This window comes from Pelomonas sp. Root1217 (assembly GCF_001425705.1).
Lineage (GTDB): Bacteria > Pseudomonadota > Gammaproteobacteria > Burkholderiales > Burkholderiaceae_C > Pelomonas.
Genome location: NZ_LMDC01000027.1, coordinates 116433 through 172723, shown reverse-complemented (window position 1 = coordinate 172723; position 56291 = coordinate 116433). Strand labels below are relative to the sequence as shown.

General features: G+C 67.3%; 52 protein-coding genes, 2 tRNA genes and 1 pseudogene (1 of these 55 only partly in view). 36 read left to right on the top strand and 19 right to left on the bottom strand.

Annotated features, from left to right (window positions below; translation table 11 throughout):
* The first annotated feature begins 1078 nt into the window (after positions 1–1078).
* The 19 genes from ASC95_RS18540 (at position 1079) to ASC95_RS18450 (ending at position 20639) form a co-directional block, all read left to right on the top strand.
* Entirely contained in the window at positions 1079–1492 is a 414-nt protein-coding gene (locus tag ASC95_RS18540) for a hypothetical protein (protein ID WP_057299197.1), read from the top strand.
* 568 nt (positions 1493–2060) lie between these two features.
* Positions 2061–2654, top strand: coding sequence for a hypothetical protein (locus tag ASC95_RS31440; RefSeq protein ID WP_200960165.1), 594 nt, complete (start codon positions 2061–2063; stop codon positions 2652–2654).
* 357 nt (positions 2655–3011) lie between these two features.
* Positions 3012–3827 carry a thymidylate synthase gene (locus tag ASC95_RS18530; protein ID WP_082567911.1) on the top strand — a complete coding sequence of 272 codons (816 nt, stop codon included), beginning with the start codon at positions 3012–3014 and terminating at the stop codon, positions 3825–3827.
* Positions 3824–4321: a dihydrofolate reductase gene (locus ASC95_RS18525; protein WP_057299196.1), complete on the top strand. Its 498-nt coding sequence runs from the start codon at positions 3824–3826 to the stop codon at positions 4319–4321. The genes ASC95_RS18530 and ASC95_RS18525 overlap by 4 nt, the downstream gene beginning before the upstream one ends.
* Positions 4322–4325: 4 nt before the next feature.
* A complete protein-coding gene (locus tag ASC95_RS18520) occupies positions 4326–4904 on the top strand; it encodes a DUF4337 domain-containing protein (protein WP_057299195.1) in 579 nt (192 codons plus the stop codon).
* Positions 4905–4938: 34 nt separating this feature from the next.
* Positions 4939–5871, top strand: a complete 933-nt coding sequence (locus ASC95_RS18515; RefSeq protein WP_057299194.1) for a LysR family transcriptional regulator — start codon at positions 4939–4941, stop codon at positions 5869–5871.
* A 119-nt stretch (positions 5872–5990) separates the two neighbouring features.
* The gene (gene dctP, locus ASC95_RS18510) at positions 5991–7010 is read left to right on the top strand and encodes a TRAP transporter substrate-binding protein DctP (RefSeq protein WP_057299193.1); all 1020 of its coding nucleotides are present in this window, start codon (positions 5991–5993) and stop codon (positions 7008–7010) included.
* Between the two features lie 7 nt (positions 7011–7017).
* Positions 7018–7593: a TRAP transporter small permease gene (locus tag ASC95_RS18505; RefSeq protein ID WP_057299192.1), complete on the top strand. Its 576-nt coding sequence runs from the start codon at positions 7018–7020 to the stop codon at positions 7591–7593.
* On the top strand, positions 7590–8951 hold the full coding sequence (locus tag ASC95_RS18500; RefSeq protein ID WP_057299191.1) for a TRAP transporter large permease: 1362 nt from the start codon (positions 7590–7592) through the stop codon (positions 8949–8951). Before ASC95_RS18505 ends, ASC95_RS18500 begins: the two co-directional genes overlap by 4 nt.
* Positions 8952–8961: 10 nt before the next feature.
* Positions 8962–10626: a malonate decarboxylase subunit alpha gene (gene mdcA / locus ASC95_RS18495; RefSeq protein ID WP_057299190.1), complete on the top strand. Its 1665-nt coding sequence runs from the start codon at positions 8962–8964 to the stop codon at positions 10624–10626.
* 7 nt (positions 10627–10633) lie between these two features.
* A complete protein-coding gene (mdcC, locus tag ASC95_RS18490) occupies positions 10634–10951 on the top strand; it encodes a malonate decarboxylase acyl carrier protein (protein ID WP_057299189.1) in 318 nt (105 codons plus the stop codon).
* Complete coding sequence (locus ASC95_RS18485) at positions 10948–11808, top strand: biotin-independent malonate decarboxylase subunit beta (RefSeq protein WP_057299188.1); 861 nt, start codon at positions 10948–10950, stop codon at positions 11806–11808. Before mdcC ends, ASC95_RS18485 begins: the two co-directional genes overlap by 4 nt.
* On the top strand, positions 11808–12509 hold the full coding sequence (locus tag ASC95_RS18480) for a biotin-independent malonate decarboxylase subunit gamma (RefSeq protein ID WP_057299187.1): 702 nt from the start codon (positions 11808–11810) through the stop codon (positions 12507–12509). Before ASC95_RS18485 ends, ASC95_RS18480 begins: the two co-directional genes overlap by 1 nt.
* 3 nt (positions 12510–12512) lie before the next feature.
* Positions 12513–13151, top strand: coding sequence for a malonate decarboxylase holo-[acyl-carrier-protein] synthase (gene mdcG / locus ASC95_RS18475; RefSeq protein ID WP_057299186.1), 639 nt, complete (start codon positions 12513–12515; stop codon positions 13149–13151).
* A complete protein-coding gene (mdcB, locus tag ASC95_RS18470) occupies positions 13148–13978 on the top strand; it encodes a triphosphoribosyl-dephospho-CoA synthase MdcB (RefSeq protein ID WP_057299185.1) in 831 nt (276 codons plus the stop codon). The genes mdcG and mdcB overlap by 4 nt, the downstream gene beginning before the upstream one ends.
* The gene (locus tag ASC95_RS18465) at positions 13979–14884 is read left to right on the top strand and encodes an acyltransferase domain-containing protein (RefSeq protein WP_057299184.1); all 906 of its coding nucleotides are present in this window, start codon (positions 13979–13981) and stop codon (positions 14882–14884) included. It abuts the gene before it with no gap.
* A 145-nt stretch (positions 14885–15029) separates the two neighbouring features.
* The gene (locus tag ASC95_RS18460) at positions 15030–15776 is read left to right on the top strand and encodes a PEP-CTERM sorting domain-containing protein (RefSeq protein WP_162250804.1); all 747 of its coding nucleotides are present in this window, start codon (positions 15030–15032) and stop codon (positions 15774–15776) included.
* Between the two features lie 153 nt (positions 15777–15929).
* On the top strand, positions 15930–18779 hold the full coding sequence (galA, locus tag ASC95_RS18455; RefSeq protein ID WP_057299182.1) for a beta-galactosidase GalA: 2850 nt from the start codon (positions 15930–15932) through the stop codon (positions 18777–18779).
* 99 nt (positions 18780–18878) lie between these two features.
* The gene (locus ASC95_RS18450; protein WP_057299490.1) at positions 18879–20639 is read left to right on the top strand and encodes a glycoside hydrolase family 9 protein; all 1761 of its coding nucleotides are present in this window, start codon (positions 18879–18881) and stop codon (positions 20637–20639) included.
* Positions 20640–20702: 63 nt separating this feature from the next.
* Here ASC95_RS18450 and ASC95_RS18445 read toward each other — a convergent pair.
* The 6 genes from ASC95_RS18445 to ASC95_RS18420 form a co-directional block, all read right to left on the bottom strand.
* A tRNA-Val gene (locus ASC95_RS18445) sits at positions 20703–20777 on the bottom strand.
* Between the two features lie 81 nt (positions 20778–20858).
* Positions 20859–20933, bottom strand: a tRNA-Val gene (locus ASC95_RS18440).
* Between the two features lie 31 nt (positions 20934–20964).
* Positions 20965–21693 carry a DNA polymerase III subunit epsilon gene (gene dnaQ / locus ASC95_RS18435; protein ID WP_057299181.1) on the bottom strand — a complete coding sequence of 243 codons (729 nt, stop codon included), beginning with the start codon at positions 21691–21693 and terminating at the stop codon, positions 20965–20967.
* On the bottom strand, positions 21690–22499 hold the full coding sequence (gene lgt, locus ASC95_RS18430) for a prolipoprotein diacylglyceryl transferase (RefSeq protein ID WP_057299180.1): 810 nt from the start codon (positions 22497–22499) through the stop codon (positions 21690–21692). Before lgt ends, dnaQ begins: the two co-directional genes overlap by 4 nt.
* Before the next feature lie 55 nt (positions 22500–22554).
* Positions 22555–23526, bottom strand: coding sequence for a lipopolysaccharide assembly protein LapB (locus ASC95_RS18425; RefSeq protein WP_157256393.1), 972 nt, complete (start codon positions 23524–23526; stop codon positions 22555–22557).
* 75 nt (positions 23527–23601) lie between these two features.
* Positions 23602–24456 carry a LysR family transcriptional regulator gene (locus ASC95_RS18420; protein WP_082567961.1) on the bottom strand — a complete coding sequence of 285 codons (855 nt, stop codon included), beginning with the start codon at positions 24454–24456 and terminating at the stop codon, positions 23602–23604.
* A 91-nt stretch (positions 24457–24547) separates the two neighbouring features.
* Between ASC95_RS18420 and ilvD the strand changes: the two genes are divergently transcribed.
* Positions 24548–26227, top strand: a complete 1680-nt coding sequence (gene ilvD / locus ASC95_RS18415) for a dihydroxy-acid dehydratase (RefSeq protein ID WP_057299177.1) — start codon at positions 24548–24550, stop codon at positions 26225–26227.
* A 229-nt stretch (positions 26228–26456) separates the two neighbouring features.
* Here ilvD and ASC95_RS18410 read toward each other — a convergent pair whose 3' ends face one another.
* On the bottom strand, positions 26457–26717 hold the full coding sequence (locus ASC95_RS18410; protein WP_057299176.1) for a TIGR04438 family Trp-rich protein: 261 nt from the start codon (positions 26715–26717) through the stop codon (positions 26457–26459).
* Between the two features lie 59 nt (positions 26718–26776).
* Between ASC95_RS18410 and ASC95_RS18405 the strand changes: the two genes are divergently transcribed.
* Together ASC95_RS18405 and ASC95_RS31995 are read left to right on the top strand one after the other, a co-directional pair.
* Entirely contained in the window at positions 26777–27079 is a 303-nt protein-coding gene (locus ASC95_RS18405; protein WP_057299175.1) for a c-type cytochrome, read from the top strand.
* A gap of 143 nt (positions 27080–27222) precedes the next feature.
* Positions 27223–28599 (top strand): esterase-like activity of phytase family protein, encoded by a 1377-nt coding sequence (locus ASC95_RS31995; RefSeq protein WP_057299174.1) that lies wholly within the window; start codon positions 27223–27225, stop codon positions 28597–28599.
* Here the strand turns inward: ASC95_RS31995 and ASC95_RS18395 are convergent.
* From ASC95_RS18395 to ASC95_RS18385, 4 genes are all read right to left on the bottom strand, one after another.
* Positions 28568–29455 (bottom strand): PEP-CTERM sorting domain-containing protein, encoded by an 888-nt coding sequence (locus ASC95_RS18395; RefSeq protein ID WP_162250803.1) that lies wholly within the window; start codon positions 29453–29455, stop codon positions 28568–28570. The two genes, ASC95_RS31995 and ASC95_RS18395, sit on opposite strands and share 32 nt — an antisense overlap.
* A 303-nt stretch (positions 29456–29758) precedes the next feature.
* On the bottom strand, positions 29759–31720 hold the full coding sequence (gene acs / locus ASC95_RS18390; protein ID WP_057299172.1) for an acetate--CoA ligase: 1962 nt from the start codon (positions 31718–31720) through the stop codon (positions 29759–29761).
* A 94-nt stretch (positions 31721–31814) separates the two neighbouring features.
* The gene (locus ASC95_RS31215; protein WP_162250802.1) at positions 31815–31904 is read right to left on the bottom strand and encodes a PEP-CTERM sorting domain-containing protein; all 90 of its coding nucleotides are present in this window, start codon (positions 31902–31904) and stop codon (positions 31815–31817) included.
* Positions 31905–31969: 65 nt separating this feature from the next.
* A complete protein-coding gene (locus ASC95_RS18385; RefSeq protein WP_057299171.1) occupies positions 31970–32392 on the bottom strand; it encodes a hypothetical protein in 423 nt (140 codons plus the stop codon).
* 135 nt (positions 32393–32527) lie between these two features.
* Here ASC95_RS18385 and ASC95_RS18380 point away from each other — a divergent pair, with 135 nt between their 5' ends.
* Positions 32528–33115: a TIGR00645 family protein gene (locus ASC95_RS18380; RefSeq protein WP_057299169.1), complete on the top strand. Its 588-nt coding sequence runs from the start codon at positions 32528–32530 to the stop codon at positions 33113–33115.
* Positions 33116–33279: 164 nt separating this feature from the next.
* Here the strand turns inward: ASC95_RS18380 and fumC are convergent, their stop codons facing one another.
* The gene (fumC, locus tag ASC95_RS18375) at positions 33280–34671 is read right to left on the bottom strand and encodes a class II fumarate hydratase (RefSeq protein WP_057299489.1); all 1392 of its coding nucleotides are present in this window, start codon (positions 34669–34671) and stop codon (positions 33280–33282) included.
* A 110-nt stretch (positions 34672–34781) separates the two neighbouring features.
* Here fumC and ASC95_RS18370 point away from each other — a divergent pair, with 110 nt between their 5' ends.
* From ASC95_RS18370 to ASC95_RS18355, 4 genes are read left to right on the top strand one after another with little or no spacing between them, the layout of a single operon-like run.
* On the top strand, positions 34782–36320 hold the full coding sequence (locus ASC95_RS18370) for a fumarate hydratase (protein ID WP_057299168.1): 1539 nt from the start codon (positions 34782–34784) through the stop codon (positions 36318–36320).
* 49 nt (positions 36321–36369) lie between these two features.
* Complete coding sequence (locus ASC95_RS18365) at positions 36370–36828, top strand: GNAT family N-acetyltransferase (RefSeq protein WP_057299167.1); 459 nt, start codon at positions 36370–36372, stop codon at positions 36826–36828.
* An 18-nt stretch (positions 36829–36846) separates the two neighbouring features.
* A complete protein-coding gene (locus ASC95_RS18360) occupies positions 36847–37698 on the top strand; it encodes a PHB depolymerase family esterase (protein WP_057299166.1) in 852 nt (283 codons plus the stop codon).
* Positions 37699–37720: 22 nt separating this feature from the next.
* A complete protein-coding gene (locus tag ASC95_RS18355) occupies positions 37721–38734 on the top strand; it encodes an NAD(P)-dependent alcohol dehydrogenase (RefSeq protein WP_057299165.1) in 1014 nt (337 codons plus the stop codon).
* On the opposite strand, the gene ASC95_RS18350 is transcribed toward ASC95_RS18355, so the two are convergent.
* A complete protein-coding gene (locus tag ASC95_RS18350) occupies positions 38731–40041 on the bottom strand; it encodes a mechanosensitive ion channel family protein (RefSeq protein ID WP_057299164.1) in 1311 nt (436 codons plus the stop codon). The two genes, ASC95_RS18355 and ASC95_RS18350, sit on opposite strands and share 4 nt — an antisense overlap.
* Before the next feature lie 119 nt (positions 40042–40160).
* Positions 40161–41096: a histone deacetylase family protein gene (locus ASC95_RS18345; RefSeq protein ID WP_057299163.1), complete on the bottom strand. Its 936-nt coding sequence runs from the start codon at positions 41094–41096 to the stop codon at positions 40161–40163.
* Positions 41097–41119: 23 nt separating this feature from the next.
* On the opposite strand from ASC95_RS18345, the gene ASC95_RS18340 reads away from it, so the two are divergent.
* From ASC95_RS18340 to rsgA, 5 genes are all read left to right on the top strand, one after another.
* Entirely contained in the window at positions 41120–42058 is a 939-nt protein-coding gene (locus ASC95_RS18340; protein WP_057299162.1) for a MoxR family ATPase, read from the top strand.
* A 106-nt stretch (positions 42059–42164) separates the two neighbouring features.
* Complete coding sequence (locus tag ASC95_RS18335; RefSeq protein ID WP_057299161.1) at positions 42165–43847, top strand: ExeA family protein; 1683 nt, start codon at positions 42165–42167, stop codon at positions 43845–43847.
* Between the two features lie 26 nt (positions 43848–43873).
* Positions 43874–44602 carry a general secretion pathway protein GspB gene (locus ASC95_RS18330; RefSeq protein WP_057299160.1) on the top strand — a complete coding sequence of 243 codons (729 nt, stop codon included), beginning with the start codon at positions 43874–43876 and terminating at the stop codon, positions 44600–44602.
* Between the two features lie 148 nt (positions 44603–44750).
* Positions 44751–45815 carry a hypothetical protein gene (locus tag ASC95_RS18325; protein WP_057299159.1) on the top strand — a complete coding sequence of 355 codons (1065 nt, stop codon included), beginning with the start codon at positions 44751–44753 and terminating at the stop codon, positions 45813–45815.
* Positions 45816–46346: 531 nt separating this feature from the next.
* Entirely contained in the window at positions 46347–47417 is a 1071-nt protein-coding gene (gene rsgA / locus ASC95_RS18320; RefSeq protein WP_057299158.1) for a ribosome small subunit-dependent GTPase A, read from the top strand.
* A 260-nt stretch (positions 47418–47677) separates the two neighbouring features.
* Here the strand turns inward: rsgA and ASC95_RS18315 are convergent, their stop codons facing one another.
* The 3 genes and pseudogenes from ASC95_RS18315 to ASC95_RS18305 form a co-directional block, all read right to left on the bottom strand.
* Positions 47678–48253: a hypothetical protein gene (locus ASC95_RS18315; RefSeq protein ID WP_057299157.1), complete on the bottom strand. Its 576-nt coding sequence runs from the start codon at positions 48251–48253 to the stop codon at positions 47678–47680.
* A 341-nt stretch (positions 48254–48594) separates the two neighbouring features.
* Positions 48595–49044, bottom strand: a pseudogene (locus tag ASC95_RS18310) (DUF5990 family protein).
* Positions 49041–49577, bottom strand: a complete 537-nt coding sequence (locus ASC95_RS18305) for a CbrC family protein (protein WP_057299156.1) — start codon at positions 49575–49577, stop codon at positions 49041–49043. The pseudogene ASC95_RS18310 and the gene ASC95_RS18305 overlap by 4 nt, the downstream one beginning before the upstream one ends.
* 122 nt (positions 49578–49699) lie before the next feature.
* On the opposite strand from ASC95_RS18305, the gene ASC95_RS18300 reads away from it, so the two are divergent.
* Genes ASC95_RS18300 through mltB form a run of 4 tightly spaced genes read left to right on the top strand, consistent with a single transcriptional unit; the run spans position 49700 to position 54640 of the window.
* Positions 49700–50527 carry a hypothetical protein gene (locus ASC95_RS18300; RefSeq protein ID WP_057299155.1) on the top strand — a complete coding sequence of 276 codons (828 nt, stop codon included), beginning with the start codon at positions 49700–49702 and terminating at the stop codon, positions 50525–50527.
* Positions 50528–50577: 50 nt separating this feature from the next.
* Positions 50578–51561 (top strand): DUF58 domain-containing protein, encoded by a 984-nt coding sequence (locus ASC95_RS18295; RefSeq protein WP_057299154.1) that lies wholly within the window; start codon positions 50578–50580, stop codon positions 51559–51561.
* Positions 51558–53579, top strand: a complete 2022-nt coding sequence (locus ASC95_RS18290) for a DUF3488 and transglutaminase-like domain-containing protein (protein WP_057299153.1) — start codon at positions 51558–51560, stop codon at positions 53577–53579. The genes ASC95_RS18295 and ASC95_RS18290 overlap by 4 nt, the downstream gene beginning before the upstream one ends.
* Positions 53576–54640 (top strand): lytic murein transglycosylase B, encoded by a 1065-nt coding sequence (gene mltB / locus ASC95_RS18285; RefSeq protein WP_082567908.1) that lies wholly within the window; start codon positions 53576–53578, stop codon positions 54638–54640. Before ASC95_RS18290 ends, mltB begins: the two co-directional genes overlap by 4 nt.
* Here mltB and ASC95_RS18280 read toward each other — a convergent pair.
* Together ASC95_RS18280 and ASC95_RS18275 are read right to left on the bottom strand one after the other, a co-directional pair.
* On the bottom strand, positions 54634–55701 hold the full coding sequence (locus tag ASC95_RS18280) for a cyanophycinase (RefSeq protein WP_057299152.1): 1068 nt from the start codon (positions 55699–55701) through the stop codon (positions 54634–54636). The genes mltB and ASC95_RS18280 overlap by 7 nt on opposite strands.
* A 44-nt stretch (positions 55702–55745) precedes the next feature.
* Positions 55746–56291, bottom strand: partial view of a DNA internalization-related competence protein ComEC/Rec2 gene (locus ASC95_RS18275; protein ID WP_235537968.1) — the end only. 1860 nt of this gene lie beyond the right edge of the window; the window shows 546 of its 2406 coding nt (coding positions 1861–2406); the start codon falls outside the window, past its right edge; its stop codon occupies positions 55746–55748.

Genomic DNA, 56291 nt, shown 5'->3' with positions numbered 1-56291 from the left:
GCTCGGCGAGTTGCGGCCTAACCCATCTTTCAATCGGACGCGCTACGGCAGGCCACCTTCGCCCGGTCGGCGGTACGCGATACATTTTCGCCAACCGGGCCAAGGCGTCCTGCCTCCGCGCACCGGTTAACTCGAACGTTAGGCGTCATGTGAAGCGAGAGACTATTCGCCGCGGTCAAATGCTCGCGCTGATCTTTTTTGCGGTATTGATAGTGCCTCAGAGTGCGTCGCCAGAGACGATTCCTGCAGTGACGAATCGCCTAGCCGCCGGTGACCGAGTTGAGCGCGACTACGTTGGACCACTCGGGATTGAAGGCCGTTCCGCGGCTTTCGCGCTTGACACATTGCTGGCAGAGGGTTTCCGCTGCGGGATATTGCCAGCAGGTGAATATGCTCCAGGCGCAGATCCTATGTGGCATTGCCGCAAGCAGCCATCAGGCTTCGGGCCTCATTGTGACGACCTGTCAGTCCCAGCAAGATTTGCCCAGCCTCTCCCGTGGGCGACACGCGATGAGCTGTTGGTGCACCTAGATGACATTCGGGTGCGTTCTGTCAGGGTTTTCTGTAGCCCTTCCCGCAAGGTGCCCGCCGAATTCTTGGCCGCTCGCGGGGCAGCCGAGACAGAGTTGCAAGCCTACATTCGCTCATTGGAGCTTCCTGCTAATGGTCAGAGCGCATACAAGAAGCTGTTGCTCTCCGGCTTCTACTGTGGGTTTGCAAGTCCAAGGAGTGCAAAAGTACAGACGCCGGAGATGGTGTGCACCAAGACGCCGTCGCAGATCAAGTTTTGCGCCGAGGCCAAAGTGGTGCTGAGTGTTTCGTGGCCGGCGGACACAGCAAGCAATCATTCGTACGGAGCGCTGCAACTCTCAATCGTGCGAGAGGCGCGTTCAAGCTGTCAGATCCCTGCAGTCGGCGGTGTCGACGTAGGCGAGCCATCGTGAATGTCCCCGCATGCGGATCGCGCAACCTGTCGCCTAACCATTCATTGCAGCCGACCTGCGCCAGCTTCGCTGGCTGGTCGGCTGAATTCAGACGTTAGGCATTGCATGGGCGGACTACGAATAGGCAAAGTTCTATGAAGCGCTCGGCTTGGCTCGGGGTTGTAGTTGGCTGGCTGGTGCAACTTGGGCTCAAGACTTTTCTCCCCATAGTCGTGCTTGTTGCAATGCGACTTTTGTCGCTTTCTAGTGGCGACAAGGTTGAGTGGGTCGAGCATCCCGATAACACCAGTCACTGGGTTTGGTATGTCATTCAAGGGTCCGTATTTCTCGGTTCAATGGTTGCCGGCATGCTTGCCGGCTATCTGTCGCCGCGCCGTTCCATGGTCGTACCGATTCTTCTTGCAGTACTCAGCTTGCTCGCCACTGCATTCGAGCAGTTTCCTCGACCGTGGTCGCCGCTAGTGGCGGGCATTTGGGTCGGCGGCCCGTGCCTGGGGTTGCTTATCGGATATCTTGTTTCCCATGTGTACGGGCGCGAAGATGCCTAACCTTTCGCTGCAGCGGACGGCTTCGCCGCCCGCTGACCTTGGACGGTAGACCGCGCCAACTACACCGATTTCTCTCGTGCAACGCAAGAAATATCTCGCAAGGCCATCGGCAATAGTTGCCGCGTGCCTGTGTAGTGCCACGCTGCTCTGCGAGGTGCTGCGCGTCCAGGCGGGAGACGCTGCTGTTCGATCACATCAGGAGCGTTGGGATTGTTGGGCAAGGGAAAGCAGCAAGGTACCGACTTGCGTGGCACTGGCAAAAAATGGGCCGCTTGACGATGCCAACTATTGCGGTGAAGCCGTCGCGACCTGCAAGGCGGATGGATTTGATGAAAGGACAGCGCGCGCGGAAACGCGCATGTTCACCTTGGAGGGCCTCGCAAACATGCTCCGTTTGTCAGCGGTTGGTTCCATGCTTTGGCTTGGGCTAGCACCCTTTGTTCGACGCATCTTGCGTTCACCGAAGTACGAATGAGTATGAGCTTGGCCACCTTCAGTTTGCGGTCTAACCCTTTGCTGCAGCGGACGGCTTCGCTGCCCGCTGAGCGCTAACCTTAAGTCGCACCCCATGCGCGTCGCCTCCCGTCACATGCCTCGCTTCTCGCGTCAGCCGATGCCCTTCGCCGGCTGGCTGTTGATCGCGTGCATCTCGGCATCAGGCGTGTACTCCGCTATCGCTAAACCTGCGGCATTTGTCATCGCGGCGAGTACGCTGACCGTGCTCATCTTGCTTGCGCGACAGCAGAGTCAGCGCGAAGCAAGAAAACTGCTAACGCTCGCGTCGAAACGCGACGGCCAATCGATTTGCGAGTTCGCCGAGGACTTCGACACGCGTGCAGTAAACACGTGGATCATTCGCGCGGTGTACGAGCAGTTGCAAGGGCATCTCAAGCACATTCATCCGGCGTTTCCGGTGCGTGCGGACGACCGGCTGAAGGAAGACCTATTGCTCGATGACGACGACTTGGACATGGACCTCGCACAAGAAGTCGAAGCGCGTACCGGGATATCCATTGACGAGAGTGGCGGCAACCCGTACTTCGGCAAGGTCAAGACGGTCCGCGACCTCGTGTTCTTCTTTCAGAACCAACCGGGATCGAGCAGTCGACTTAACCATTTGCTGCAGCGGACGGCTTCTCCGCCCGCTGAGCGCCAACGTTGAGCGGCAGCTTTAGGGAAGCTTGGTAGGCCTGTGCCGACGTCCGCTTCGGGCACCTTGCTGACGTCGACGACGCTTGGGCCTGCGGCTGCACCGGGTCGCGAACTGCCGATCATTTGGACCCGCTGCGCGGGATCTGATCCCGCCACGTGTCGACTGACGGCCGCGCCACCACCCCCTAAGCGCAGCCCCCTATCGGGCACCCCGCGTCATGCCAGCCAAGCGCGGCTTACTCAGAGATTGACGGCGCCGAGCCGCGGTGAGCCAGCAATGTCCGAGCAGGCGTCGCGATCGCGCCGGTCATGCGGTGGATGCCGCGCGCCCCGCAACCCTGTTGGAGGCTGTCGGACAATGCGACGCATGACCACCCCGCTCCGCCCCCCACAGCAATACGAAGACTTCATGCGCCATGTGTTCGAACACGGCGTGCAGAAAAGCGACCGCACAGGCACAGGCACGCGCAGCGTGTTCGGCCACCAGATGCGCTTTGACCTGGCCCAGGGCTTCCCGCTGGTGACGACCAAGAAGGTGCACCTGAAGTCCATCGTGCTGGAGCTGTTGTGGTTCCTGCGCGGCGACAGCAACGCCCGCTGGCTGCAGGAGCGCGGCGTGACGATCTGGAACGAGTGGGCGCGTGAGGACGGCGACCTGGGGCCGGTCTACGGCGTGCAGTGGCGCTCCTGGCCGACGCCGGACGGCGGCCATATCGACCAGATCGCCGAGGTCGTGAAGCAGCTGAAAACCAACCCGGACTCGCGCCGCATCATCGTCAGCGCCTGGAACGTGGCCGAGCTGTCCAAGATGGCGTTGATGCCCTGCCATGCGTTCTTCCAGTTCTATGTGGCCGACGGCAAGCTCTCCTGCCAGCTCTACCAGCGCAGCGCCGACATCTTCTTGGGCGTGCCCTTCAACATCGCGAGCTACGCGCTGCTGACCATGATGCTGGCCCAGCAATGCGACCTTGCTCTGGGTGACTTCATCTGGACCGGCGGCGACTGTCACATCTACGACAACCACGTCGAGCAGGTGCAGACCCAGCTCGCCCGTGAACCACGGCCTTACCCGACGATGACGATCAAGCGCCGGCCCGCGTCGATCCTCGATTACGAGTTCGAGGACTTCGAGCTGATCGGCTATGACCCGCACCCGGCCATCAAGGCGCCCGTTGCGGTATGAGCCAGAAGATCACGCTCGTCGCAGCGGTGGCCCGCGACGGTGCCATCGGGCGCAACAACGCGCTGCTCTGGCACCTTCCTGAGGACATGGCGCACTTCAAGGCGCTGACCCTGGGCAAGCCGGTCATCATGGGGCGCAAGACCTGGGACTCCATTCCCGCGAAGTTCCGTCCGCTCCCGCGCCGCCGCAATCTCGTCATCAGCCGTTCGAACGTCGAACTGCCCGGCGCCGAGGTGTTCGCGAGCCTGGATGCCGCGCTGGCCGCCTGTCAGGACGCGCCCGAGGCCTGCGTCATCGGCGGCGGCGAGATCTACGCGCTGGCCTTGCCGCGGGCTGACAAGCTGGCGTTGACCGAGGTGGATGCCGTCTTCCCGGATGCGGACCGGTATTTCCCGGCCTGGCCGCGAGACCAATTCATCGAAGCCAACCGCGAGCGGCGCACGAGTGCTGCCGGCCTGGCCTTCGATTTCGTCGACTATCTACGCAAGGAATAAACACATGTCCGGACACGGCTTCCACGTCCACGGCCCGCACGAACACGAGTTGGAACACGCGGCCCAGCACGAACCCAAGGGCTTCGCGGGTCAGTTGGCGGTCATCACGGCCATCCTGGCCACGCTCGGCGCCGGTTTCTCCTACATGGGCGGGGCCACGCAGGCCAATGCCGGCATCCTGAAAAACGACGCGGCCATCAAGAAGACCGAGGCCGGCAACCAGTGGAACTACTACCAGTCCAAGAGCAGCAAGCAGAACCTCGCGGAGCTCGCGCTGGAGCTGAGCCCTAGCGAAGAAGCCAAGACCAAGTACCGCGACAAGGTTGCTCGCTACGAGAAGGAAAAGGCCGAGATCAAGGAGAAGGCCGAAGCGCTGGAAGCCGAGTCCAAGCACTTCGACGAGCAGAGCGAGGCGCAGCTGCACATGCATCACCGCTGGGCCCAGGCGACGACGGCGCTGCAGGTCTCCATCGCGCTGGCCGCCATCGCGCTGCTGACCAAGCGCCGCTGGATGGAATGGGCCACCATCGCCGCTGGCGGCATCGGCATCGTGCTGGGTGGGTTGGCCGCGGCGCACATCTGACACCTGACGCCGCCCGGGCCTAGGATGCCGGCCCATGCTCCACCGCATTGACGAAGAGATCACCTTTCGCAAGCTCGAGATCCTGCTGGCCTTCATGGAGAGCGGCAATCTCGCGCGGGCGGCCGAGCGGCTGGGCATTAGCGCGGTCAGCGTGCACCGAGCGCTGCATTCGCTGGAGACGGGCACGCGCTGCAGCCTGTTCCGGCTGGAAGGCCGCAACCTGCAGCCCAATGACGCGGCCCACGCGCTGGCCGACGTGGCCCGCGAGGTGTTGCAGGCCATGGCCCACGGCATCCGTGCCACGCGTGAGATCGCCGGCTACGCGGCCGACCGCATCCGCATCGGCTCGCTGTACTCGCTGACCAGCGGCACCGTGCCGGCCCTCATCATGGCGCTGCGCCTGCGCAAGCCCGACATCCAGACCGAACTGGTGCTGGGCTCCAACAGCGACCTGCTGCGCAAGCTGCGTGATGGCGCCGTGGACGCGACGGTGATGGGCTTCCCCGAGGGCGCGGCGGACGTCGAGTCGCAGCTGCTGTTCGAGGACGAGATCTTCTTCGCCGCGCCCGCCGACTCAGCCTACGCCCGCCAGCCCGAGGTGGACCTGGGTGCCTGCGCCGACGAGCGCTTCGTGTCGCTGAACGAGGGCTATGTGACGCACGACCGCTTCGTCGAAGCCTTCCAGGTTGCGGGCTTCGAGCCCAATGTCGTCATGACCACCAGTGACATCTTCTCGTTGATGAACCTGGTGGGCGGCGGCATCGGCTGCACGCTGCTGCCGGGGCGCGTGCGTGGCGTGCTTCCGCGCAGCGTCTGCCTCGTGCCACTGGCGGCGCGCTACCAGATGAAGCAGAAGATCAGCGTCGTCTTCCTGCGCACGCGGGAGCGTGACCCCAACCTGCTGTCGCTGCTGGCCGCCTGCCGCAGCCATTCGGCCGACCTCGAGACGCAGGCGCGCAAGGGTTAACCCACAACCATTGCGGCCAGCGTAATGGTCGCCTGCCGAGGTTGATTGATCGTCCAGGGGCCCGCTCCCACACTGCGGCCGCATACCGCCCTTGAAGGCGGAACACCCGGAGACAAGCCATGCACCTCACACGACGCCAATGGATCGCCGCCGCCGGCGCCACCGCCGCAGCCGCCGGCTTGCCCAGCGCCCACGCACAGGCCAGCGCGCTGAAGATCTCGCACCAGTTCCCCAGCGGCTCGCTGACCGAAGGCGATTTCCGCGACCGGCTGTGCCGCAAGTTCGCCGCCGAGGTGGAAAAACGCAGCAGCGGCGCACTGAAGGCCTCGGTCTATCCGGGCTCATCGCTGATGAAGACCAATGCGCAGTTCTCCGCGATGCGCAAGGGCGCGCTGGACATGAGCCTGGTGCCGCTGTCCTATGCCGGCGGCGAAGTCGCCGAGACCAACGCCGGCCTGATGCCCGCCCTGGTGCCCAGCTATGAACAAGGCGCGGCGTGGAAGACGGCCGAGGTGGGCAAGCTGCTGTCCAAGGTACTGGACGACAAGGGCGTGCTCGTCGTCAGCTGGGTCTGGCAGGCGGGTGGTGTGGCCAGCCGCGCGCGGCCACTAGTAACGCCCGATGACGCCAAGGGCCTGAAGGTGCGCGGCGGCAGCCGTGAGATGGACATGATGCTCAAGACCGCGGGCGCCTCGGTCATCACGCTGCCGTCCAACGAGATCTACGCCGCCATGCAGACCGGCGCGATGGATGCGGCCATGACCTCGTCCACCAGCTTCATCTCCTTCAAGCTTGAAGAGATCGCCAAGCACCTGACGTCGGGCCGCCAGCGCACCTACTGGTTCATGTTCGAGCCGCTGATGATCTCCAAGGAGGTCTTCAACAAACTGCCCAAGGCGCAGCAGGACATCGTCATGGCGGTGGGCGCCGAGATGGAAGTGTTTGCCCGCGAGGCCGCCAAGGCCGACGACCAGGCCGCCGCGGCGATCTACGCCAAGGCCGGTGCCAAGGTCTATGACATGGACGAGCCGACGCTGAAGAAGTGGCAGGCCATCGCACGCGACACCGCGTGGAAGGACTTCGGCGAAAAGAACGAATCGTGCGCCGCCATCCTCAAGGCCGCGCAGAAGCTGCTCTGAGGCCGACATGAGCCACGGTTTTGAAATGGGGCCGGCAGCGGTTGCCGGCATCGACCCAGACACGCCCGCCCTGCTGCGCCCCATCGCGCGTGGCCTGAACTTCATCAACCACGCCATGGTGGTGCTCGGCATGCTGGCCCTGCTGGTGGCCTCCTGCGTGCTGACCTACAGCGTCGTGTCGCGCTATGTGATGAAGGCGTCGACGGATTGGCAAGACGAGGCGGCGGTGTTCTGCCTCGTCGGCGCCACCTTCCTGTGCGGCGCCTTTGTGCAGGCCCTGCGCGGTCATGTGGGCATCGAGGCGATCGCCGGCCTGCTGCCCCGCGCGGTGAACCGCTTGCGCCTGATGCTGGTGGACCTGATGAGCACGGCCTTCTGCACCTTCTTCGCCTGGAAGTCATGGACGCTGTTCCACGAGGCCTGGGTCGACGGCCAGACGACCTCGTCCTCCTGGGCGCCGCCGCTGTCGATTCCCTACGGCCTGATGTCCCTGGGCATGACGCTGCTGAGCCTGCAGTTGCTGGTGCAGCTCACGGCGCGCGTGAACGGCCTCTTCAAACCCAATCAAGGAGCCGCAGCATGAGCATGCTCGTCCTCGGCTCGCTGTTCGGCGTCGTCACGCTGCTGTTCATGTTCTCGGGCGCGCCGATCGCGTTCGCGCTCGGCAGCGTGGCGGTGCTGTTCATGGCCATCTTCATGCCGGCCTCGGCGCTGGACACGGTCACGCAGAACGTCTACGAGGAGATGGCCAGCATCACGCTGCTGTCCATTCCCCTCTTCATCTTGAAAGGCGCGGCCATCGGCAAATCGCGTGCGGGCCAAGACCTGTACGCGGCAATGCACGTGTGGATGGGCCGCATCCCTGGCGGTCTGGGCATCGCCAATGTGTTCGCCTGCGCGCTGTTCGCGGCCATGGCCGGCTCCAGCCCGGCCACCTGCTCGGCCATCGGCAGCGCCGGCATCCCGGAGATGCGCAAGCGCGGCTACTCGCCCGGCTTTGCGGCCGGCATCATTGCCGCCGGCGGCACGCTGGGCATTCTGCTGCCGCCGTCCATCACGATGATCCTGTACGCGGTGGCGGCCGAACAGTCACTGGGCCGGCTGTTCCTGGCCGGCATCATGCCGGGCGTGCTGCTGGTGGCCCTGTTCGCCGGCTACGCGGCGCTGCGCTACCGCAAGGAATACGCGCTCGCCGAAGCCGAGTTCAAGCGCACGGGCGCCGCCTCGGCCTTGCTCGCGAACGAGACCTTCACGAACCGCCAGAAGTTCGAGATGCTGCCGCGCGTCGTGCCCTTCGTGCTGCTGCTGATCGGCGTCATGGTGGCGCTGTATGGCGGCTTCGCGACGCCGTCCGAAACGGCGGGCCTGGGCGCGCTGCTGGCGCTGGCGCTGATCGCCGTCATCTACGGCGTGTGGCGGCCCAAGGACGTCGCGCCCATCCTCACGTCGACGCTGAAGGAGTCGACCATGCTGATGCTCATCATCGGCATGTCGCTGCTGTTCTCGTATGTGATGAGCTATCTGCACATCAGCCAGTCGGCGGCGGAGTGGATCGTCGGCATGCAGCTGTCCAAGTGGGTGCTGCTGGCCGCGGTGCTGCTGATGGTCATCCTGCTGGGCTTCTTCCTGCCGCCGGTCAGCATCATCCTGATGACGGCACCCATCATCCTGCCGCCGCTGAAGGCCGCCGGCTTCGACCTGATCTGGTTCGGCATCCTGATGACCATCGTCATGGAGACCGGCCTCATCCATCCACCGGTGGGGCTGAACATCTTCGTCATCAAGAACATCGCGCCCGACATCGACTTGCGCGACATCATCTGGGGCGTGTTGCCCTTCGTCGTGCTGATGCTGCTGGCGGTGCTGCTGATCTGCATCTTCCCGGGCATCGCGACGGCCCTGCCCGACGCGGTCATGGGCGTCGCCGCCAAGGCGCATTGAGGAGCCGGCCATGAATGCTCCCGCCTGGAACCTGCGCGACCGCCAGCGCCGCGAGCGGCTCTCGCGGGCGGCCGAACTCACCGGCGTGCAGGGTCGGCGCGTGGCCACAGAAGCCATCGTGCCGCTGCTGGAGGCCGTGCTGCAGCCCGGCGATCGCGTCTGCCTGGAAGGCAATAACCAGAAGCAGGCCGACTTCCTCGCCCAGTCGCTCACGCAGGTGGACCCGCAGCGCGTGCGCGACCTGCACATGGTGCAGTCGGTGCTGGCCCTGCCTGAGCACCTGGACGTGTTCGAGAGCGGCATTGCCAAACGACTGGACTTCAGCTTTTCCGGCCCGCAAGGCGCCCGCCTGGCCAGGCTGGTGGCGGCCGGTGGCATAGAAATCGGCGCCATTCACACCTACCTGGAGCTGTTCGCCCGCTACTTCGTCGACCTGACGCCCAAGGTGGCCCTCGTGGCCGCGCATGCCGCGGACGCGCAAGGCAATCTCTACACCGGCCCCAACACCGAGGACACGCCCGCCATCGTCGAGGCCACGGCCTTCTCGGGTGGCATCGTCATCGCCCAGGTCAACGAGATCGTCGACGTTCTGCCGCGCATCGACATCCCCGCCGACTGGGTGGATTTCGTCGTGCCGGCGCCGCGCCCCAACCTCGTCGAGCCGCTGTTCACCCGCGACCCGGCGCAGATCAGTGAGATCCAGGTGCTGATGGCCATGATGGCCATCAAGGGCATCTATGCCGAGTACGGCGTGCAGCGCCTGAACCACGGCATCGGCTTCGACACGGCAGCCATCGAGCTGCTGCTGCCCACCTATGCCGAGTCGCTCGGCCTGAAGGGCAAGATCTGCAAGCACTGGGCGCTGAACCCGCACCCTGCCCTGATTCCCGCCATCGAAGCCGGCTGGGTCGAGTCCATCCACTCCTTCGGCTCGGAGCTGGGCATGGAGGACTACATCCGTGCCCGGTCGGACGTCTTCTTCACCGGCGCCGACGGCAGCCTGCGCAGCAACCGCGCTTTCTGCCAGGCCGCCGGCCACTATGCCTGCGACCTCTTCATCGGCTCCACGCTGCAGATCGACCTGCAGGGCAACAGCTCCACCGCGACGCTGGGCCGCATCACCGGTTTTGGCGGCGCGCCGAACATGGGCGCCGACGCGCGCGGCCGCCGCCACGCCAGCCCCGCCTGGCTCAAGGCTGGGCGCGAGGCACGCGACGGCCGGCCGGGCGCCGCCGGCACGCCGCGCGGGCAGAAGCTGGTGGTGCAGATGGTCGAGACCTTCCGCGAACACATGCAGCCCGCCTTTGTCGAAAAGCTGGACGCCTGGACGCTGCAGGAGCAGGCCGGCATGGCCCTGCCGCCCATCATGATCTACGGCGACGACGTGAGCCACATCCTGACCGAGGAAGGCATCGCCAACCTGCTGCTGTGCCGCAGCGACGACGAACGCGAGCAGGCCATCCGCGGCGTGGCCGGCTACACGGCCGTGGGCCTGGCGCGGGATGCGCGCATGGTCGAGAACCTGCGCGACCGTGGCGTCATCAAGCGGCCTGCCGATCTCGGCATCGACCCGCGCGACGCGACGCGCAACCTGCTGACCGCGCGCAGCATGCGCGACCTCGTGCGCGCCTCGGGCGGCCTCTACAGCCCGCCCAAGCGCTTTCGCAATTGGTGAGGACACGATGAACGCTCCTGGTCTCGAAACCCTGGACTACTCGTTCACCGGCACGCGCCCGGCCGGCAGCTTCACACCCGTGCTGGTCGGCGTCGTCGGTTCCGGCAACCTCGAAGTGCTGCTGGAACCCGCGGCCGGCAGCGACTGCCGCATCCACATCGAAACCTCGGCGCGCGGCTTCGGCGCCATCTGGTCGGCCGTCGTCAGCAACTTCCACCAGCGCCACCAACTGGCCGGCGTGCAGCTGTCCATCCATGACATGGGCGCCACGCCGGCCGTCGTCAGCTTGCGGCTGGACCAGGCTGCGCAGGAGCTGCAGCCATGATCTCTTTTGCAGAATGCTCGGCGCGCGAGCGTCTGGCGCAGGTTGTCGACACCGGCAGCTTCCACGAGTGGCTGCCGCCGACCATGCGGCTGACAAGCCCTCATCTCGCCCAGCTGGGTGTGCCCTGCGCCTTCGACGATGGTGTGGCCATCGGCCGCGCGACGCTGGCGGGGAGCGAGATCTTCGTCGCCGCCCAGGAGGGCGAATTCATGGGCGGCGGCGTCGGCGAAGTGCACGGCGCCAAGCTGGTCGGCATGTTCAAGCGCGCTCTGCGCGACAAGCCGCGGGCCGTGCTGCTGCTGGCCGAGTCTGGCGGCGTGCGCCTGCATGAAGCGAACGCCGGGCTGATCGCCGTGTCCGAGGTGATGCGGGCGCTGCTCGACGTGCGCGCCGCCGGCATCCCGGTCATCGTGCTGATCGGCGGGGCCAACGGCTGCTTCGGCGGCATGGGCATCGTTGCGCGCTGCGCTGACCACATCGTCATGAGCGATCTGGGCCGCCTGGCCATGTCCGGCCCCGAGGTCATCGAGGCCTCGCACGGCGTCGAGGAGTTCGACTCGCGCGACCGCGCGCTGGTCTGGCGCACCACCGGCGGCAAGCACCGCTGGCTGAGCGGCGACTGCGATGTGCTGGTCGAAGATGACGTGGCCGCCTTCCGGGAGGCGGCCATTGCGGCGCTGGATTCGACCCGGCCGGTCACGCTGGAATCACTGGAAGCGGAGCGCGCGTTGTTGGCTGCACGCCTCGATTTCGATGGCGCCGAGGCGATCGCGCTTTGGTCCGCGCTGGGTGTGGACAACGCCGCCCGTGTGCCCGATCTCGACGTGGCCGGCGTGCTGGCCCTGGGAGCGCACTGATGGACTGGCAGACCTTGGCAACACAGCTGTTCGGCGTCGATCACGGCATCACGCGCGACGGCGACTGCTTGCGCGGCGAGGTCGAGTTTGACGGCGAGCCACTGGCCGTCATTGGCACGACCAACCATGCGCCCATCGGCGTGCAGCTCGCGCTGGTGCAGGCCCGTGCCGTGCTCGACACCCTGACCCGGCATCCCGGCCGCGCCATCCTGCTGCTGATCGACACGCAAGGCCAGCAACTGCGCCGCCGCGACGAGCTGCTCGGCATCAACCGTGCCATGGCCCATCTGGGCATGTGCATCGACCTCGCACGCCGCCGCGGCCACCGCGTGCTCGGCCTCGTCTACGACCAGGCACTGTCCGGCGGCTTCATCACCTCCGGGCTGATTGCCGATGCCTGCGACGCCTTGCCCGAGGCCGAGATCCGCGTCATGCGCCTGCCGGCCATGGCCCGCGTCACCAAACTGCCCGAGGCGCTGCTGGCGGAGCTGTCCGAATCCAATCCGGTGTTCGCGCCGGGCGTGGGCAACTACGTGGCGATGGGCGGCGTGCGCCGGCTCTGGCAAGGCGACCTGACCCAGGCGCTGCGCGAGGCCCTGGCGGCTGCACCGACCGACGACCGCCGCGCCGAAGACGGCGCCGCGCGCGGCGGGCGGCAGATGGCCGCTATGGTCGTGCAGCGGGTACTCGACGCCGCCTGAGTCATGGCCGCGCTGCATCGCCACCAGATTGCCTGGCTGTCGGCCGCGGGTTGGCAGCAGCTGCTGGACCGCGACTGGGATGCCGAGGCGCGCGACTGCCTGGGCCACTGGGCCGAGCGCGGTCTGCCGCTGGTCGTCACTCGCCAACCGGACGAAAACCCCGCGGTCATCGCGATGGGCCTGTGTGCGCCACAACGCTGGCGCCAACGCCGCCTGGCGCTGCGCGTGCGGCGCAGCGAGGTGCTGTATTTCGACGAGTTTCCACGCCTGGAAAAGCTCATCCCACAGCTGCCCCAAAGCGCCCGCGTGCCGGCCCGCCAGTTGGCCACGGCCCTACAGGCCTGCGGCGCCACGGCCCGGGTCTATGGAAGTCATGGCTGGCAGCACCTCACAGCTTTGCAGCATGTTCGCGAAGACTCCGACATCGATCTCTGGGTGGGTGTGACCGGCATGGAGCAGGCCGACGCCGTAGCAGCCGCCTTGAATGCCTTCAGCGCCCCCACCCGCCGCCTCGACGGGGAGCTTGTCTTCGAAGGCGATGCCGCCATCGCCTGGCGCGAATGGCTGGCCTGGCGCAGCGGTCATGCTCAGGCGCTGCTCGTCAAGCGGCTGCGGGGCGCGGCGATGGAAGCGCTGGCATGAGGGCTCGTCTCGTCCCCATCGCGAGCGCGCCAAGCGCCCAGCAGATCGGCCGCGCCGCCACGCTGGCGCTGTATGACGAGCTCGCGCTGTCGCCCAAGCCCGGCCTGGTCACGCTGACCGACCGCGGCAGCCATGCCGACATGGACGCCCACAGCTTCATGCGCAGCCTGTTCGCGCTGCGCAGCTACTTCGTCCGCATCGCCGAACTGGGCGCCGCCGGGGCGCCCTTCGAGGCGCTGGAGCGCTGTGGCATCGCGGCCGAAGCACGCATGCTGGCCGCCACCGGCGGCATCAACACGCACCGCGGCGCGATCTTCATGCTGGGCTTGCTGTGCGCCGCAGCGGGTGCGCTGGGCCAGCACCCCACACCCGCCCTGATCAGGCAGACGCTGCTGGCGCGCTGGGGCGAGACGCTGGCCGCGCGCGCGCAGCGTCCTCCCACGCTGCCCGGCGGGCTGGCTGCGCGGCGCTTCCAGCTGCGCAGCGCTTCGACCGAAGCCGCACTGGGCTTTCCGACGCTGTTCGAAACGGCCGAGCCGGCCCTGCGTTCGGCGCGCGCGCGTGGGCTTTCGGCAACCAAAGCCCGGCTCGACACCTTGTTCGCCGTCATGGCCGTGCTCGACGACAGCAACCTCGCCCACCGCGGCGGCCTGGAAGGGTTGCGCTTTGCACAGGCCATCGCACGAGACTTCCTCGCCGCGGGTGGCGCTTCCCAGGGTCTCGAAGCGGCCCAAACGATCAGCGACGAGTTCGTGCGCCGACGCCTGTCCCCCGGTGGCGCGGCCGACACGCTCGCCGCCGCCTGCTGGCTGGAACGCCTGCGCTGAATGAGCCTGGCGCTGCTCTTCCCCGGGCAGGGCGCACAGCACCCGCAGATGCTGCCCTGGCTGGACGCGCAGCCCGCTGCCAGGCCGGCTCTGGATGCCCTGGCCCGGCACCTCGGGCCGGACTGGCGTGATCGCCTGGGCGACTCGGCCTGGCTGCATGGCAATCGGGTCGCCCAGCCGCTGCTGACGGGCGTCGCCATCGCCGCCTGGCAGGCGTTGGCGGCGCGCCTGCCTCAGCCCGCGGTGGTTGCCGGCTACAGCGTCGGCGAGCTGGCCGCATTCGCGGCGGCAGGTGCCTTTGACGCGGCCACCGCCCTCGACCTCGCGGCCGTTCGCGCTCAGGCCATGAGTGACAGCGTGATGGGCCAGGACACCGGATTGCTCGCCGTACAGGGCCCGAACGCCTTGCGTCTGGCGCAGGCCTCATTGGCCATCGCCATCCGCATCAACGCGGAGCGCGTCATCGTCGGCGGCGTTGCGGCCGAACTCGACGCCAACGCAGCCCGCTGGTCTGCCGCTGGCCTGCGCTGCACGCGCCTGCCCATTGGCATTGCCTCGCACACCCCGGCCATGACGGCTGCGGCGGCGGTATTCGCACGGCATCTGGCGGCGGTCAATCTCCAGGCACCACGCACCGCCGTGGTCTGCAACTTCAGCGGCGCCGCAAGCAGAGTTCCCGCCGTGCTGGCGGCCGCATTGGCCGGCCAGATTGCCAGCACCGTGCGATGGGACGACTGCATGGACAGCATTGCCGAACGCGGCGTTCGCTGCGTGCTGGAAATCGGCCCTGGTGCCGCATTGGCCTCCATGTGGCGCGAGCGGCACCCCGGCATCCCGGCGCGATCGATCGACGAGTTCCAGGGGCCGGACGGCGTGCTGGGCTGGCTGGGTCGGCAACTCAGCTGAGCCGTAGGTGTTTTCTCTGGTATGACCACATTGGGTATAGATGAGAAACTGGTAATACCGCATGAGCTCTGGCTCAGACATCACCAGGCAACTCAATTCCCACGGGCGTCTCGCCCGGTCCGCCAACAACACCCAGGAGACCATCGTGCATCGATTCAAGTACGTCATCAGCGCAGCACTGCTCGCTGTTTCACAATTGGCCGTCGCCAGTGAGGCTGAAGTCAAGATCTCCAACCTCACGCTGTCCACGTCCGGTGGCGAACTGTGGTACTGGGTGCCCAGCGACGTGACCTGGGTCTCCAAGACGTCCGGCACCTCCGGCGCGCTGCTGAGTCCCGCGCTTGATGACAGCGCTGTCGCATGGCACGGCAATACGCTGAGCACGTTGGTGATGGACCAGCAATCCTTCGCCCAGGCCGGCATCACTGCCACGACCCCCGGCGATCTGAACGGCGTGTCGGCAATCGCCTCGGTTCAAGCGACCGGCGGCCAATCCGGCTGGGCGTTCGCCAAGGTGTTCGACGGACAGCTCATGGTCAGCGGCCATACCACCTTCACGGTCAGCACCACGCTGAGCGGTATCCACGCCAGCGGCTCGACAGCTCAAGCCAATGCCTATATCGAGCTGTGCAGCACGGACTTCACCACCGACACCTGCGATTCAGCGAACTACGTCGAAGCCTTCGTCGATGCCAGCTCGCCGCTGTATGGAGGCCCCACCACCCTGACCGCCAGCTGGACCAACCCAGGCGACACCACGTGGATCAAGATGCACATTGGCTTGACCGCCTCGGCAGACTCCGTGACCGCCGTTCCGGAACCGGCGACCATGGCCCTCTGGCTGGCCGGCCTGGCAGGTGTCGGCGCACGGCTGCGCCGCCGCAAAGATTAGTTGGCTCGTCTCCGAGTCGGCCAGGCACACGTTGACCTGGTTTTGTCGCGCGATCTCCAACGAGGTCGCGCGACACATTTTTTTCTTTGACAAATCAAGCGCTTGGCTCGAACAGCAGCAGCAGCGCTTGCCTTGAATCAGCAGTTCCCATCAATGAAAAGCCAAGTCATGTCACGCGCGCCGCGCATTCTTCACTGGCTCAGCCTCTTGCTCTTCGCGGCGCTCGCGCTCGCTGCCGCCGCCGCGCAGGCCGCCGGCCGCGAACGCCTGTCACTCGACAGCGGCTGGCTTTTCCATCGTGGCGACGTGCCAATGCCCGTGGTCAAGGGCCACGGCATGAGTTATCACAACGGCAAGGCCAACGGCGCCTGGGGTGCAGCCGCAGCCGATTTCGACGACTCCGGCTGGCGGCGCCTGGACCTGCCGCATGACTGGGCCGTCGAGAACCCGTTCGACCGCAACGAGAACGCATCACAAGGCTATCGCCAGCGCGGCATCGGCTGGTACCGGCGCTATCTGCCGCTGCCCGAATCCGACCGCGGCCGCCACATCGAGCTGCAGTTCGACGCGGCCGCCACGCACAGCACCGTCTGGGTCAACGGCATCGTCGTCGACCGCAACTGGTCGGGCTACAACGGCCGCAGCATCGACATCACGCCCTATGTCCGCTACGGCGCCGACGCCAACACCATTGCCGTGCGCGTGGACGCCGACGCCCAGGAAGGCTGGTGGTACGAAGGCGCCGGCATCTACCGCCACACTTGGCTGGTCAAGCGCGATGCGCTGCACATCGCCACCGACGGCCTGCATGCCAACCCGGTCAAGCAGAACGGCCGCTGGAGCCTTCCGGTCGAAGTGACGTTGCAAAGCAGCGCCAAGGCCGAGCGCAGCGGCACCATCGACGTGGTCGTGATCGATCCATCGGGCCGTGAAGTGGCCAAGGGCAGCGCCCGAGCGCGGGTCGCCGCGCTCGAATCGGCCGTCGCCCACATCAAGCTTGACGTGCGTGAGCCCGAGCTGTGGTCGCTTGCGCAGCCCAATCTCTATCGTGTGCGCGCGACGCTGCACGATGGCGCAAAGGAACTCGATCGCACCGAAACGCAGACCGGCTTTCGAAGCATCCGCTTCGACGCGGACCGCGGCTTCTTCCTCAACGACCAATCGGTCAAGCTGCAGGGCGTCTGCGTCCACCAGGACCACGCCGGCGTCGGTGTCGCCGTGCCCGAGGCGATCTGGGAGTTCCGGCTGCGCCGCCTGAAAGAGATGGGCACCAACGCGATCCGCTTCTCGCACAACGCGCCGGCGGCCGAGGTGCTGGACCTTGCCGACCGCCTGGGCCTGCTCGTCATGGACGAGAACCGCCACTTCAACCCCTCGCCGGATTACGTGAAGCAGCTGACCTGGATGGTGCGGCGCGACCGCAACCACCCAAGCGTGATCCTGTGGTCCATCTTCAACGAGGAGCCGCTGCAGAGCACCGAGCCCGGCTACGAGATGGCCCGCCGCATGGTGGCCGAGATCAGGAAGCTCGACCCGACGCGGCCCGTCACCGGCGCCATGCACGGCGGCCTCTTCACCGAGCTGAACGCCGCGGATGCGCTCGACGTCGTCGGCGTGAACTACCAGATCGGCGCCTACGACGCGTATCACAAGAAGCACCCGAAGCGCCCGATGACGAGCACCGAGGACACCGCCGCCTACATGACGCGCGGCGAGTTCGCCAGCGACCGCGCCGGCCAGGTGTTCGGCAGCTACGACGACGAACCCTCGACCTGGGGCAACACGCACCGCCAGGCCTGGCGCGCCATCGGCGAACGCCCCTTCATCGCCGGCAGCTTCATCTGGACGGGCATCGACTACCGCGGCGAACCCACACCCTACGAGTGGCCCAGCGTCGGCTCCTTCTTCGGCGCGATGGACCTGGCCGGCTTCGCCAAGACGGCGTTCTGGATCCACCAGGCGCAGTGGGTGAAGGACCGCCCAGTCATCAAGCTGGTGCCGCACTGGAACTGGGCCGGCCGCGAAGGCCAGGCCATCCCCGTGATGGTCGCCAGCAACGCACCACGCGTGCGCCTGCTGCTCAACGGCACGGCCGTCGGCGAGCAGGATGTCGACCCCTATGAAATGGCGCACTTCAAGGTGGCCTATGCGCCGGGACGCATCGAGGCCGTGGCTCTGCAAGACGGCAAGGAGATCGCACGCGATGCGGTCGAGACCAGCGGAGCGCCCACCCGCCTCGTGCTGACTCCGGACCGCAAGGCGCTGATCGGCGACGGGCTGGATGCCATGCCAGTGACGGTCAGCGTCGTCGACGCCCAAGGGCGACCAGTGCCGACGGCGAACGCCCACGTGCGCTTCGAGATCGATGGCCAAGCCAGCATCATTGGCGTCGGCAACGGCGACCCGAACTCCCACGAGCCCGACAAGGCCAGCGAGCGCAGCTTGTTCAACGGCCTGGCGCAACTCATCGTGCAGGGCCGGCGCGACAGCCGCGGTGAGCTGAAGTTGCGTGCCTTCGCCGAGGGCCTGCAGGCCGCCGAAGTCGTGCTGGCACTGCAGCCCGCCGCAGCGCCGCCGAGCGTGCCGACAGCCGAGCCGACGACGCCGCTGCTGGGCTGGCGCGTCTCGCCGGCCTACGCCACCCGGCCCGACCCCAACGTCGTGCTGGCCGAGACCGACATGAACTCCTGGGGTTGGGACGAGCCGCCGATGCGCCATGACGCTGGGGCGAAATCCTTCCGTCTGTACCGCAGCAGCGTGTCGGTGCGTGCGGATCGCAACGACGGCCGCGCGCAACTGGGCTTCGGCAGCATTGCCGGCAAGGCCGAGGTCTGGGTGGACGGCGTCAAGCTGGGCGAGAAGAACACCGCCGAGCCCGCACAATTTGCCGTGACCCTGCCCCAGGGCGGGCCGCGCCGCCAGGTGACCGTGCTGGTCGAAGCAGCGCCGGGCCAGCCCTCGGGCCTGTGGGGTCGCGTGGTGCTCGAGCCAGGGGTACGCTGAACCGGCGCCGCCGCTCACCCGCCGGCATTTTTCCGATGGCCGTGTTCCGGGCGGGCGTGGCGTCGCCGACAACATCGAACGGGAATTCCTGCCTTGAACGTGAACTTTCGCGCGCCGCTGGCGCTCTGCCTGGCTTGCATCCTGAGTCTTGCCGCGTGTAGTACGCCGCCGCACGGCTCCATCGTGCAGCCACAACAGTCCGCTGAGATCGACACCCAGGCCATACAGCTGAACCAGGTGGGCTATCTGCCCGAGGGCGCGAAATGGGCGGTGCTGCGCGATGTGCCCGCCAGCAGCTTTGCGCTGGTCGACGCGGTGACTGGACAAGAAGTCTGGCGCGGCCCGTTGCGCAACGCGCAACGCTGGGAGCCGGCGCAGGAGGTGCTGCGCCTGGCCGACTTCTCTGCCTGGCGTCAGCCCGGCCGATACAGGGTGAAGGTTGCAGGGCTTGCGCCTTCTGCTCCATTCGTCATCGCGGCAGACGCCTATGTGGCGCTGAATGCCGCCGCGCTCAAGTTTTTCTACTACAACCGAGCCAGCATCGCGCTCGACCCTGTCCACGCAGGCGTCTGGGCGAGGCCTGCAGGGCATCCGGACGACCGCGTGCTTGTTCATGCGTCAGCCGCTGGCCCTGGCCGGGCCGAGGGCTCCGTCTTCTCAGCACCAAAGGGTTGGTATGACGCTGGCGACTACAACAAGTACATCGTCAACTCCGGCATCACCGTCTACACGCTGCTGGCGGCCTATGAGCATTTCCCGGCCTTCTTCGACGCGCAGCGCCTGAGCATCCCGGAGAGCGGCAACGGCCTGCCCGACGTCCTCGACGAAGCACTGTGGAACCTGGAGTGGATGCTGTCCATGCAGGACCCGGTTGATGGCGGCGTCTACCACAAGCTCACCGACAAAGGCTTCGACGGCATCGTGATGCCCCATGAGGCCCGGCATGATCGCTATGTCGTGATGAAGGCGACTGCGGCGACACTCGACTTCGCCGCCGTCATGGCGCAGGCCAGCCGCGTGTTCGCGGCGTTCGAGGCGCAGCGCCCAGGGTTGTCAGCGCGCATGATGGCCGCCTCCAAGCGCGCCTGGGGCTGGGCCAAAGCGCATCCCGACGTCATCTACCGCCAGCCGGCCGACATCCACACCGGCGGTTATGACGACAACCAACTGGCTGACGAACTTGCCTGGGCCGCCGCAGAGCTCTACATCAGCACACGCGAGGACGGCTACTGGCACGCGCTCAAGCAAGCCGTGCCGCGCATCGAGATTCCGGGCTGGAGCAGCGTCGGGGCGCTGGCATGGGTAAGCCTCGCCCAGCATCGCGACCGATTGACCCCGGTAGCGGACCGCAAGCTCATCGAGGGCCAGATCAGGTCCTTGGCCACCGGACTCGCCGAGCGTTGGGATCGATCGCCCTACCGCTTGGCCATGCAGAGCGAGGACTTCATCTGGGGCAGCAATGCCGTGGCCCTGAACCAGGCCTTGATGCTCATTCAGGGATACCGCCTCGACAGCGACCGCCGCATGCTCGACGCCGCACAGTCTGCGCTCGACTTTGTCCTCGGGCGGCACCCCAGCGGATATGCCATGGTGACGGGCTTCGGAACGCGCTCGCCGCTGCATCCGCACCACCGTCCGTCCGGCGCGATGCCGCGACAGCCGCCGGTACCCGGCATGATCGTCGGTGGCCCGAACCCCGGCCCGGGCGACGATTGCCCCGGCGCCTATCCTTCCAAGGTGCCAGCCAAGGCCTACCTCGACGCCTTGTGCAGCTACACCACCAACGAGATTGCGATCAACTGGAACGCACCGCTGGTCTATGTATCAGCGGCCGTCCAGACGCTGACTCCCAAGCCATGAATCACAAGCCGGGCATCGCACAAACGACAAACCCGGCTCAAGGCCGGGTCTGACGATTTTGATTGGTGGGCGGTGCAGGTTTCGAACCTGCGACCCCCACAGTGTGAATGTGGTGCTCTACCCCTGAGCTAACCGCCCAATCAAAAACAGTTTCGGCCTTATTCGGCCGACCCGCCGGACTGCTTTCGAGGGAATCACCGCCACCCTTCGAGAGGGTTTTGGTGGGCGGTGCAGGTTTCGAACCTGCGACCCCCACAGTGTGAATGTGGTGCTCTACCCCTGAGCTAACCGCCCTGAAAACAGTCCCGTTTCGGGAAGCCCGCGATTATGCCATGGGTTGCGCGGGTTCCAGCACTCGCCACTTGCAGGCGCCGCCCGCGGCCTTGTCGAGGTCGGCAAGCAATTTCTCATGCGCGGCGACCTCGGCTTCGCTGGCATGCAGCACCGGCAGCACGAAGCGGCTCAGGTCCACAGCCTCGATGGCGGCGTGGCTGTCGCCGCTGGCGTTGTCGCCATGCTCGTCCATCAACAGCGCGTCCTGGCCACGCGTCAGGCGGATGTAGACGTCGGCCAGCAGTTCGGCATCCAGCAGCGCGCCGTGCAGCACGCGCTTGGTGTTGTCGACTTCCAAGCGACGGCACAGCGCGTCCAGCGAGTTGGCCTTGCCGGGAAAAAGGTCGCGCGCCATCAGCAGCGTGTCGCGCACGCCGCCCACATGGTCGGTCAGCACGCCGCGCCGCAAGCGCTTGAGCTCGGCATTGATGAAGCCGATGTCAAAGGGCGCGTTGTGGATGACCAGTTCCGCACCGGCCAGGAAGTCCAGCAACTGGTCGACGATCTCGGCGAATTTGGGCTTGTCGGCAAGGAAGGCTTCGGTCAGCCCGTGCACCCGCAACGCGTCCTCGTGGCTGGCACGCTCGGGGTTGATGTAGAGGTGCAGGTGGTTGCCGGTGAGCTGGCGGTTGACCATCTCCACGCAGCCGACCTCGATGACGCGGTCGCCCTTGTCGGCGTCCAGGCCGGTGGTTTCCGTGTCGAAGAAGATCTGTCTCATGCGGGCCTCTGGTTGCGCTTGGTGGTCCAGGCAAAGATGGCAACGCCGGCGAGGATCATCGGCAGGCAGAGCCATTGGCCCTGGCTCAGGTTCAGCGCCCGCAGGCCGAGGAAATCGTCGGGCTCGCGGAAATACTCGGCGACGAAGCGCAGCACGCCATACCCGACCATGAAGACACCTGAGATCTGGCCCGTCGCCCGCGGCTTGCGGGCATAGAGCCAGAGGAGGATGAAGAGCAGCAAGCCCTCGCCGGACGCTTGGTAGAGCTGTGAGGGATGGCGGGCAATGCCGCCGTCATTGGCCTGGGGAAAGATCATGGCCCAGGGCAGGTCGGCCGGCGCCGGCCGACCCCACAGCTCGCCATTGACGAAGTTGCCCAGGCGCACGGCCATGATGCCGGTCGGCACGCAGGGCGCGATCAGGTCTGACACCTCGAAGAAGCTGCGGCCGCGACGGCGCCCGAACAGGTACAGGCCCAGCAGCACGCCGAGCAGGCCGCCGTGGAAAGACATGCCGCCATCCCAGACCCGGATGATCTCGGTCAGGTGATGGACGTAGTAACCGGGCTTGTAAAAGAAGCAGTACCCCAGCCGCCCGCCCAGCACGACGCCCAGCACGCCGTAGAACAGCACGTCGTCCACGTCCCGCTTGGTCCAGCCCACGGCTGCGTGCTGGGGCATGCGCGAGCGCAGCGTGGCCAGCCACAGGAAGAGGCCGAAGGCGATCAGGTAGGTGATGCCATACCAATGGATGCCGCCGGAACCGATGTGGACGGCGATGGGGTCGAACTGAGGATGAACCAGCATGGCCCGATGGGAAGAAGAGCGGCCGGCATCATAGCCAGCGCACCGCCCTGCCCTGTCAAGCCAGGCCGGCCAGCAGTTTCTTCGCCTCGTCGACGTTGCGCGGATTGGCGCGCTTGTTCTGCACGAAGCGCTCTAGCGCCTGCTTGGCGCCAGCCTTGTCGCCCTTGGCGATCAGCGCCTGGCCCAGGCGATGGTCGATGGGCATGCGCTCGGCGCCTTCCAGGGCGCGGGCACGCTCGAAGGCCTTGATGGCGTCATCGGGCTGGCCCTGCTCCGTCAGCACCCGGCCCAGGCCGTACGGGCCGGCGGCATGTGCGGGGTAATCACGTTGCAGCGCCTCGAAGATGCCACGCGCCTTGGGCAGGTTCTTCTGCTCCATGAACTCGAAGCCCAGCCGCGTCCACTGACTGCGCAGCTCGCGGGCCACCGTGCGGTCGTCGCCCGGCCTGGCGCTGGCCAGCTCGCGCTCTGCGCCGGCCCAGTCCTTGTCGTTCATCGCCAGCATGGCGCGCAACACCTTGGCCTGCTCAGGCTGGCGTGGCTGCGCTTCGGCGGCCAGCTCCTTGGCCTTGGGCACGCTGCCGCCAGCAAAGCCCGGCGCCATCAGATAAAACTGGGTCAGGCCGCTGCGCGCCTCGAAGAGCGTCGGGTCCAGCTCAACGGCCTTGGCGAACTGCTCCTTGGTCTTGCTGGCGAGCCCGGGCATCTTGAAGACGCTGGCCGTCATCGCCTGCTGGCCGTAGACGCGGCCCAGGGCATAGCTGCAGATGGCCTGCGGGCGCTTGTCAGAACAGTTTTGCAAGGCAGGGATGGCTGCCTCCAGCCGGGCACCGTCGTTGTCGTCGACGGCGGCCATCGCGAGAGCGACAGCGGCCTGGTCGTCATCGCCCTTGGCCTTGGCGGCACGCACGAGGTCGGCCGTCTTGCCGGTGTCCAGCCAGGCTTGCCATTGCGGGTCCTTGAGCAGGTCGGCCCGGGCAGCGCCGGCCAGCAAAGCCAGGGCGAGAGGGAGCAGGCGAAGGGTCATGCAGGGGTCTCCAAAGTGTGAATTCGTCAACGTTGCAGCAGCATCCCCGGCGACACGGGTTTTCCCCGCGTGACTTCAGGCATGGGCGCGCAGGTGATCGACAAAGCGCGCAACGACGGGGGGCGCATCGTCGCGCCAGATCAGGCTGGTCTCCACCTGCGGCGCATCGGGCAGCGCACGATAGGTCACGCCTGCCCGCTGCAGGCCCTGCAGGCTGGCCGGCACCCAGGCCACGCCGATGGCGGCGGACACGAGATTGACGATAGTCTGCATCTGGATGGCCTCCTGGGCCACGCCAGCCGCGCCGTGATGGGTCAGGATGGCGTCATAGAGCGACGGCGCCACTTCGCGCGGGAAGATCACCAGCGGCGCCGAGCGGCATTGCACGTCGGTCGGCGTCTCGTCGCTACTGGGCAGGGCCAGCACCAGCGGTTCGACGCCGATGGACAGGCGCTGGAAGCTCGCTGGCGCGGCGCCGGGCGTGTGAATGACGAAGCCGGCGTCGATGCTGCCGGCTTCGAACTCGCGCAGCTGGACGTCCAGCGTCGCCTCGCGCAGCGCCAGGGCCACCTGCGGGCAGGCTTCGCGAAACGACCTCAGCCACTGCGGCAGGCCGCCGAAGCCCACCGTCGACACAAAGGCCAGCCGCAACCGCCCGGCCAGCCCGTCGGCCACCGCCCTCACCTCGGCCGGCAGCGCGGCGGCCTCCAGCAGCAGCTTCTGCGCCGAAGCCTGCAGCGCCGCACCCGCTGGCGTCAGGCGCACGCTGCGGCTGCTGCGCTCGAAAAGCTGCACGCCGAGCTGGGCCTCCAGTTTGCGCACGGCCTGGGTCAGCGGCGGCTGGCTCATGTGCAGGCGCTCGGCGGCGCGGCCGAAATGCAGCAGCTCGGCCACGGCGAGGAATTGCTGGAGGGGGCGCAGCTCGATCATCGATTCACCATGCATATCAATGCAGATTGAACAATATATTTGAAAAGCAAACACAGGCGCGCCAAACTGCCGGCTTCTCCAGGAGACCGCCATGAGCTTCAACCGCCGCAGCAAGAACATCACCGAGGGCGTCGCCCGCGCGCCCAACCGTTCCATGTACTACGGCATGGGCTATCAGGAGAGCGATTTCGGCAAGCCCATGATCGGCATCGCCAACGGCCACTCCACGATCACGCCCTGCAACTCCGGCCTGCAAAAGCTTGCCGACGCCGCCGTCATCGGCCTGAAGGCCGCCGGCGCCAACGCCCAGTTGTTCGGCACGCCGACCATCTCCGACGGCATGGCCATGGGCACCGAGGGCATGAAGTACTCGCTGGTGTCGCGCGAGGTCATCTCCGACTGCGTCGAAACCTGCGTGGGCGGCCAGTGGCTGGACGGCGTCATGGTCATCGGCGGCTGCGACAAGAACATGCCCGGCGGCATGATGGGCATGCTGCGCGCCAATGTGCCGGCCATCTACATCTACGGCGGCACCATCAAGCCCGGCCACTACAAGGGCCAGGACCTCAATATCGTTTCGGTGTTCGAAGCGGTCGGCCAGTTCAGCGCCGGCAAGATGAGCGAGGAAGACTTCTGCCAGATCGAGAAGCGCGCCATCCCCGGCAGCGGCTCCTGCGGCGGCATGTACACGGCCAACACCATGAGCTCGGCCTTCGAGGCCCTGGGCATGAGCCTGCCCTACTCGTCGAGCATGTCCAACGTCGAGGATGAAGTCGTCGAGAACGTCAAGCTGGCCGCCAACTGCCTCGTCGAGGCCGTCAAGGCCGACCTGAAGCCGCGCGACATCGTCACCAAGAAGTCAATAGAGAACGCCGTTGCCGTCATCATGGCCACGGGCGGCTCGACGAACGCGGTGCTGCACTTCCTGGCCATTGCGCACGCGGCCGAGGTGGACTGGACCATCGACGACTTCGAACGCATGCGCAAGAAGATCCCGGTGCTGTGCAACTTGAAGCCCAGCGGCAAATACCTGGCCGTGGACCTGCACAAGGCCGGCGGCGTGCCCGCCGTCATGAAGGAACTGCTGACCGCCGGCCTGCTGCATGGCGACTGCATCACCATCACCGGCAAGACCGTGGCCGAGAACCTGGCCGACGTGCCGGCCCTGAGCGCCGACCAGGACGTCATCCAGCCGGTCGCCAAGCCCATCTATGCCGAGGGCCACCTGGCCATCCTGAAAGGCAACCTGAGCCCGGAAGGCTGCGTCGCCAAGATCACCGGCCTGAAGAACCCCGTCATCACCGGGCCGGCGCGCGTCTTCGACGACGAGCAGTCGGCGCTGGCGGCCATCATGGCCGAGAAGATCAAGGCAGGCGACGTCATGGTGCTGCGCTACCTCGGCCCCAAGGGCGGCCCCGGCATGCCGGAGATGCTGGCCCCCACCGGCGCGCTGATCGGCCAGGGCCTGGGCGAGAGCGTCGGCCTCATCACCGACGGCCGCTTCTCGGGCGGCACCTGGGGCATGGTGGTGGGCCATGTGGCGCCGGAGGCCTATGAAGGCGGCGTCATCGCGCTGGTGCAGGAGGGCGACTCCATCACCATCGACGCCCATCAGCTGCTGCTGAATCTGAACGTTGCAGACGACGAACTGGCCAGGCGCCGCGCGGCCTGGGTGCAGCCGAAGCCGCGTTACACGCGGGGGGTGCTGGCCAAGTTTGCCAAGAATGCTTCCAGCGCGAGTTCGGGCGCGGTTTTGGATAAGTTTGAGTGAGGGGTTCCGGGCCGAGCGCCGGGCCGCTCCCTAGCCGGCCCGTCAGGGCGATGTGCTTGCCGGTCAATCCGGCAAGCATCGCCGTCCCCCGGGGGGGGCTGAGGCCGGACACGGCAAGTCCTGTGGACTTGTCGTGCCTGCCGAAGAGCAGCCGCTCCGTCGGCTGCGCGGTCTGCAAGACCGACCAGGCTCGCCCGCGTTCAGCGGAACGAGGCTGGGCGAGGGGCACTCAGCGCTTCTTCTTCCCCCCAGGCTTGCCCTGCCCCAGCCCCTCCATGAGCTGCTCGCGCCGGGCGGCCTTCTTGGCGTCCAGCGCGTTCATGGCCTTCTTCTGCGTCAGTCCGCTGGAGTCCGCCCAAGTCCACCAGACCGCGGCCAGCACAAAGGGCGACAGTACGATGATCCAGGCCCAGAAGTCATCCTTGTGGAACTGCACCCAGCCGCCCAGCCGCAGCACGATCAAGAGCACGCCGATCAACACGAAACCCATGCGGGCTCTCCTTCAGGTATCTTTGCAACCACTGTAGTCCAACGTCCCGAAAGGTTCGCATGAAGAAAGCCCTGATCCTCAGCTTTGCCCTCGTCGTCGCCCCCGCGGCCTTCGCCAACCAGGAGCTGGCGCAGAAAAAGAACTGCATGGCCTGCCACGCGCTGGACAAAAAGCTCGTCGGCCCCGCCTACAAGGACGTGGCGGCCAAGTACGCCAAGGACAAGGACGCTTACAAGAAGCTCGCCGAGAAAATCCAGAAGGGCGGCTCTGGCGTGTGGGGCCCCGTGCCCATGCCAGCCAACACCCAGGTCAGCCCGGCCGAGGCCGAGACGCTGGCCAAGTGGGTGCTGACGGTCAAGTAAGGCCGCCATCCTTTTCAAAACAGGCCCTGCGGGGCCTGTTCTGCTTTCCGGGGACGGTGCTGCGACGCGTCACCGGCGCGTCACGGCGGCTGCCAAGAATCCGCGCCGCGCAGGCTGTTCTGCGCGCAGCCACGGCATTGCCCATGAACTCCACTCGTCCACTGAAGCCCGCCGCAGTCGCGACGGCCGTCCTTGCCCTGCTCGCTGCCAGCACAGCCGAAGCCGCCTCGGCCGCGCTGGAAGGCTGGGCCTTGATGCCGGCCAACACCTTCGCCGAAGGCCCGACCACCGGCCAGTTCGCCAGCGGCGCCGGCGGCAACCCCCTGCCCCTGCTGGACAAGCAATCCGTGCAGGGCTTCTCCGCCGTGCTGGCCGGCCCGACGGCGGGCACCTACCTCTTCATGCCCGACAACGGCTTCGGCACCAAGGAAAACTCGGCCGACGCGCTGCTGCGCATGTACGCCGTCACGCCCAACTTCAAGACGGCCACCGGCGGCACGGGCACGGTCTCGGCCGCCAACTTCAACAGCGGCGCCAGCATGGGCGGCTTCACGTCTGGCAGCTACGTCACGCTTTCCGATCCAAACCAGTTGCTGTCGCTGAAGATCCAGGCCGACTACACGCGCTACTACAACACCGCCGGCAACCCGCTGGTCGCCTCCAGCATCCGCAGCGGCCGCCAGCTGACCGGCGCCGACCTCGACATCGAGTCGGTGCGCAAGGACAAGAACGGCAACCTGTGGTTTGGCGACGAGTTCGGCCCCTACCTGGTCAAGACCAATGCCAAGGGCGAGGTGCTGCGCCGCGAGATCGGCATGCTCGGCGTGGCCTCGCCGCAGAACGAGGCCGTCATCAACGGCACGCTCAGCGCCACCCTGGGCCGCTCCAACGGCTTCGAAGGCATGGCCATCAACCCGAATGGCGACCGCCTCTACACGCTGCTGGAAGGCACGGTCACCGGCGACCCGGCCAAGACGCTGCGCATCAACGCCTTCGACGTCAACACCGAGGCTTATACCGGCCAGCAATGGAACTACAGGCTCGACGGCGCCGGCACCAATATCGGCGACATGACCGCCATCAACGACCACGAGTTCCTCATCATAGAGCGCAATGGCGCCACCGCCACCAGCGGCACGCCGTTCAAGAAGATCTTCACGGTTGACCTGAACCAGGTCGACGGCAGCGGCAACCTCGTCAAGAAGGAGATGGTCAATCTGATGGACATCGCCGATCCGAACGACCTGAACGGCGACGGCAGCATCGCCTTCACCTTCCCGTTCACGACCATCGAGAGCGTGCTCATCCTGGACGCTCACACTCTGCTGGTCGCCAATGACAACAACTACCCCGGCACAGGCGGCCGCAACCTGGGGTCGGACAACACCGAGTTCCTGAAGATTCACCTCGATCAGGCGCTCAATGTGTCGGCCGTGCCGGAGCCGGGCAGCTATGCGTTGCTGTTGGGCGGGCTGGCGCTGATCGGCTTCAAGGGACGCAATCGTCGGCAACGCGCCTGACGCCAGAGCCATGGCGGCGGCGGGCCAGCGCCGCCAGGCCCAGGCCGGCGAGCAGCAGCAAGGCGCTGGCCGGTTCCGGCACAGGCTGGGTGTAGTCGTGGCCGCTGAGCGACTGCAACTCGACGAGGGCGTCGTCGGGGCTGGCGTAGAAATGCGCGGTGTGGAAGTAGTCCGACACCAGGAACTTCACCGGATTGGCGCTGCTCAGGCCAAAGATGCTGAGGCCAGCCGAGGCCGTCAGCGAATATGAGATCGAATAGGTGGCTCCCACCGCGGCCATGAAGCTGCCATGCGGGCTGGCCGTGACGGCGCCATTGCCGGGGTCGTTGTAGCTCAAAGACAGCTTGCCGGACTGCGCGCCGTTGTTGAGCACTTGGGCCACCGCCAGGTTCGCAAAGACGCGCCCATTGCCCTGGACGCCCAGGTCGAAGGTCAACGGCGTGAGCGTGCCGTTCGGCAATACGCTCGACTTGACGGTGAGGTAGTCCTGCCCATTCAGCTTGGCCTCCACATAGATGCCAAGCGCCGGGTCGAAGCGCGGCGGTATACCGTCGAGCTCGGCATCCACATAAGCCGACAGCACGCCCTCGCTGCCATCCATCTTCGCGTTGGCCATGCGCCCGTAGACGATCTGGGGCGGGCTCTGGGTGTTGTTGAAGGTCTGCTGGAAGAACAGCGACTGCGCGGGGTCCGACTCATCGTGGAAGGCGAAGACCTTGTCCGGCAACAGGCCGAGCGTCTGGAAGCTGCTGCCACTGTTGATGTGCAACCGGCCGCTGACCGCCGCGTGGCTGGGGGCAAGCGCACTCGCAGTCAGCAGCGCGACAACAAGGGAGATCCGAACAGAGGTCGACATGGCACGGCTCCAGTACTGGGCGAAGCCATGAAAACGAAAAGGGATGGACAGGGCCATCCCTTGTTTGGCAATGGAAACGGCCCGGATGCGCCGATATCGGGATTCGTCCCGCGCCTTGCGGAGGCCGCCCCCCCGGCTCGCGGGAGGTGGCTTGAGCTGGCTGAGTCAGTAAGCCTGACCGAGCTGCTCCAGGATGGCCGGGTTCTGGTGACCGCTCACGGGCAAGCCACATGAGCAATCCCCAAACCCAGCCCATCGGCCGCGCCGACCGCGCTTCGCGCGGCCTAGAGCAACCGGTCCAGTCTAGTAAGCCTGACCCAGCTGCTCCAAGATCGCCGGGTTCTCCAAGGTGGAGGTGTCCTGCGTGACCGACTCCCCCTTGGCCACCGACCGCAACAACCGGCGCATGATCTTGCCCGAGCGCGTCTTGGGCAGGTTGTCGCCGAAGCGGATGTCCTTGGGCTTGGCAATGGGGCCGATTTCCTTGGCGACGTGGTCGCGCAGCTGCTTGGCGATGGCCTTGGCCTCGTCGCCGCTCGGGCGCGGGCGCTTCAGCACGACGAAGGCGCAGATGGCCTCGCCGGTGGTGTCGTCGGGGCGGCCCACAACCGCCGCCTCGGCCACCAGCTCGGTGCAGCTGACCAGGGCCGACTCGATCTCCATCGTGCCCATGCGGTGGCCCGACACGTTCAGCACGTCGTCGATGCGGCCGGTGATGGTGAAGTAGCCCGTCTCGGCGTCGCGGATGGCGCCGTCGCCGGCCAGGTAGTAGCCCTTGAGCTCCGGCGGGTAGTAGCTCTTCTTGAAGCGCTCGGGGTCGCCGTAGATCGTGCGGATCATGCTCGGCCAAGGCTTCTTGACGACGAGGATGCCGCCCTGACCGTTGGGCACGTCGTTGCCGGTCTCGTCAACGATGGCCGCCGTGATGCCCGGGAAGGGCAGCGTGCAGGATCCCGGCACCAGTGTCGTCACGCCCGGCAGCGGCGTGATCATGTGGCCGCCGGTCTCGGTCTGCCAGAAGGTGTCGACGATGGGGCAACGCTTGCCGCCGACATGCTCGTAATACCACTCCCAGGCAGCCGGGTTGATGGGCTCGCCCACCGAGCCCAGCAGGCGCAGGCTGCTCAGGTCGGAGCGTGCGGGGTGGACGGCAGGGTTGCTCTCGGCAGCCTTGATCAGCGAGCGGATGGCCGTCGGCGCCGTGTAGAAGATCGTGACTTTGTGCTTCTGGATCATCTGCCAGAAGCGGCCGGCGTCCGGGTAGGTCGGCACGCCTTCGAAGACGATCTCGGTGCCGCCCAGGGCCAGCGGGCCGTAGGTGATGTAGGTGTGGCCGGTGACCCAGCCGATGTCGGCCGTGCACCAGAAGATGTCATCGTCCTTGAGGTCGAAGGTCCACTTGGTGGTCAGCGCGGCATGCAGCAGATAGCCGCCGGTGCTGTGCTGCACGCCCTTGGGCTTGCCGGTGGAGCCCGAGGTGTAGAGCAGGAAGAGCGGATGCTCGGCCTCGACCCACTCTGGCGCGCAGCTCGTGGATTCAGCGCCCATCAGGTCGTGCAGCCACACATCGCGGCCATCGACCCAGGCGATCTTGCCGCCGGTGCGCTTGTAGACGATGACGTCCTTCAACGTCGGGCACGAGCCGCCGTCCAGGGCCTCGTCAACGATGGCCTTGAGCGGCAGCGCCTTGCCGCCGCGGGCCTGCTCGTCGGCGCAGATGATGGCCACGGCGCCGGCGTCCTGCACGCGGTCGCGCAGGGACTGGGCCGAGAAGCCGCCGAACACGACCGAGTGCGTGGCGCCGATGCGCGCGCAGGCCTGCATGGCCACCACGCCCTCGACGGACATCGGCATGTAGATGACGACGCGGTCGCCCTTCTGGATGCCGCGGCCCTTGAGCGCATTGGCGAGCTGGCTGACCTTGGCCAGCAGCTCGGCGTAGGTGACGCTGGTGACCGTGCCGTCGTCCGCCTCGAAGATCAGCGCCGTCTTGCCGCCCTTGCCCGCCTCGACGTGGCGGTCCAGGCAGTTGTAGGAGACGTTGAGCTTGCCGTCCTCGAACCACTTGAAGAACGGCGCGTCGCTGTCGTTCAGGGTCTTGGTGAACGGCGTCTGCCAGCTCAGCAGCTCCCGGGCCTGGCGGGCCCAGAAGCCGGCGTAGTCGGCCTCCGCTTCGGCCACCAGCGCGGCATAGCCGGCTTCGCCCTTCACATGGGCATTGGCGACCCATTCCGGGCTGGGGGCGTAGGTGTTCAGCGTGGTCATCGGTGTGTCTCCTCGTTCTGGCTGCCTGGCGCGCACTGTGCGAGGAGTCACTGACGAAGCCCTTACTCTCGGCTCTACGCCCCGCGGCGCAAGCTTAGCGCGGCTCGGCGCGCGGCCGGCGCTTCAGCCAAGTCAGCAGGCCCAGGCCGGCCAGCAGCAGGCCCGCGTTCGCCGGTTCGGGCACCGGCGCATTGATGAATTGCAGGTTGTCGATGATCAGCGCGCGATCTTCGGTGTTGGTATGAATCCTCAGTTCGTCAAAGACGATGCCGCGAAAGCCGTAGACGAGGCCGCGGTGGCGGATTCAATCAAGCCGCCATGGAGGTAGGCATCAAACGTCGAGACGCCGCCGTTGGCCGTCACCATCGCGAAGGCCGTGGCCGAAACGGGGTTGACGAAATGGATCGCGAAGTCGGCCCGGTAACCCACATGCGACCGAAAGTTGCCCACGCGGTTGCCACTGATGTGGGCAAACGTGGGGTCCATGTCGGCATTGGCGAAAGCGGAATCGAACTTCAAGCCCTGATCCAGAAACTGATCGGACACGGCCTCGTTGGGCGGCAGCACGGCGGATTCGAAGTCCACGGTGCGGTCCGGCGCGGCGCGGCTGGGCGCGACAAACTCGTCGCCCGGCGCCCTCGCGTTGGCAGTCCAGGCTCGCCAGGCCTTCAAGGCCAGCCCGACGTTGCGGCCTACTCCAAGCTGCCCCTGGTGAAGCTGGAAAAGGCACTGGCCCGACACTGATCGGGGGCCGCCACAGGGGCTTCCCTAGAATCCGCCCGCTGTATCTTGCCCCTGAAGGATTCGATGACTACGCCGCTGCGCCCCCTGCCCCGCCTGATTTTCGCCAGCCGCTGGCTGCAGCTGCCGCTTTATCTGGGCCTGATCCTGGCGCAGGCGGTCTACGTCTTCCAGTTCTGGACCGAACTGGTGCACCTCATCGAGGCGGCGTTCGGCGACCAGCACGCGCTTGAGATCCTGGTCAAGAGCATTGGCTACAAGGGCGAAGCGATTCCAGGCAAGCTCAACGAAACGATCCTGATGCTGGTCGTGCTCGGGCTGATCGACGTGGTGATGATCTCCAACCTGCTGATCATGGTCATCGTCGGCGGCTACGAGACCTTCGTGTCGCGCATGGACCTCGACGGCCACCCCGACCAGCCCGAGTGGCTGAGCCACGTGAACGCCTCGGTGCTGAAGGTCAAGCTGGCCACGGCCATCATCGGCATCAGCTCCATCCATCTGCTGAAAACCTTCATCAACGCCGACAACTACGCCGAGAAGACGCTGATGTACCAGACCATCATCCACGTCGCCTTCCTGCTGTCGGCCATGGCCATCGCTTTCACGGACCGCCTGCTGCCTGCGCCGGCGCACCACGGCGACAGGCACTGATCGATCGCGGCGGCTAGAAATTCGGGCCGAGCGCCGGGCCGCTCCCAAGCCGGCCCGTCTGGCGATGTGCTCGCGGCTTGATGCTGCGAGCATCGCCGTCCCCTCGGGGACCGGCTGGGTCCGCCCGCGTTCAGCGAGGCGGGACCGGACGAGGGGCAGCGTTGCTAGCGCCCCACCATCTGGCCGGGGACTACCCACGCGTCGAACTGCTCGGCCGTCACGTGGCCCAGCGCCAGCGCCGCCTCGCGCAGGCTGGTCCCTTCCTTGTGCGCCTTCTTGGCGATCTGCGCGGCCTTGTCGTAGCCGATGTGGGTGTTCAGCGCCGTCACCAGCATCAATGAGCGCGACACCAGCTCGCCGATGCGCGCCTCATTGGGCTCGATGCCGACAGCGCAGTGCCTGTTGAAACTGGCCATGCCATCGGCCAGCAACCGCACGCTCTGCAGGAAGTTGTGGATGACCATGGGCCGGAACACGTTCAGCTCGAAGTTGCCCGATGCGCCGCCAATGTTGATGGCCACGTCGTTGCCCATGACCTGGGCGGCCAGCATGGTCACCGCCTCGCTCTGCGTCGGGTTGACTTTGCCGGGCATGATGGACGAGCCCGGCTCGTTCTCCGGGATGCTGATCTCGCCGATGCCGCTGCGCGGGCCGCTGGCCAGCCAGCGCACGTCGTTGGCGATCTTGGTCAGGCTGGCAGCGAGGGTCTTCAGTGCGCCGTGGGCGTGGACGAGGGCGTCGCAGGAGGCCATGGCCTCGAACTTGTTCGGCGCCGTGACGAAGTCATGGCCCGTCAGTCGCGCCAGCTCCGCGGCGACCTGCTCGGCATAGCCCTTGGGCGCGTTCAGCCCGGTGCCTACCGCCGTGCCGCCCAGAGCCAGTTCGTAGAGATGCGGCAGAGCCGCCAGCACATGCCGCTCACCGTGGTTCAGCTGCGCCACCCAGCCCGAGATCTCCTGCCCCAGCGTCAGCGGCGTCGCGTCCTGCAGATGGGTGCGGCCGATCTTGACGATGTCGTCGAAGGCTTCGGCCTTCTGCTGCAGCGTCGTGCGCAGTGCGCGCAACGGCGGCAGCAGGCGCTCCTGCAAGGCCTGCACGGCGGCGACATGCATGGCGGTCGGGAAGACGTCGTTGCTGCTCTGGCTGCGGTTCACGTCGTCATTGGGATGCACCAGTCGCCCCTCGCCCCGCTCGCCGCCCAGCAGCTCGCTGGCGCGGTTGGCCAGCACCTCGTTGACGTTCATGTTGGTCTGCGTGCCCGAGCCGGTCTGCCAGACGACCAGGGGAAACTCGTCGGCATGCAGGCCGCCGATGACCTCGTCCGCCGCGGCGACGATGGCCTCGGTCTTGGCCTGGTCCTGCAGCCCCAGCCCACGGTTCACGACGGCCGACGCACGCTTGACCTTGGCCAGCGCACGGATCAGCTCGGGCGCCTGGCGCTCGCCGGAGATGTCGAAGTTCTGCAGCGAGCGCTGCGTCTGAGCGCCCCACAGCCTGTCGGCCGGCACCTCGATAGGGCCGAAGGTGTCGTGCTCGATGCGGGTACTGCTGCTCATGACGGTTCTCACGAAGGCGGGGTTGGCATTCAGCATAGCCAGGATGAGAACCCTTCTCATCTTTGCGGCCACCGATAATTCCGGCTGCCCCCAGCTTGTCTGCCCTCCAAATGACCACGATCCGCCAGCAAGACCTCATCGACAGCGTTGCTGCCGCCCTGCAGTACATCAGCTACTACCACCCGGCCGACTACATCGCCCACCTCGCGCGCGCCTACGAGAGCGAGGCCTCGCCCGCAGCCAAGGACGCGATCGCCCAGATCCTCACCAACAGCCGCATGTGCGCGGAGGGCCGCCGCCCGATCTGCCAGGACACCGGCATCGTCAACGTCTTCCTGAAGATCGGCATGGACGTGCGCTGGGAGGGTTTTGCCGGAAGCATCGAGGACGCCGTCAACGAAGGCGTGCGCCAGGGTTATCTCAATCCCGACAACAAGCTGCGCGCCAGCGTGTTGGACGACCCCATCTTTGCGCGCAAGAACACCAAGGACAACACGCCCGCCGTCGTGCAGATGGAGGTGGTGCCCGGCAACACAGTGGACGTCATCGTCGCGGCCAAGGGCGGCGGCTCGGAGAACAAGAGCAAGGTCTACATGCTCAACCCCAGCGACGACATCGTCGAGTGGGTGCTGAAGACCGTGCCCACCATGGGTGCCGGCTGGTGCCCGCCGGGCATGCTGGGCATCGGCGTCGGCGGCACGGCCGAGAAGGCCGCCTTGCTGGCCAAGCAGGCGCTGATGGAAGACATCGACATGTACGAGCTGCTGCAGCGCGGCCCGCAAAACAAGCTCGAAGAGATGCGTATCGAGCTGTATGAGAAGGTCAACGCCCTGGGCATCGGCGCGCAGGGCCTGGGTGGCTTGACGACGGTGCTGGACGTGAAGATCAAGACCTTCCCGACGCATGCCGCCAGCAAGCCCATCGCCATGATCCCGAACTGCGCGGCCACCCGCCACGCCCACTTCGTGCTGGACGGCAGCGGCCCGAGCTACCTGGAGCCGCCGAGCCTGGACCTGTGGCCCGACGTGCAATGGGCGCCCGACTACAACAAGAGCCGGCGCGTCGACCTGAACACGCTGACGCCGGCCGAAGTCGCCACCTGGAAGGCCGGCGAAACACTGCTGCTGAACGGCAAGATGCTGACCGGCCGCGACGCCGCCCACAAGCGCATCCAGGACATGCTGGCAAAGGGCGAAAAGCTGCCCGTGGACTTCACCAACCGCGCCATCTACTACGTCGGCCCGGTGGACCCGGTACGCGACGAGGTCGTCGGCCCGGCAGGCCCCACCACGGCCACGCGCATGGACAAGTTCACCGACATGATGCTGGCCAAGACCGGCCTGATCGCCATGGTCGGCAAGGCCGAACGCGGCCCGGCCGCCATCGAGGCCATCAAGCAGCACAAGAGCGCCTACTTGATGGCGGTGGGCGGTTCGGCCTACCTGGTCAGCAAGGCGATCAAGGGCGCCAAGGTCGTCGGCTTCGAGGACCTGGGCATGGAAGCCATCTACGAGTTCGACGTGGTGGACATGCCCGTGACCGTGGCCGTGGATGCCACCGGCACCAGCGCCCACATCACCGGCCCGGCGGAATGGCAGAAGAAGATCGCGGCCGGCAAGGCGGTGAAGATCCCGGTCGCAGCTGGCTGACGCCCCGGCGGCGCCCTCACAATTGGCGGGTCTCCTTCGACCCGCCGACATGATCCAAGTCCGCCCCCTCCAGCTTTCCGACCGCGCCGACTGGCAACCCCTCTGGGACGGCTACAACGCCTTCTACGGCCGTGCCGGCGAGACCGCACTGCCCGCGGAGGTCACCGAGACCACCTGGGCACGCTTCTTCGACGCCACTGAACCGGTCCACGCCCTGGTGGCCGAGGATGAACAGGGCCGCCTGCTCGGCCTCGTGCACTACCTCTACCACCGCAGCACCACGCGCATCGAGCTGACCTGCTATCTGCAGGATCTCTTCACGACCCCAGAGGCGCGTGGCCGCGGCGTGGGCCGCGCCCTGATCGAGGCCGTGGACACCGCGGCCCGCCAGGCCGGCGTGAAGCGCGTCTACTGGCAAACACACACCACCAACGCCACGGGCCGCGCGCTGTACGACAAGGTCGCGCACCACATGGGCTTCATCGTCTACGCCCAGGACGTCGCCTGACCCCCGGGAGGACTGCACGTGCGCCTGTTCCCTTTCGCCGCCATCCTGCTCCTGCTCGGCGCGCTGTCGCCGCCCGTACGGGCCCAGGCCGCCGCCTGCTCATTGAACCCGGTCGCCGGCGAGATGCGCGAACTGACGTCGGGCGGCCGCACGCGCAGCTACCGGCTCTTCGTGCCGCCGAATGTCGCGAGCGGAACGCGGCTGCCCCTGGTGTTCGACCTGCACGGCACCGGCGGCAAGGCTGCCGGCCGCGCCAGGGAAAGCGGCTTCGAAGTGCTGGCGGCGCGCGAGGGCTTTGCCGTGGCCACGCTGCAGGCCGAGGACTCGCGCTGGAATGTGCCCGTCTTCACGCCGCGTGTCGACGATGTGCAGTACGTGTCCGACGTCATCGACGACATCGCCGCCCGCACCTGCATCGACCCGACCCGCGTCTACTCGACCGGCTTTTCCGGCGGCGGGCGCATGTCGTCGCTGCTGGGCTGCCGCCTGAACCACCGCATCGCGGCGATCGCGCCGGTCGGCGGGCTGCGCTGGTTCGGCCCCTGTGCGGGCCGCGCCGTGCCGGTGCTGACGATGCATGGCCTGGCCGATTTCACGAACTCCTACGAAGGCCACGGTGACCGCGGCGCCGAATGGGTCGAGAGCGTGCCGGAAGCCCTGGCCGGCTGGGCCTCGCACAACCGTTGCCAGCCCAAGCTGCTGCAGGACAAGCAGCCCGGGCCGCTGCAGACCATCCGCTACACGGGCTGCACCGGCGACGCTGAGGTTCGGCTGCTGCGCGTCGATGGCATGGGACACATCTGGCCCCGCACCGAGGTCGATGCGACCCAGACGATCTGGCAGTTCTTCAAGGCCCACCCGCTCCAGTAGGCCCACACAACAGGAGACCCGCATGTCCAACATCCGCGCCTACGCCGCCCTCTCGCCTGGCGGCGCCCTGCAGCCCTTCGACTACGACCCTGGCCCGCTGGGTGACGAGGAGGTCGAGATCACGGTCGAACACTGCGGCATCTGCCACTCCGACCTGGCCATGATCGACAGCGAGTGGTTCCCGGCCGCCTACCCCGTCGTGCCAGGCCACGAGGTCGTCGGCCGCGTCACGGCCCTGGGTGCGCATGCCAAGGGCCGGCAGATCGGCCAGCGCGTCGGCGTGGGCTGGCATGCCAGCAGCTGCACGCACTGCAACTTCTGCCTGGGCGGCGAGCAGCATCTGTGCGGCAAGCGCCAGCCGACGCTGATCGGCCGCCATGGCGGCTTCGCCGACCGGCTGCGTGCCCACTGGAGCTGGGCGGTGCCGCTGCCCGATGCCCTCGACCCCGCTGCCGCCGGCCCGCTGATGTGCGGCGGCGGCACGGTCTTCCTGCCCTTCGTGCTGCACGCCATCAAGCCGACCGACCGCGTCGGTGTCGTCGGCATCGGCGGCCTCGGCCATCTGGCCGTCAAGTTCGCGCGGGCCTGGGGCTGCGAGGTAACGGCGTTCACGTCATCGCCCTCCAAGCGCGACGAGGCGCTGGCGCTGGGTGCCCACAAGACGCTGTCCAGCGTCGACAAGGCCGAGCTGAAAGCCGCCGCCAGCAGCCTGGACTTCCTGCTCATCACTGTGGGCGCCGCCTTGAACTGGGACGCGCTGCTGGCCACGCTGGCGCCCAAGGGCCGCATGCACCTGGTCGGCGTCGTGACCGACGCGTTGAGCCTGAAGAGCGGCGGCCTGCTGAGCTGGCAGAAGAGCCTCTCGGCCTCGCCAACGCCGCCGCCGTCGGTGCTCAAGACCATGCTGGATTTCTCGGCACGACACCAGATCCTGCCGCAGGTGGAGCGCTTCCTGATGAGCCGAGTCAACGATGCGTTGGATCACCTGCGCAGTGGCAAGGCGCGCTACCGCGTGGTGCTGGACGCCGATTTCTAGTCGCCAGTCGGCGCAGGTGCCGCCGGCGACTCGGCCCTGATCGGCGACTTTGGCTGGCGCTGCACCTGCTGCGGATAGGGAATGTCCACGCCCAGGCGCTGCAGCGTGTGCAGCACGGCGAGGTTGACGTCCGAGCGCACGCCGCCGCTGCCGTTCTCGGGGTCCATGATCCAGAAGAACACGCTCAGCTCCAGGCCGCTGTCGGCAAAGCGGCTCAGCTGCACCGACGGCCCCGGGTCGCTCAACACGCGCGGGACTTCGGTGACGGCTTTGGTGATGGCCTGCATGACGTTGTCGACGTCGCAGTCGTAGTCCACCTGCACCACCGTCGACAGCAGCACCCGCGGGTCGGCCAGCGACGAGTTCTCGACGCGCTGAGTGATCAGGATCTCGTTGGGCACGATGGCTTCCTTGCCGCCGAGCGACCGGATCACCGTGTAACGTGTCTTGATGTCGGTCACGCGGCCCTCGAAGCCGTCGACCTTGACCATGTCGCCGATGCGCAAGCTCCGCTCGGCCAGGATGACGAAGCCGCTCACATAGTTGGCCGCAAGCTTCTGCAGGCCAAAGCCCAGCCCCACGCCGAGCGCGCCGCCCAGCATGCCCAGGGCCGTCAGGTCGATGCCCGCAGCAGACAGCGCGAACAGCAGGCCGATGAAGAGCAGCAGCGAGCGGATCGCGTTGGACGCGATCTTGCGCATGGACAGGTCCAATGACTCGCGGCGCAGCAGCTGGGCCTCGATGGCCGACGAGATCCATAGCGCAACGACCAGCACCAGCGTCGCCGTCAACCCGCCCTCGATGAGGTTGCGCAGCGTCAGCTTGACGGTGCCGAACTTCCAGCCGATGTCGTCCAGTTCGTCCATCAGCACGGGCCACAGGCCGGTGATCCACAGCACCGCGCCGATCCACACCAGCCAGGAACCCAGCTTCTCCAGCGCCTTGAAGGCGGTCGAAGCGGGCCAGGCGGCGCGCAGCACGCGGGCGATGAGGCGGATGGCGGCCAGCGACACCAGCACCGGCAGCGCCAGCTTGAAGAGGGCCGGCGTCAGTCCATAAAGCGGCAGCAGACGGCGCGCGCCAAAGGCCAGGGCCAGGGCAAACAGCGGGAAAAGCGTGCCGTCGATGACGCGGTCGCCGAACAGCACGCTGTTCTCGCGCCGGGTCACGGCGCGCGACAGCGCCCAGCTCAGCAACCCTGCCAGGGCCAGGCAGCCCAGCAGCAGGCCCCATTCGGCAAGCGCGTCGGCGCTGAAGACACGGGTCAGCAGGGCCTGGAGTTCGGCCAGGCTCAAAGGTTGGTGCATGGAGTTTCTAGTCAGTTGGGGACAGAGCTACTCGCTTCGCTCGGGCGGTCTGTCCCGCAAGGTTTACTCAGTTGGGGACAGAGCGGCTCGCTTCGCTCGCTCGGTCTGTCCCGCAAGGTTCACAGATCAGCCAATACGCGCAAATGGACGCCCACGCTGCGCGCCAGGGCGTGCAGGTTATAGCCACCCTCCAGCACCGACACGATACGGCCTTGCGCATGACGCTCGGCCACGGCCTTGATCTTCTGCGTGATCCATTCGTAGTCGGCTTCGACCAGGCCCAGCTGGCCGAGATCGTCGTCGCGGTGGGCGTCGAAGCCGGCCGAGATGAAGATCATCTGCGGCTTGAAGCGCTCCAGGGCCGGCATCCACATGGCCTCGATGATCTCGCGCGTCTCGCCGCCTCTCGTATAGGCCGGCAGCGGCACATTGACCATGTTGGTGCCCTTCGGCACGGCACCGCTGTAGGGGTAGAGCGGATGCTGGAACAGGCTGACCATCAGCACGCGGTCGTCGCCGGCAATGATGTCCTCGGTGCCGTTGCCATGGTGGACGTCGAAGTCGACGATGGCCACGCGCTTTAGGCCGCGCCGGTCCAGCGCATGCCGGGCGGCGATGGCCACGTTGTTGAAGAAGCAAAAACCCATGCTCTGGTCACGCGTGGCATGGTGGCCGGGCGGGCGAACCGAGCAGAAGGCGTTGTCGGCCCGGCCGTCAATGACCACGTCGGTCGCCTGGACCGCAGCGCCCGCCGCGTACAGCGCGGCGGTCCAGGTATGGGCGTTGGCCGAGGTGTCAGGGTCGACGGCGCAACGTTCGCCCGTCTCGGCGCAGTCGCGCAGCAGGGCGCCGATCTCGGCGACATAGCCGTGGGTGTGAGCCAGCTCCACGTCCTTGAGGTCCACCGGCCTGGCGTCGAAGTACTCGAGCGCCTGGCCCAGGCCCGAGGCGATCAGCCAGTCGTCGATGGCGGCCAGCCGCTCCGGGCATTCGGGATGGCCTTCGCCCATGTCGTGGCGGCGGCATTCGGGAGGGTTGAAGTAGGCGGTGGGCATGTCTCTTGATATGGTCCAGCCTCATGACGCAAGCTCCATCACGAACGCTGGCAGCGCAACTGCTGGCACTGCAAAACCAGATTAGCACGGTCATCAAGGGCAAGCCGGCACAGATCGCCGATTCCCTGGCCTGCCTGATCGCCGGCGGCCACCTGCTGATCGAGGACCTGCCCGGCGTCGGCAAGACCACGCTGGCCCATGCGCTGGCCATTTCCCTGGGGCTGAAGTTCTCGCGCCTGCAGTTCACGGCCGACCTGCTGCCCAGCGACCTGCTGGGTGTCAGCGTCTACGAGCGCGAGAAGAACGGCTTCGCCTTCCACCCCGGCCCGGTGTTCGCCCAGGTGCTGCTGGCCGACGAGATCAACCGCGCCGGCCCCAAGACCCAGAGCGCGTTGCTGGAGGCCATGGAGGAGCACCAGGTCAGCATCGAGGGCATCAGCCACCCGCTGCCCGAGCCCTTTTTCGTCATCGCCACGCAAAACCCGAGTGAGCAGCTCGGCACCTTTCCGCTGCCGGAGTCGCAGCTGGACCGTTTTTTGATGTGCATCTCCCTGGGCTACCCGGACGCCGCCGCCGAGCGTGAACTGCTGACCGGGCAAGACAGCCGCGAGCAGCTGCGGTCGCTGGGCGCCCTCATGACGCCGGCCGAACTGCTGGAGGCACAGGCCGCCGTCAAGGCTATCCACGCCGCGCCGCCGCTGCTGGACTATCTGCAGGCATTGATTGCGGCCACCCGCTCGGGCCAGTGGTTCGTCGAGGGCCTGTCGCCGCGCGCCGGCCTGGCTGTGCTGCGAGCGTCCCGCGCCCGGGCCCTGCTGCAGGGGCGCGACTATGTGTCGCCCGACGACGTGCAGGCCATCCTGCCCCAGACCATCGCCCACCGCTTGAAGCCCCGTGCTGGCGCGGGCCGCGGCGCTCGCGAGCAGGTGCGGGCGATGATCGAAGCCATCGCCCTCCCCTAGCTTGGCGCTGATAGCCGGCCTGGCGCCCCTGCGCAGCTGGCCCGTCGCGGTTGAGCAGACGGGTTCGGACCGGGGCAGGTCGGCGGTATGGTTATTCTGCCGCCCCATGTACGCGCCCTTCTTCGGCTTGAAACAAGCGCCGTTCTCGATCGCGCCGGACCCGCATTACCTGTTCATGAGCGAGCGCCACCGCGAGGCGCTGGCCCATCTGCTGTACGGGCTGGACGGGGGCGGCGGCTTCGTGCTGCTCACCGGCGAGATCGGCGCCGGCAAGACCACCGTCTGCCGCTGCTTCCTGGAGCAGATCCCGGCGACCTGCAACGTCGCCTATATCTTCAATCCCAAGCTCACCGTCACAGAGCTGCTGCAGGCGATCTGCGACGAATTCCATGTCTCGGTGCCGGCGGACGCGCGGACGGTGAAGGACTACGTCGATCCGCTGAACGCCTTCCTGCTGGCGCAGCACGCGGCCGGGCGCAACAACGTGCTGATCATCGATGAGGCGCAGAACCTCTCGGCCGACGTGCTGGAGCAACTGCGCCTGCTGACAAATCTGGAAACCAGCGAGCGCAAGCTGCTCCAGGTGGTGCTGATCGGCCAACCCGAGCTCCGCGGCATGCTGGCCCGGCCGGAGCTGGAGCAACTGGCGCAGCGCGTGATTGCGCGCTTTCATCTGGAGGCGCTGTCCGAGGCCGAGACGGCCCAGTACATCCGCCACCGCCTGACCGTGGCCGGCCTCACCGGCGCCCTGCCCTTCGACCGCAAGGCGCTGCGGCTCATCCACCAGCTCACCCGCGGCGTGCCGCGCCGCATCAACCTGCTCTGCGACCGCGCACTGCTGGGCGGCTATGCCAGCGGCCAGGCGCAGGTCATACCGGCCATCGTGCGCCAGGCCGCGCGCGAAGTGTTCGACGAGCAGGCCACACTGCCCGTGTCCGTGTCCGTGCCCAATCGCTGGCCCGGCGCGGCGGGCATTGGCGTGGCCCTGCTGGCCGCGGCCATCGTGGGCGGATGGCTGGCCTGGCGGGCGCAGCAGGCCGCCATGGACGGACGCCTCCAGGCGGCCAGGGTGGAGGGCATGGCTGCTGCTGCCAGCGCGGCATCTGCTGCTGCAGCGGCTGCGGCTGCAAGTGCGGCTTCGCAACCCGCCTCGGCGGCCAGCCGCGCCGAGCCCGCCCCCGAACTGCTGACGCTCGCCGACTGGAAGCCGCAGGATGCCGACGCCTGGGCGGCCCTCGCCCAGCGCTGGGGCCTGCCGCTGCCGGATAAAGCCGACCCCTGCGCGGTGGCCGCGCAGCGCGGCCTGCAGTGCTACCGCAGCGGCAGCGGCAGCCTCTCGCTCATCCGCCTCATCGACCGCCCCGTGCTGCTGACCCTGCAGCGCCCCGGCCAACCGGCAGCTCTGGCTGCGCTGGTGGCGCTGGACGCGCAGCACGCCACGCTGGTCGTGGACGGCACGCCTCGCCGCGTCGCGCTGCCTGAGCTGGCCGGCGCCTGGCGCGGCGAGTTCACCACCTTCTGGCGCGTGACACCGGGCTATGCCGAACGGGCGGAGAACATCGTTCCGCTGCGCAACTGGCTGGCCACGCAGCTCGCCAAGGTGCCGGGCAGCGCGCCGTCTGCGCCGGCCTCCGCACCCACGCCCGGCTGGCCCGAGCTGAGCCGCCAGGTGCAGGCCTTCCAGGCCAGCCAGGGCCTGCAACCCGACGGCCGCGTCGGCCCCATCACGCTGATGCAGGTCAACCGGGCTGCCGGTATAGCCGAGCCGCGCCTGGACGCAGCGCGCTGAACGCGAAAATCGCAAGACCGAACGCCATGTCCTACATCCTCGACGCCCTGCGCCGTGCCGAAGCCGATCGCGAACGCGAGCGCGGTCAGGTGCCAGGGTTGCACACCCAGGCACTGTCCGACGGCGCGTCGGCGCAGGCGGGTGGCCAGCGCCGCTGGCTGCCCTGGGCCGGTGGCGGCCTGCTGCTGCTGGCCGGCATTGGCGCCGGCAGCTGGTGGGCGAGCGGCCCGCAGGAAGGCTCTTCGCCGCCTGTTTCGCCTGCCGCACAGCCCGCACCCGCCCCAGCGGCCAGCACGGCGGCTGCGGTGCCCGCGTCCGCAGTGCCAGCACCATTGGGCGAAGCCGCGCCGCCAGCCGCCGCATCCGCCTCGCCCTACCTGGCACCTGTCCCGTCGCCGGTCGCCGCTGCCCCCGCGCCGGCGCCTCGCCCCGCCAGCGCGGCAGCGCCCGTGACCATCACCACGCCGGCGCCGGTCCCCGCAGTACCGCCCGCCTCTGCCCCAGCCGTGGCACCCGCCGCGGAAGCCCCCATCCCCCGCCTGGCCGAGCTGCCCGAAGCCATCCGCCGCGACGTTCCTCGCATCGTCGTCAGCGGCTCCGTCTACTCCGACGACCCGCGCGGCCGCTTCGCGATGATCAATGGCGACGTGCTGCGCGAAGGCGCCCAGATTGGCCCCGACCACGTGCTGGAGCAGATCCGCCCGCGCGAGCTGGTATTGCGCTTCAGGGGGCAGAGGTATAGACAGCCGGTGTAGGGCGCCGCAGGCATGGCACAGGCGCTCCGCCTCAAGCCGGGCCATTGATCTAGCGATGGGGCCCCCATACAGGCAACCCGTTCATCAAATTTGATGTTGCCTAGCGCCGGCAAGACCCGATGATCCCGCCCTCAGAAGGAGGATCACCATGAAGAACACGCCCATTGGACCTGCCCTGCGGACGGTCGCCTGCATCGCGGTGCCCCTCGTGCTCGCCGGCTGCGCATCCATCCCCGACGTCACTGTCAGCTATCGGCCCGTCACATGGTCGGTCCAGGTGGCAACAGCCCACACCATCACCTGCACCAATGACCGAAAGTACTTCATGGTGGCCGGCGGGGCCACCTATACGCCCGCCTACAGCGCTGACACCGCCAGGGCCGCATTCGAGATCCAGCTGAAGAAGCTGGACCGCTTCTACGCCGACTCCGACTTCAGCCTGTCCTTCACCGACGACGGCCGCCTCAAGTCCATCAACCAATCCACCACGGGCCAGGGCGAGACGATCACCAAGGCCTTCGTGGGCGTCGTGACGGCTGTCGCGGCATTTCAAGCCGAGGCCCTCCCCAGCACAGCTGGGCCGCAACCGGCCAGCATCTGCGCCATCGTCCGCAAGTGGAACGTCCCAGCGCCGGATCACCTTCCCCAGGTGTCCCTGACGCAAAACGGACGCTTCGCCGGCGCGGGCAACCTGTCTCTGGAAGTTCCGCCCGAGCAGCAGGCACTGTTCACAGAGCTCAAGAAAGCCGGCCTCGACCTGGCAGCGACGGCAAGGGCGGAGTTGGTGGGCGACGCGCTGCAACCCGTAGCCAGGCCGGCAAGTGCGGTGGCCGAAGGCGAAGTGGCCGTGACGCTGCAGCAGGTCACCACTCTCAAGCTCAGCGCCACGGACGCACGCGGCGAGAACCTGGGCGGCAAGCGCATCCCCGTGCCGCTGAAGGACAAGGATTTCATGCTGCCCATTCCCAAGCCCGCGCTGTTCGGCAAACAGACCTTCCAGCTTGCGGTGGCCGAGTCAGGCCGCATCACCTCCCTCGGCTACGGCAGCACCAGCGGCGCGGCCGGCGCGCTGGGCGCCGTCGCCGTGGTGGCCGGCGAACCCATCACTGAAGACAACGCCAGGGCTGCGGCCGCTAAGGCAGCCGCCGATCTGATCGCGCAGCAGCAGCGCCTGGCCAACTGCCTGCTCAAGCCCACCGAGTGTCCAAAGTGAGCTGCGCCGCCCCCTGAACCCGCGCGAACTGGTGCTGTGATCCAAGCAGGCGGTGCAGGGCACGGCTGAAGCTCGGAACTGGTTGCTCTTGTGGAGAGCCCCTCAACTCCGACGCCCGAGGCGGTGCACAGCTTCAGAAGGCTCTCGGCAAAAGCGACCTGCAAACAAGCGCTGGCCCACTGCCCCAACGCGGCATGCCGCTGGCGAAGCAACAACCCGCATGCAACCCATTGCGTCGCCATTGACGCAAGCCGCCCGCCGCAGGCAGACTGGCGGCCTTCATCAACCAGCCCGCAAAGGAGAAGACCATGGAACAAGCAGATCGTGTCGCCCTCCTCCTGCCGGCTGCCTGAGCGCCAAGCGCCAAGCACCACTGAGTTCGACCTCGCGTTCGGACTGACCTCGCGTCCACCGCGGGTCCATTGATCGCCGCGTCAGCCGCGGCCGGCTTCCCACTCTCCTGCTCTGCGCGCCACCGCGTGCGGACCGGTCCGCGCCCGCGCGGACGAAGCCCACTTTCAATGGACTCCCATGATCGAATTCGATTTCGAGACGCTGCACGCCCTCGGCCTCACCCACGCCATCGCGAGCCGTGCCGCACAACTTTCTCAACCCCATGCCGAAACCGACCTGCGCCTGGCGCGCGTGATCGAGGCGCAGCGCGACTGCTTCACGCTGCATGACGGCTACACCGAGCTGTTTGCTCGCGCACTGCCCCGTCTGGTGCAGCAACTGCAGTCCGACTTTCAACAGTTGACGATCGGCGACTGGGTCGGCATGCACGTCGACGCGCACGGCCAGGCCTGGGTCGCCGACCGGGTCGAGCCCGTCACGCAGATCGCGCGCCGCGCCAACGACGGGCGCCGCCAGCCGCTCGCCAGCAATGTCGACGCGGCCTTGCTGGTGATGGGGCTGGACGCGGACTTCAACGCGCGCCGCATGGAGCGCTACATCGCGATGGTGCGCGCCTGCGACGTGGCGCCGGTCGTCGTGCTCACCAAGCTCGATATCGCGCCGCAGGCGCAGGCACGCATCGCCGAGATGTACGCCCGCCTGCCCGCCACGGTGCCGGTGCTGCCGGTCAACGCGCTGACGCGCCAGGCCTGTACCGAGATCGGCCCGTGGCTGCATGCGGGCCAGACGCTGGTGCTGCTCGGCTCCTCGGGCGCCGGCAAGTCCACGCTCATCAACACGCTGGCCAACGCCGGCCAGGCCACGGGCGGCGTGCGCCAGGGCGACGGCCGCGGCCGCCACACGACGACGGCGCGCTCGCTGCACCGCTGCGTGCAAGGCGGCTGCATCATCGACACGCCGGGCCTGCGCACCTTCCGGCCGGACGCGGATGCCGGCACCCTCGCCGCCACCTTCGAGGACGTCCAGGCACTCGCGCAGCAATGCCGGTTTCGCGATTGCTGCCACGAGAACGAACCCGGCTGCGCGGTGCGCGCACGCGTCAACGCGGACCGGCTCGACAATTACAAGAAGCTGATGCGCGACGCCGAGCGCGGCGAACTGACCGCGCTGGAGCGCATCGCGCAGCGCAGCAAGTGGAAGAAGATCGGCAAGGCGGGCAGCCAGCGGGCGCGGGAGAAGAGGGCTTGAGGGGGCCCGAGCAGGACAGTGGCTTGGCAATGCCAGCATCTCATGCAGATGAATGAGGCGGGGCAATCGGCCAGATGCCAAGTTGAGGCTGGATGCTGCTTTCGCGTTGGACAGCCAGCCGTCGGCTCTCGACCCAGAGCGGAAATCCGTCGAGCCGGAGTGAACTGCCGGAAAGCTGACCTTCAACGTTCGAGCTAACCGGCCTGCGGAAGCAAGAGCCGTAGCTGGTCTGGTCGAGCGAGTGGTTAGCGGCCGCACTGTCACCGAGCCAGGAGAACTTGTGCTGCGATAACCAAGAGCGCCAAGCCCGAACCAGCGTAGACGAGGACCTTCCGAACCTTGACCAGGGATGCACTCATTGCCCAAAGGCGCTCCCAGAACTTCCCTGGTTCCTTGACGATGGTGTTGCACGAGTAGCTCTTGGTCTGAAGGTGTTCAAGCAAGGAGCTGAACACTGGCGTGAGGTATCCGGTGGACCACATGTGAATGCCGTACGCGCTCTTGGTAGTCTCGTCCGTCACCACAAGCCATTGCCATGTGCCTCGATTTCGACTGCGATCATCGATGAGATGTTCAAGCGCTTCCGGGAAAGGCGCGTTGTACTTGAACCGAAGAACGGTTCCGAAGGCGAACGGTACGACGGGTCCAGGGGTGTATTCGGCAGATACGGTTTGCAGAACGAGTGCCGCGATGTCTTCCGGCGTGCTGTTCGTGCACTCCAGTTCGAGTACTCCCCTGAAGATGTTGTTCGTCTTCCGCGTCCAGAGTGCAATGGCCGGAGACTTGCCCGTGAGAGGCGCAGCATCCAACAGAGCGGGTGCGATGGGAAGTGGCATCCTGTGCGGCCCAACTATTTGTAGACAGATCGCTAACGATTTCGCCCAACATTTGAGCATGCGATTAGTGGCGCCGCTACGCCCTCAGCGTGGCCAAAAGCGGACGTCCACCAGTGTCGGCTCCTGGCCGGGAGCGGGTCACCGATCCGGCATTCCCGGATGACAGCTACCGCTGCCAATCACTTGCCGCACCCGAATCCGGCCTGCGCATGCCCGTGCGACCGTCATGCAGCGTGACTGCTTCACGCTGCATGACGGCCATACCAAGTTGTTTGCCCGAGACCCGCGCGCTGATTGGCTATCCGCTGACCGCTTGCCAGCCGCCCACTCTGGCGGCCAGGTCAGGCCACCTGGCTCCACACCACCGCGTGCGGCTTCACCGAAGCGCAGATGGGGCCGCCATCGGCCATGGTGCCAAGGACACGGGCCTCGACGACGCCCTCGCTGGAGGCCAGCACAGCCTCCACAACCTACCGGCGAATGGCAGCCAACTTCAACTTTGCGCGGCGCGTCCAGTTGGAGCCTGGCTGTCCCGCGAGGGTGCCCGAGTTGAGGTAGACGAAACGATCCGCAGGCGTGCCCTGAGCGAACTCGCCCAGGAAGTTGACTGACCCATCCGGCAAGGACAACCCCAGGCGAAGCGACAACTCGAACTGGATCGTCTCGCCTCGCTCAGCCAACGGCGCCAGCAGTTCGGACTTGCCGCGCTGCACGGCGAAGCTGACGCCAGACGGCGGGTCGACGACGACGATCCGCAGGCGAAGGCTGGGTGCAGCCAAGCGTTCGCTCACGAGCAATCCCACCCCAGCCGCACCACGCCGCAGTGCCGGCATACGAACTTGTAGAACGCGTTGTCGCCCGCGGGCTCGTAGTCCGTCGTCGCCCGCGCCCAGTCTTTCTCGGTCAGCCCGTAATGCTGGCGCCAATCCGCCTTGGTGACCTCGCTCGCGCGCGCCACGTCCTGCTCCGACGCATCACCACGGAACTCGCAGGCGTCGTTGCAATGCGCCAGCCACTCTTCCTGCTGCCAGGACGAAAACCCCGGCGTCCGCAGGCTCACCTCGTCGACGATCTCCTGCGCCAGCCCCGCCTGCTGGAGAGGATGGGCCTCCGAAAAACTCGCACCCAACTTGCTCGCCGCCGAGCCATCCGCAATGCACCAGGGGCACAGCTTCTCGTCCAGATCGCTGGTCGCATAGACCGGCTGCACGTAGACGAAGCCGCGCGCCTGGCCGCAGCAGACACACTGGACCCGCCGCGGCTCGATGGCCCCGGTGGCCAGCGGGGCAGGGTGATAGCGGAAATAGGGAAGGTCGCTGTCCATCGGTACTCCATGTGAGACCGGATTCTGGCTCGCCGCAAGAGGGGCAGGCCCGCCGCCCTGGGGACCAATGCAGAGGCTCTCTAGAATCCGCACCCTTTTTCCAGCTCCCTGCACCCGGCTCCATGGACATCGTCGTCAACGAAGAACTCAAGGCTTACATCGACCCATTGACGGCGGAGGAACACGAGGCCCTGGAGCGCAGCATCCTGGCCGAGGGCTGCCGCGATGCGCTGGTGCTGTGGGGCGACGTGCTGGTGGACGGGCACAACCGCTACGGCATCTGCAGCAAGCACGGGCTGCCCTTCCAGACGGTGCAGAACCCACGCTTCAGATCCATGGAGGACGTGCACCTGTGGATGATCGACCAGCACCTTGGGCGGCGCAGCATCTCGGACTTCCAGCGCGGCGTGCTGGCCCTGCGCAAGCGTGAGATCGTGGCCGAGCGGCGTGCGCGCGGCGCGGCCGCGCAGACGACCGAGCCCGCTGCCCAGGCAGCGGAGCCAGTGCCCGCCCCGGAGGCCCTGCAAACGCGCGAAGCCCTGGCCAAGGCCGCGCGGCTGAGCAGCAACCAGGTGGTGATGATCGAGAAGATCCAGAAGCAGGCCACGCCCGAGGTGGTGGCCGCGGTGAAGGCCGGCGCGATCTCGATCAACGCGGCCGCTGCCGTCGCCACCCTGCCGGCCGAGGAACAGGCAGCCGCTGCGGCGGCCGGTGCGCAAGAGCTCAAGCAGGCAGCCAAGCGCGTGCGCGAGACCAAGCGCAAGCCGCCCGCAGCCGACCCGGCACCGGATGCGGCCGAGGCCAGCGCGCCTGATGACACGGTGCAAGCGCTGCGCCAACGCGTTGCAACGCTCGAAGCCGAGAACGCGGCGCTGCGGCAGGAACTGGCAGCGCTTCGCCCACAGCCGTCCTCGCCCCACCCTGTCGAGGAAGCGCAAGCACCTTTCTGAACGCCCCCAGGTCACGCTGAGGCTTGCGAACCCCACGTATCCTCTGACCCATGGCCCCCGTCCAAGCCCTGCGCCAACGCTGGCAAGCCTGGTGGCAAGCCCGCCAGGCGCCGGCCGACACCCACCAGACGACCCAGCGCAATGTCTACATCGTGCCGACCTGGGCCGGCGTGGCCTTCTGCGGCACGCTGGGCGTGCTGCTGCTGGCCAGCATCAACGAGCAGCTGAGCCTGGGCTATGCGCTGACGTTTGCGCTGACCGGCGCGGGCCTGGCGTCCATGCACACGACGCACGCCAACCTGCGCGGCCTGCAGATGGACCTGAAGGCGCCCGAGGGCGTGCACGCTGGTGACGAATACGCGTTGGAACTGCGCCTTCACAACCCGGGCAGCGCGCGCTTCGGCATCGCCGTCGCCGCCCAGCTCGACAGCGGCGCCACCGAGCCGGCCTGGATCGACGTGCCGGCCCTGGGTCATGCGATGCTGAAGCTACGCCTGCCGGCTGACAAGCGCGGGTTGCGTGAGCTGCCCCGCCTCGTCGTCACGACCCGCTTTCCACTCGGCTTCTTCCGCGCCTGGAGCTACTGGCGGCCTGCGGCCAAGGTCTGGGTCTACCCGCGGGCCGAGGAGGTGCTGGCGCCCTTCCCGGCCCAGGCCGAGGCCGGCGCTGGCGAAGCTGCATCGACCCGCCAGTCCTCCAGCGGCACCGATTTCTCCGGCGTGCGCAGCTATCGGCGCGGCGACTCGATGAAGCAGATCCTGTGGCGCAAGTCGACGCTGGCCATGGAGCAGGGTTCGTCGCCATGGGTGCGCGAGACCGAGGCGCCGCTGGCCCAGGACCTGTGGCTGGACTGGCGCGATACGCAAGGCCGCGACACCGAGGCCCGGCTGTCGCGCCTGGCCGCCTGGGTGCTGGTCGCCGAGCGCCTGGGGCAGCCGTATGGACTGCGCATAGGCAGCCTCGAGATCGCGCCATCCCTGGGCGCCGCTCACCGCCAGGCATGCCTGGAGGCGCTGGCAGGATTTGGTTCATGAATGGTTTGACGGCTTGGTGGGCCCGCCTGCCGCGCGACACGCGCGACAGTCTTTTCCTGCTCGGCGTCATCACGGCTGTCATCGTGCCGCATGCCGACCACCTTCCCTGGTGGAGCAGTGCGCTGACGGCCGTCGTGCTGTGCTGGCGCGCCCAGCTGTCCTGGCGCCAGCGGCCGCTGCCCCGGCGCTGGTGGCTGGCCGCCGTCATCGCCATCTACACAGGCCTGACCTGGCTGACTTTTCACACGCTGATCGGCCGCGAGGCCGGCATCACGCTGCTGGTCATGCTGATGGCGCTCAAGACCATGGAGCTGCGCGCCCGCCGTGATGCCTTCGTCGTCTTTTTCCTAGGCTTCTTCCTGGTGCTGACGCAGTTCCTGTACTCGCAGTCGCTGCTGATGGCGCTCTGGTCGCTGGCCTCGCTGTGGGGGCTGCTGGCGGCCGTCGTGCTGGCACAGATGCCCACGGGCATCCCCAGCATCGGCATCGCGGCAAGGCGCGCTGCCAGCACCACGGCGCTGGGCCTGCCGGTCATGGTGCTGCTCTTCGTGCTGTTTCCACGCATCGCGCCGCTGTGGGGTGTGCCGACTGAGGCGATCGGCAAGACCGGCCTGTCCAACCAGCTCGAGTTCGGTGCGATGAACGAGATCGCCAATGACGAGAGCATCGCGATGCGGCTGAAGTTCGAGGGGGCCTTGCCGCCGCCCGACCAGCGCTATTTCCGCGGCCCGGTGCTGACCCGCTTCGACGGCAAGACCTGGCGCGCCTATGACCCTCGCTCCAGCCAGAGCTGGCTGCGCGGCCGCGACGACCTGGCCACCACTGGCCCGGCGCTGCGCTATGAAATGACGCTGGAACCGCTGCGTATTTCGGTGCTGCCCCTGTTGGAGATGAGCCCGGGCGGCGTCGGCAGCGAGCTGAGCCTGACCGACCTGACCGTCGTGCGCGGGCCCGAACTGCAATGGCTGTCGCCACGCCCCATCACCGAGAGGCTGAGGGTGGCAACCAGTGCCCACACGGCCTGGCGAGCCGGTGAGCGGCGCAACCGCGTCCAGCTCGCCACCGACCTCGACCTGCCCGCCGGTCTCAATCCACGCACCCGTGCCTGGGCCGAACTGCTGGCCGGCGACGCGCGCTTTGCCACGCTGGGACCGGGCCCGCGTGCCGAGGCGTTGGCCGCAGCCCTTCTGGAACACATCCGCAGCCAGGACTTCACCTACACCCTGACCCCCGGCCGCTATGGCGAGACCTCGCCCCATGTCATCGACGAGTTCTGGCTGGACCGGCGGCTGGGCTTCTGCGAGCACTTCGCCTCCGCCTTCGTCGTCGTCATGCGTGCCATGGGCGTGCCGGCGCGCATCGTCACCGGCTTCCAGGGTTGGGACGCCGAAGCTCAGGATGGCTACCAGGTCGTGCGCAACGCCAATGCCCATGCCTGGGCCGAGTTCTGGGTCGAGGGACGCGGCTGGGTGCGCAGCGACCCGACCGCCGCCGTGGCGCCCAACCGCGTCACCCAGGGCCTGGCGCTGCGGCCGCAGCCCGGCGTGCTGGGCCAGTTCAACCCGACGCTGTGGCGGGCCATGCGCAATGGCTGGGAGACCGTCAACAACCGCTGGCAGCAGCTGGTGCTGAACTATTCGCGCGACAACCAGTTCAACCTGCTCAAGCGCCTGGGCTTCAACCAGCCCGACTGGACAGCGCTGGGCCAGGCGCTGGCCGGCGTCATCCTCGTGTTGGCCGTGGCCGGCGCCGCCTGGATACGCTGGAGCAGCCGGCCGCACGACGCCTGGAGCCGCCAGCGGGCGCGCATCGGCGCCCTGCTGGCCCGCGCCGGCGTCACCCTGCCGGTCCACGAAAGCCCGGCCGCCTGGGCCCGCGCCTTGCGCCGCCAGCACGGGCAGAAGGCCGAGCCGGCCGCGCAGTGGCTGGAACAGCTGGAGCGTTCGCGTTACGCGCCTGGCGCCACGGCGCCACCCTGGGGCGAGCTCCGTGCAGCAGCCCGTATGCTGCGCGCGTGAAGTTCCGATATCTGCCCTTCCTTGCGGGCCTGTTGCTGGCGTGCTCCGCCCAGGCCAAACCCCATCGCGCCAAACCGGCCCCGCCGCCTGAACCCCTCGGCCCCCGCCCTGCCGTCGTCGCCTTTGCCGACGAGCTCGCCACTGCCCAGGGCTGGGATGCTCCGGCACTGCGCGAGCAGCTCAGCCAGGCCCTGGACCTGCCGCGCGTGCGGCAGCTCATCCTGCCGGCGGCCGTCGGCACCGCCAAGAACTGGACGGCCTACCGCGACCGCTTCATCGAGCCCAAGCGGCTGGACGCCGGAGTCGCCTTCTGGGCCGAACACGAGGCCGCGCTGACGCGAGCGGAGAGCACCTATGGCGTGCCGGCGGAGGTCATCGTCGGCATCATCGGCGTCGAGACCTTCTATGGCCGCATCACCGGTGGCTTCAAGGTGCTGGACGCGCTCGCAACGCTGGCCTTCGACTTCCCCACCGAGCACCCGCGCGCGGCCGAGCGCCAGGCCTTCTTCCGCAACGAACTGGCGGAGTTTCTCAAGCTCTGCCGCGAGAACGGCCTGGACGCTGGCGACGTGCGCGGCAGCTATGCCGGAGCCCTGGGCTGGCCGCAATTCATGCCCGGCAGCTGGCGCCAGCATGCGGTGGACTTCGACGGCGATGGCCGCATCGACCTGATCGCCAGCCCGGTGGACGCCATCGGCAGCGTGGCCAACTACCTGTCCGAGTACGGCTGGAAGCCCGGCGAGGCGACGCACTACAGCGTCAAACTGCCCGCTGACCGCCGCGAGCGGGCGCGCCTGCTGGCGCCGGACATCAAGCCAACTTTCACCGCTGCCGACCTCAGCGCCGCAGGCGCCCTGCCCTCTGAAGCCGCACGTGACCACGGCGGCCCGATGGCGGTCATCGAACTTCAGAACGGGCCGAAGAAGCCGACCACCGTGCTGCTGGGCACGCAGAATTTCTGGGCCGTCACGCGCTACAACTGGTCGGCCTATTACGCGCTGGCGGTCATCGAGCTGGGCCAGGCCGTGGCCCGGGCGCGCCAGGCCGCCAAAGCTCAGTAGGGGCTGGGCATCAGCGTGCCCGCTTCCACCGAGATGAAATACGGCGACACGGTTGGCCAGGTCGCGAGGTTGTATTGCCCGCCGGCCGTGCGCTTCTCCAGCTGCAGGCTGCGGAAGGTCAATGGCTTCTTGGCCTGCACCGTCGTTGGCGCCAGCGTCGGCTTGAGGAAATAGGCCCGGCCCGTGCGTCCGCCCAGGCCGTCCGGATTGCCCATCACGGTGGCAATGTCGCCGTCGACAACGACGGCCGTCTCCTCGTCCACGCCAATGCCGCGCAGCGTCTGCCAGCCGGCCCAGCCGTCGGCGGACAGGCGCGCCAGAAAGGTGACGAGGCGGCCCATGCGGTCGCGGGTGACGAGGTGGGCATCGGTGATGACGTTGGCCATCAGTGGCAGCGCGTTCAGAAAGCTGCGGTCCAGCGTGACGCCGCGGTCATAGGGGTTGGCCATGGCAGTGGCCGACGTCACCGACTGGTTGGCGCCCGAGTAGTCGAACTGGCCCAGCACGGCCAGGCCGGCGCTGGTGCCGCCAAACGGCACCTTGCGCGCCACGGCCGTCTTCATGGCAGCCTCCAACGGTGTGCCGGCCCATTGGGCGATGTAGGTGGATTGGTCGCCACCGGCAATGAACAGCACGTCGGCCCGAGCGACCAGGTCCAGCACCTCGGGCGCGCTGGCGCCGGCACGCGTCTTCAGCACGATGGACTCGACCGAGTCGACGCCGTCCATGGCCATCAGGTAGGCGTTGTAGCCGTCGGCACCCGAGGTGCGCAGGATGACGACATCGACCTTGGCCGCGGTGCCGCCGCGCGCCTTGGCGATCATGGCGCGGAAGGCGTCGTCGACGTCGATACCGCCGCCCATCAGCACAAGCAGGTTGCCGGCCGGCTGCGGCGGCAGGGCATCGGCGGCGCTGCCGCTGCGGTAGACGTCGTAGTCCTTGTTGCCTGCCGTGGCCTTGGCGCCGCTGCCGGCACTGCCGCCGCCCGCGGCAGCGGCCAGGCTCACGCAGAGCAGTCCTAACGAGGCGACGCGACGGGTCCAGACATGCAAGCGCTTCATGCGATCTTCCGGTTATTGGCCGGGCGAGTGTGGCAGGGCTGAAGTCAGAAGGCCAGCTCGACCTCGACGGCCGGCGCCTCCTCCACCTGAGGCCCCTCCAGCCCCACGCTGGCCGGGCTGCGGTCCAGCCAGTAGCGGCGGCGAAGATCACGCTCGCAGCTGTGCTCGAGGGTTGCACTCTGCCACTGCCAGGCGCCGCAGGCCGGGCTGGCAACGACGGCGATGCCCGCAGCCTGGTAGCGCGCCAGCACCGGTGGCGCCGGGTGGCCGAAGCGACTGCGGTAGCCGGCCTGCACGACGCCGACGCTCGGCCGTACCGCGGCCAGCAGCTCCGCGCTGGAGGAGGTCTTGCTGCCATGGTGAGGCACCAACAGCACATCGGCACGCAGATCCGGTTCGCGCTGCACGAGGCGCTTCTCCTGCTCGGCTTCGAGGTCACCCGCCAGCAAGGCCCGCCGCCCCGAGGCCGATGTGATCCTGAGCACGCAGGACAGGTCGTTGGACTTGAGCCCGGCGTCGTAGTTCGCCAGCGTCGGGTGCAGCACGTCAAAGCGCACACCATCCCAGGTCCAGCCCTGGCCGGCCTCGCA

What these genes read in the sequence shown, in the direction of transcription:
- ASC95_RS18305 (WP_057299156.1), bottom strand. Translation starts at nt 49,577, where the DNA reads ATGGACAGCGACCTTCCCTATTTCCGCTATCACCCTGCCCCGCTGGCC.
- ASC95_RS18335 (WP_057299161.1), top strand. Translation starts at nt 42,165, where the DNA reads ATGTACGCGCCCTTCTTCGGCTTGAAACAAGCGCCGTTCTCGATCGCG.
- mdcA (WP_057299190.1), top strand. Translation starts at nt 8,962, where the DNA reads ATGAATGCTCCCGCCTGGAACCTGCGCGACCGCCAGCGCCGCGAGCGG.
- ASC95_RS18515 (WP_057299194.1), top strand. Translation starts at nt 4,939, where the DNA reads ATGCTCCACCGCATTGACGAAGAGATCACCTTTCGCAAGCTCGAGATC.
- ASC95_RS18395 (WP_162250803.1), bottom strand. Translation starts at nt 29,455, where the DNA reads ATGTCGACCTCTGTTCGGATCTCCCTTGTTGTCGCGCTGCTGACTGCG.
- ASC95_RS18420 (WP_082567961.1), bottom strand. Translation starts at nt 24,456, where the DNA reads ATGATCGAGCTGCGCCCCCTCCAGCAATTCCTCGCCGTGGCCGAGCTG.
- ASC95_RS18370 (WP_057299168.1), top strand. Translation starts at nt 34,782, where the DNA reads ATGACCACGATCCGCCAGCAAGACCTCATCGACAGCGTTGCTGCCGCC.
- rsgA (WP_057299158.1), top strand. Translation starts at nt 46,347, where the DNA reads ATGATCGAATTCGATTTCGAGACGCTGCACGCCCTCGGCCTCACCCAC.
- ASC95_RS18345 (WP_057299163.1), bottom strand. Translation starts at nt 41,096, where the DNA reads ATGCCCACCGCCTACTTCAACCCTCCCGAATGCCGCCGCCACGACATG.
- ASC95_RS18525 (WP_057299196.1), top strand. Translation starts at nt 3,824, where the DNA reads ATGAGCCAGAAGATCACGCTCGTCGCAGCGGTGGCCCGCGACGGTGCC.
- galA (WP_057299182.1), top strand. Translation starts at nt 15,930, where the DNA reads ATGAAAAGCCAAGTCATGTCACGCGCGCCGCGCATTCTTCACTGGCTC.
- lgt (WP_057299180.1), bottom strand. Translation starts at nt 22,499, where the DNA reads ATGCTGGTTCATCCTCAGTTCGACCCCATCGCCGTCCACATCGGTTCC.
- ASC95_RS18295 (WP_057299154.1), top strand. Translation starts at nt 50,578, where the DNA reads ATGGCCCCCGTCCAAGCCCTGCGCCAACGCTGGCAAGCCTGGTGGCAA.
- ASC95_RS18350 (WP_057299164.1), bottom strand. Translation starts at nt 40,041, where the DNA reads ATGCACCAACCTTTGAGCCTGGCCGAACTCCAGGCCCTGCTGACCCGT.
- dnaQ (WP_057299181.1), bottom strand. Translation starts at nt 21,693, where the DNA reads ATGAGACAGATCTTCTTCGACACGGAAACCACCGGCCTGGACGCCGAC.
- ASC95_RS18340 (WP_057299162.1), top strand. Translation starts at nt 41,120, where the DNA reads ATGACGCAAGCTCCATCACGAACGCTGGCAGCGCAACTGCTGGCACTG.
- ASC95_RS18520 (WP_057299195.1), top strand. Translation starts at nt 4,326, where the DNA reads ATGTCCGGACACGGCTTCCACGTCCACGGCCCGCACGAACACGAGTTG.
- mdcC (WP_057299189.1), top strand. Translation starts at nt 10,634, where the DNA reads ATGAACGCTCCTGGTCTCGAAACCCTGGACTACTCGTTCACCGGCACG.
- ASC95_RS18425 (WP_157256393.1), bottom strand. Translation starts at nt 23,526, where the DNA reads ATGACCCTTCGCCTGCTCCCTCTCGCCCTGGCTTTGCTGGCCGGCGCT.
- ASC95_RS18315 (WP_057299157.1), bottom strand. Translation starts at nt 48,253, where the DNA reads ATGCCACTTCCCATCGCACCCGCTCTGTTGGATGCTGCGCCTCTCACG.
- dctP (WP_057299193.1), top strand. Translation starts at nt 5,991, where the DNA reads ATGCACCTCACACGACGCCAATGGATCGCCGCCGCCGGCGCCACCGCC.
- mdcG (WP_057299186.1), top strand. Translation starts at nt 12,513, where the DNA reads ATGGCCGCGCTGCATCGCCACCAGATTGCCTGGCTGTCGGCCGCGGGT.
- ASC95_RS18405 (WP_057299175.1), top strand. Translation starts at nt 26,777, where the DNA reads ATGAAGAAAGCCCTGATCCTCAGCTTTGCCCTCGTCGTCGCCCCCGCG.
- ASC95_RS31440 (WP_200960165.1), top strand. Translation starts at nt 2,061, where the DNA reads ATGCGCGTCGCCTCCCGTCACATGCCTCGCTTCTCGCGTCAGCCGATG.
- ASC95_RS18300 (WP_057299155.1), top strand. Translation starts at nt 49,700, where the DNA reads ATGGACATCGTCGTCAACGAAGAACTCAAGGCTTACATCGACCCATTG.
- ASC95_RS18355 (WP_057299165.1), top strand. Translation starts at nt 37,721, where the DNA reads ATGTCCAACATCCGCGCCTACGCCGCCCTCTCGCCTGGCGGCGCCCTG.
- ASC95_RS18365 (WP_057299167.1), top strand. Translation starts at nt 36,370, where the DNA reads ATGATCCAAGTCCGCCCCCTCCAGCTTTCCGACCGCGCCGACTGGCAA.
- ASC95_RS31995 (WP_057299174.1), top strand. Translation starts at nt 27,223, where the DNA reads ATGAACTCCACTCGTCCACTGAAGCCCGCCGCAGTCGCGACGGCCGTC.
- acs (WP_057299172.1), bottom strand. Translation starts at nt 31,720, where the DNA reads ATGACCACGCTGAACACCTACGCCCCCAGCCCGGAATGGGTCGCCAAT.
- fumC (WP_057299489.1), bottom strand. Translation starts at nt 34,671, where the DNA reads ATGAGCAGCAGTACCCGCATCGAGCACGACACCTTCGGCCCTATCGAG.
- ASC95_RS18410 (WP_057299176.1), bottom strand. Translation starts at nt 26,717, where the DNA reads ATGGGTTTCGTGTTGATCGGCGTGCTCTTGATCGTGCTGCGGCTGGGC.
- ASC95_RS18330 (WP_057299160.1), top strand. Translation starts at nt 43,874, where the DNA reads ATGTCCTACATCCTCGACGCCCTGCGCCGTGCCGAAGCCGATCGCGAA.
- ASC95_RS18505 (WP_057299192.1), top strand. Translation starts at nt 7,018, where the DNA reads ATGAGCCACGGTTTTGAAATGGGGCCGGCAGCGGTTGCCGGCATCGAC.
- ASC95_RS18280 (WP_057299152.1), bottom strand. Translation starts at nt 55,701, where the DNA reads ATGAAGCGCTTGCATGTCTGGACCCGTCGCGTCGCCTCGTTAGGACTG.
- ASC95_RS18500 (WP_057299191.1), top strand. Translation starts at nt 7,590, where the DNA reads ATGAGCATGCTCGTCCTCGGCTCGCTGTTCGGCGTCGTCACGCTGCTG.
- ilvD (WP_057299177.1), top strand. Translation starts at nt 24,548, where the DNA reads ATGAGCTTCAACCGCCGCAGCAAGAACATCACCGAGGGCGTCGCCCGC.
- ASC95_RS18480 (WP_057299187.1), top strand. Translation starts at nt 11,808, where the DNA reads ATGGACTGGCAGACCTTGGCAACACAGCTGTTCGGCGTCGATCACGGC.
- ASC95_RS18540 (WP_057299197.1), top strand. Translation starts at nt 1,079, where the DNA reads ATGAAGCGCTCGGCTTGGCTCGGGGTTGTAGTTGGCTGGCTGGTGCAA.
- ASC95_RS18485 (WP_057299188.1), top strand. Translation starts at nt 10,948, where the DNA reads ATGATCTCTTTTGCAGAATGCTCGGCGCGCGAGCGTCTGGCGCAGGTT.
- ASC95_RS18465 (WP_057299184.1), top strand. Translation starts at nt 13,979, where the DNA reads ATGAGCCTGGCGCTGCTCTTCCCCGGGCAGGGCGCACAGCACCCGCAG.
- ASC95_RS18530 (WP_082567911.1), top strand. Translation starts at nt 3,012, where the DNA reads ATGACCACCCCGCTCCGCCCCCCACAGCAATACGAAGACTTCATGCGC.
- ASC95_RS18290 (WP_057299153.1), top strand. Translation starts at nt 51,558, where the DNA reads ATGAATGGTTTGACGGCTTGGTGGGCCCGCCTGCCGCGCGACACGCGC.
- mdcB (WP_057299185.1), top strand. Translation starts at nt 13,148, where the DNA reads ATGAGGGCTCGTCTCGTCCCCATCGCGAGCGCGCCAAGCGCCCAGCAG.
- ASC95_RS18380 (WP_057299169.1), top strand. Translation starts at nt 32,528, where the DNA reads ATGACTACGCCGCTGCGCCCCCTGCCCCGCCTGATTTTCGCCAGCCGC.
- ASC95_RS18325 (WP_057299159.1), top strand. Translation starts at nt 44,751, where the DNA reads ATGAAGAACACGCCCATTGGACCTGCCCTGCGGACGGTCGCCTGCATC.